General features: G+C 73.5%; 51 protein-coding genes and 2 pseudogenes (1 of these 53 cut by a window edge). 39 read left to right on the top strand and 14 right to left on the bottom strand.

Going from position 1 to position 56,886, the window contains the following annotated elements; all coding sequences use genetic code 11:
- From dop to prcA, 4 genes are all read left to right on the top strand, one after another.
- Window positions 1-1,285, top strand: partial view of a depupylase/deamidase Dop gene (dop, locus tag QBL21_RS21515; RefSeq protein WP_407563856.1) — the 3' portion only. It extends 227 nt beyond the left edge of the window; the window shows 1,285 of its 1,512 coding nt (coding positions 228-1,512); its start codon lies beyond the left edge, outside the window; its stop codon occupies window positions 1,283-1,285.
- A 161-nt stretch (window positions 1,286-1,446) separates the two neighbouring features.
- The gene (locus tag QBL21_RS21510; RefSeq protein ID WP_018836875.1) at window positions 1,447-1,665 is read left to right on the top strand and encodes a ubiquitin-like protein Pup; all 219 of its coding nucleotides are present in this window, start codon (window positions 1,447-1,449) and stop codon (window positions 1,663-1,665) included.
- Window positions 1,666-1,793: 128 nt separating this feature from the next.
- Window positions 1,794-2,639: a proteasome subunit beta gene (gene prcB, locus QBL21_RS21505; protein WP_407563855.1), complete on the top strand. Its 846-nt coding sequence runs from the start codon at window positions 1,794-1,796 to the stop codon at window positions 2,637-2,639.
- A 53-nt stretch (window positions 2,640-2,692) separates the two neighbouring features.
- The gene (gene prcA / locus QBL21_RS21500; RefSeq protein WP_407563854.1) at window positions 2,693-3,547 is read left to right on the top strand and encodes a proteasome subunit alpha; all 855 of its coding nucleotides are present in this window, start codon (window positions 2,693-2,695) and stop codon (window positions 3,545-3,547) included.
- A 213-nt stretch (window positions 3,548-3,760) separates the two neighbouring features.
- Here prcA and QBL21_RS21495 read toward each other — a convergent pair whose 3' ends face one another.
- Window positions 3,761-4,864, bottom strand: a complete 1,104-nt coding sequence (locus QBL21_RS21495) for a LacI family DNA-binding transcriptional regulator (protein ID WP_407563853.1) — start codon at window positions 4,862-4,864, stop codon at window positions 3,761-3,763.
- A gap of 101 nt (window positions 4,865-4,965) precedes the next feature.
- On the opposite strand from QBL21_RS21495, the gene QBL21_RS21490 reads away from it, so the two are divergent.
- The 13 genes from QBL21_RS21490 to QBL21_RS21430 all read left to right on the top strand — a co-directional run bounded on the left by QBL21_RS21490 (window position 4,966) and on the right by QBL21_RS21430 (window position 19,435).
- A complete protein-coding gene (locus tag QBL21_RS21490; RefSeq protein ID WP_407563852.1) occupies window positions 4,966-6,216 on the top strand; it encodes an MFS transporter in 1,251 nt (416 codons plus the stop codon).
- Between the two features lie 9 nt (window positions 6,217-6,225).
- Window positions 6,226-7,587: a Pup--protein ligase gene (gene pafA, locus QBL21_RS21485; RefSeq protein WP_407563851.1), complete on the top strand. Its 1,362-nt coding sequence runs from the start codon at window positions 6,226-6,228 to the stop codon at window positions 7,585-7,587.
- 129 nt (window positions 7,588-7,716) lie between these two features.
- Window positions 7,717-8,694 carry an FKBP-type peptidyl-prolyl cis-trans isomerase gene (locus tag QBL21_RS21480; RefSeq protein WP_407566503.1) on the top strand — a complete coding sequence of 326 codons (978 nt, stop codon included), beginning with the start codon at window positions 7,717-7,719 and terminating at the stop codon, window positions 8,692-8,694.
- A 183-nt stretch (window positions 8,695-8,877) separates the two neighbouring features.
- On the top strand, window positions 8,878-9,252 hold the full coding sequence (locus tag QBL21_RS21475; RefSeq protein WP_281619322.1) for an FKBP-type peptidyl-prolyl cis-trans isomerase: 375 nt from the start codon (window positions 8,878-8,880) through the stop codon (window positions 9,250-9,252).
- Between the two features lie 174 nt (window positions 9,253-9,426).
- Window positions 9,427-10,443: a helix-turn-helix transcriptional regulator gene (locus QBL21_RS21470; protein WP_407563850.1), complete on the top strand. Its 1,017-nt coding sequence runs from the start codon at window positions 9,427-9,429 to the stop codon at window positions 10,441-10,443.
- 47 nt (window positions 10,444-10,490) lie between these two features.
- Window positions 10,491-11,414, top strand: a complete 924-nt coding sequence (locus tag QBL21_RS21465; protein WP_407566502.1) for a helix-turn-helix transcriptional regulator — start codon at window positions 10,491-10,493, stop codon at window positions 11,412-11,414.
- 106 nt (window positions 11,415-11,520) lie between these two features.
- A complete protein-coding gene (locus QBL21_RS21460; protein ID WP_407563849.1) occupies window positions 11,521-11,745 on the top strand; it encodes a hypothetical protein in 225 nt (74 codons plus the stop codon).
- 132 nt (window positions 11,746-11,877) lie between these two features.
- Window positions 11,878-12,180, top strand: coding sequence for a Sec-independent protein translocase subunit TatA (tatA, locus tag QBL21_RS21455; RefSeq protein ID WP_407563848.1), 303 nt, complete (start codon window positions 11,878-11,880; stop codon window positions 12,178-12,180).
- 123 nt (window positions 12,181-12,303) lie between these two features.
- Entirely contained in the window at window positions 12,304-13,245 is a 942-nt protein-coding gene (tatC, locus tag QBL21_RS21450; RefSeq protein WP_407563847.1) for a twin-arginine translocase subunit TatC, read from the top strand.
- A gap of 17 nt (window positions 13,246-13,262) precedes the next feature.
- Window positions 13,263-14,153, top strand: coding sequence for a diacylglycerol kinase (locus tag QBL21_RS21445; RefSeq protein WP_407563846.1), 891 nt, complete (start codon window positions 13,263-13,265; stop codon window positions 14,151-14,153).
- Window positions 14,154-14,260: 107 nt separating this feature from the next.
- Window positions 14,261-17,104, top strand: coding sequence for a DEAD/DEAH box helicase (locus tag QBL21_RS21440; RefSeq protein WP_407563845.1), 2,844 nt, complete (start codon window positions 14,261-14,263; stop codon window positions 17,102-17,104).
- Window positions 17,105-17,156: 52 nt separating this feature from the next.
- Window positions 17,157-18,641, top strand: coding sequence for an oxidoreductase (locus QBL21_RS21435; protein ID WP_407563844.1), 1,485 nt, complete (start codon window positions 17,157-17,159; stop codon window positions 18,639-18,641).
- Between the two features lie 107 nt (window positions 18,642-18,748).
- Window positions 18,749-19,435, top strand: coding sequence for a L,D-transpeptidase (locus QBL21_RS21430; protein WP_407563843.1), 687 nt, complete (start codon window positions 18,749-18,751; stop codon window positions 19,433-19,435).
- A 39-nt stretch (window positions 19,436-19,474) separates the two neighbouring features.
- Here QBL21_RS21430 and QBL21_RS21425 read toward each other — a convergent pair whose 3' ends face one another.
- Window positions 19,475-21,280 (bottom strand): choice-of-anchor A family protein, encoded by a 1,806-nt coding sequence (locus QBL21_RS21425; protein WP_407563842.1) that lies wholly within the window; start codon window positions 21,278-21,280, stop codon window positions 19,475-19,477.
- 232 nt (window positions 21,281-21,512) lie between these two features.
- Between QBL21_RS21425 and QBL21_RS21420 the strand changes: the two genes are divergently transcribed.
- The 3 genes from QBL21_RS21420 to QBL21_RS21410 all read left to right on the top strand — a co-directional run bounded on the left by QBL21_RS21420 (window position 21,513) and on the right by QBL21_RS21410 (window position 24,200).
- Window positions 21,513-22,214, top strand: a complete 702-nt coding sequence (locus QBL21_RS21420) for a helix-turn-helix transcriptional regulator (protein ID WP_407563841.1) — start codon at window positions 21,513-21,515, stop codon at window positions 22,212-22,214.
- A gap of 184 nt (window positions 22,215-22,398) precedes the next feature.
- On the top strand, window positions 22,399-23,427 hold the full coding sequence (locus QBL21_RS21415) for an ATP-binding cassette domain-containing protein (RefSeq protein ID WP_407563840.1): 1,029 nt from the start codon (window positions 22,399-22,401) through the stop codon (window positions 23,425-23,427).
- Window positions 23,424-24,200 carry an ABC transporter permease gene (locus tag QBL21_RS21410; RefSeq protein WP_407563839.1) on the top strand — a complete coding sequence of 259 codons (777 nt, stop codon included), beginning with the start codon at window positions 23,424-23,426 and terminating at the stop codon, window positions 24,198-24,200. Before QBL21_RS21415 ends, QBL21_RS21410 begins: the two co-directional genes overlap by 4 nt.
- A gap of 15 nt (window positions 24,201-24,215) precedes the next feature.
- On the opposite strand, the gene QBL21_RS21405 is transcribed toward QBL21_RS21410, so the two are convergent.
- Together QBL21_RS21405 and QBL21_RS21400 are read right to left on the bottom strand one after the other, a co-directional pair.
- Window positions 24,216-25,079, bottom strand: a complete 864-nt coding sequence (locus tag QBL21_RS21405; protein WP_407563838.1) for a siderophore-interacting protein — start codon at window positions 25,077-25,079, stop codon at window positions 24,216-24,218.
- A gap of 103 nt (window positions 25,080-25,182) precedes the next feature.
- Window positions 25,183-26,094 (bottom strand): 5'-3' exonuclease H3TH domain-containing protein, encoded by a 912-nt coding sequence (locus QBL21_RS21400; RefSeq protein WP_407566501.1) that lies wholly within the window; start codon window positions 26,092-26,094, stop codon window positions 25,183-25,185.
- 235 nt (window positions 26,095-26,329) lie between these two features.
- Here QBL21_RS21400 and QBL21_RS21395 point away from each other — a divergent pair, with 235 nt between their 5' ends.
- Window positions 26,330-27,400: a glycine betaine/L-proline ABC transporter ATP-binding protein gene (locus tag QBL21_RS21395; RefSeq protein WP_407563837.1), complete on the top strand. Its 1,071-nt coding sequence runs from the start codon at window positions 26,330-26,332 to the stop codon at window positions 27,398-27,400.
- A complete protein-coding gene (locus QBL21_RS21390; RefSeq protein WP_407563836.1) occupies window positions 27,393-30,020 on the top strand; it encodes an ABC transporter permease/substrate binding protein in 2,628 nt (875 codons plus the stop codon). The genes QBL21_RS21395 and QBL21_RS21390 overlap by 8 nt, the downstream gene beginning before the upstream one ends.
- 72 nt (window positions 30,021-30,092) lie before the next feature.
- On the opposite strand, the gene QBL21_RS21385 is transcribed toward QBL21_RS21390, so the two are convergent.
- Window positions 30,093-30,818 carry a helical backbone metal receptor gene (locus QBL21_RS21385; protein WP_407563835.1) on the bottom strand — a complete coding sequence of 242 codons (726 nt, stop codon included), beginning with the start codon at window positions 30,816-30,818 and terminating at the stop codon, window positions 30,093-30,095.
- Between the two features lie 10 nt (window positions 30,819-30,828).
- Window positions 30,829-31,962 carry a TDT family transporter gene (locus QBL21_RS21380; RefSeq protein ID WP_407563834.1) on the bottom strand — a complete coding sequence of 378 codons (1,134 nt, stop codon included), beginning with the start codon at window positions 31,960-31,962 and terminating at the stop codon, window positions 30,829-30,831.
- 71 nt (window positions 31,963-32,033) lie between these two features.
- Here QBL21_RS21380 and QBL21_RS21375 point away from each other — a divergent pair, with 71 nt between their 5' ends.
- On the top strand, window positions 32,034-32,981 hold the full coding sequence (locus tag QBL21_RS21375) for a LysR family transcriptional regulator (protein WP_407563833.1): 948 nt from the start codon (window positions 32,034-32,036) through the stop codon (window positions 32,979-32,981).
- Window positions 32,982-33,223: 242 nt separating this feature from the next.
- Window positions 33,224-34,081, top strand: coding sequence for an SAM-dependent methyltransferase (locus QBL21_RS21370; RefSeq protein WP_407563832.1), 858 nt, complete (start codon window positions 33,224-33,226; stop codon window positions 34,079-34,081).
- Between the two features lie 5 nt (window positions 34,082-34,086).
- On the opposite strand, the gene QBL21_RS21365 is transcribed toward QBL21_RS21370, so the two are convergent.
- From QBL21_RS21365 to QBL21_RS21355, 3 genes are all read right to left on the bottom strand, one after another.
- Window positions 34,087-34,779 (bottom strand): gamma-glutamyl-gamma-aminobutyrate hydrolase family protein, encoded by a 693-nt coding sequence (locus tag QBL21_RS21365; protein ID WP_407563831.1) that lies wholly within the window; start codon window positions 34,777-34,779, stop codon window positions 34,087-34,089.
- Between the two features lie 19 nt (window positions 34,780-34,798).
- Window positions 34,799-36,313: an ethanolamine permease gene (gene eat / locus QBL21_RS21360; RefSeq protein WP_407563830.1), complete on the bottom strand. Its 1,515-nt coding sequence runs from the start codon at window positions 36,311-36,313 to the stop codon at window positions 34,799-34,801.
- A 132-nt stretch (window positions 36,314-36,445) separates the two neighbouring features.
- Window positions 36,446-37,186 carry a FadR/GntR family transcriptional regulator gene (locus QBL21_RS21355; protein ID WP_407563829.1) on the bottom strand — a complete coding sequence of 247 codons (741 nt, stop codon included), beginning with the start codon at window positions 37,184-37,186 and terminating at the stop codon, window positions 36,446-36,448.
- Between the two features lie 96 nt (window positions 37,187-37,282).
- Between QBL21_RS21355 and QBL21_RS21350 the strand changes: the two genes are divergently transcribed.
- Genes QBL21_RS21350 through QBL21_RS21340 form a run of 3 tightly spaced genes read left to right on the top strand, consistent with a single transcriptional unit; the run spans window position 37,283 to window position 40,892 of the window.
- Window positions 37,283-38,674 (top strand): glutamine synthetase family protein, encoded by a 1,392-nt coding sequence (locus QBL21_RS21350; RefSeq protein WP_407563828.1) that lies wholly within the window; start codon window positions 37,283-37,285, stop codon window positions 38,672-38,674.
- A 59-nt stretch (window positions 38,675-38,733) separates the two neighbouring features.
- Window positions 38,734-40,101, top strand: coding sequence for an aldehyde dehydrogenase family protein (locus QBL21_RS21345; protein WP_407563827.1), 1,368 nt, complete (start codon window positions 38,734-38,736; stop codon window positions 40,099-40,101).
- Between the two features lie 5 nt (window positions 40,102-40,106).
- Window positions 40,107-40,892 (top strand): 3-oxoacyl-ACP reductase, encoded by a 786-nt coding sequence (locus QBL21_RS21340; protein ID WP_407563826.1) that lies wholly within the window; start codon window positions 40,107-40,109, stop codon window positions 40,890-40,892.
- A gap of 45 nt (window positions 40,893-40,937) precedes the next feature.
- On the opposite strand, the gene QBL21_RS21335 is transcribed toward QBL21_RS21340, so the two are convergent.
- Complete coding sequence (locus QBL21_RS21335; RefSeq protein ID WP_407563825.1) at window positions 40,938-42,158, bottom strand: alanine racemase; 1,221 nt, start codon at window positions 42,156-42,158, stop codon at window positions 40,938-40,940.
- A gap of 135 nt (window positions 42,159-42,293) precedes the next feature.
- The gene (locus tag QBL21_RS21330; RefSeq protein WP_407563824.1) at window positions 42,294-42,617 is read right to left on the bottom strand and encodes a hypothetical protein; all 324 of its coding nucleotides are present in this window, start codon (window positions 42,615-42,617) and stop codon (window positions 42,294-42,296) included.
- A 79-nt stretch (window positions 42,618-42,696) separates the two neighbouring features.
- Here QBL21_RS21330 and QBL21_RS21325 point away from each other — a divergent pair, with 79 nt between their 5' ends.
- From QBL21_RS21325 to pheT, 11 genes are all read left to right on the top strand, one after another.
- Window positions 42,697-43,509, top strand: coding sequence for a hypothetical protein (locus QBL21_RS21325; RefSeq protein ID WP_407563823.1), 813 nt, complete (start codon window positions 42,697-42,699; stop codon window positions 43,507-43,509).
- Window positions 43,506-44,849, top strand: coding sequence for a type VII secretion-associated serine protease mycosin (gene mycP, locus QBL21_RS21320; protein WP_407563822.1), 1,344 nt, complete (start codon window positions 43,506-43,508; stop codon window positions 44,847-44,849). Before QBL21_RS21325 ends, mycP begins: the two co-directional genes overlap by 4 nt.
- Window positions 44,827-45,570, top strand: a complete 744-nt coding sequence (locus QBL21_RS21315; protein WP_407563821.1) for an SseB family protein — start codon at window positions 44,827-44,829, stop codon at window positions 45,568-45,570. The genes mycP and QBL21_RS21315 overlap by 23 nt, the downstream gene beginning before the upstream one ends.
- Window positions 45,571-45,636: 66 nt before the next feature.
- The gene (locus tag QBL21_RS21310) at window positions 45,637-46,002 is read left to right on the top strand and encodes a DUF1844 domain-containing protein (protein ID WP_407563820.1); all 366 of its coding nucleotides are present in this window, start codon (window positions 45,637-45,639) and stop codon (window positions 46,000-46,002) included.
- A 331-nt stretch (window positions 46,003-46,333) separates the two neighbouring features.
- The gene (gene infC, locus QBL21_RS21305) at window positions 46,334-46,945 is read left to right on the top strand and encodes a translation initiation factor IF-3 (RefSeq protein ID WP_407566500.1); all 612 of its coding nucleotides are present in this window, start codon (window positions 46,334-46,336) and stop codon (window positions 46,943-46,945) included.
- A 109-nt stretch (window positions 46,946-47,054) separates the two neighbouring features.
- On the top strand, window positions 47,055-47,249 hold the full coding sequence (rpmI, locus tag QBL21_RS21300) for a 50S ribosomal protein L35 (protein WP_018852864.1): 195 nt from the start codon (window positions 47,055-47,057) through the stop codon (window positions 47,247-47,249).
- Between the two features lie 102 nt (window positions 47,250-47,351).
- Window positions 47,352-47,738: a 50S ribosomal protein L20 gene (gene rplT, locus QBL21_RS21295; protein ID WP_281619351.1), complete on the top strand. Its 387-nt coding sequence runs from the start codon at window positions 47,352-47,354 to the stop codon at window positions 47,736-47,738.
- Between the two features lie 119 nt (window positions 47,739-47,857).
- A complete protein-coding gene (locus QBL21_RS21290) occupies window positions 47,858-48,727 on the top strand; it encodes a TrmH family RNA methyltransferase (protein ID WP_407563819.1) in 870 nt (289 codons plus the stop codon).
- Window positions 48,728-48,800: 73 nt separating this feature from the next.
- Complete coding sequence (locus tag QBL21_RS21285; protein WP_407563818.1) at window positions 48,801-49,886, top strand: ATP-binding protein; 1,086 nt, start codon at window positions 48,801-48,803, stop codon at window positions 49,884-49,886.
- A gap of 142 nt (window positions 49,887-50,028) precedes the next feature.
- Complete coding sequence (pheS, locus tag QBL21_RS21280) at window positions 50,029-51,183, top strand: phenylalanine--tRNA ligase subunit alpha (RefSeq protein WP_407563817.1); 1,155 nt, start codon at window positions 50,029-50,031, stop codon at window positions 51,181-51,183.
- Window positions 51,183-53,711 (top strand): phenylalanine--tRNA ligase subunit beta, encoded by a 2,529-nt coding sequence (gene pheT, locus QBL21_RS21275; RefSeq protein WP_407563816.1) that lies wholly within the window; start codon window positions 51,183-51,185, stop codon window positions 53,709-53,711. Before pheS ends, pheT begins: the two co-directional genes overlap by 1 nt.
- A gap of 500 nt (window positions 53,712-54,211) precedes the next feature.
- On the opposite strand, the pseudogene QBL21_RS21270 reads toward pheT, so the two are convergent.
- From QBL21_RS21270 to QBL21_RS21260, 3 genes and pseudogenes are all read right to left on the bottom strand, one after another.
- A pseudogene (locus QBL21_RS21270) lies at window positions 54,212-54,385 on the bottom strand (DUF397 domain-containing protein); the annotation flags it as partial.
- A 32-nt stretch (window positions 54,386-54,417) separates the two neighbouring features.
- Window positions 54,418-54,567: a Scr1 family TA system antitoxin-like transcriptional regulator gene (locus tag QBL21_RS21265; RefSeq protein WP_407566499.1), complete on the bottom strand. Its 150-nt coding sequence runs from the start codon at window positions 54,565-54,567 to the stop codon at window positions 54,418-54,420.
- 115 nt (window positions 54,568-54,682) lie between these two features.
- Window positions 54,683-55,252 (bottom strand): annotated as a pseudogene (locus QBL21_RS21260) (Scr1 family TA system antitoxin-like transcriptional regulator); the annotation flags it as partial.
- Window positions 55,253-55,671: 419 nt separating this feature from the next.
- Here QBL21_RS21260 and QBL21_RS21255 point away from each other — a divergent pair.
- Window positions 55,672-56,082, top strand: coding sequence for an ATP-binding protein (locus QBL21_RS21255; protein WP_407563815.1), 411 nt, complete (start codon window positions 55,672-55,674; stop codon window positions 56,080-56,082).
- Window positions 56,083-56,886: the final 804 nt, after the last annotated feature.

Genomic DNA, 56,886 nt, shown 5'->3' with positions numbered 1-56,886 from the left:
CGAGGACATCGGCCTGGCCAACGTCATCCTCACCAACGGCGCGCGGCTCTACGTGGACCACGCCCACCCCGAGTACAGCTCCCCGGAGATCACCAACCCCCGCGACGCCGTGCTCTGGGACAAGGCGGGCGAGCGCATCATGGCCGAGGCCGCCGAACGCGCGGCCCAGCTCCCCGGCGCGCAGCCGATCCACCTCTACAAGAACAACACCGACAACAAGGGCGCGTCCTACGGCTGCCACGAGAACTACCTGATGAAGCGGGAGACCCCGTTCTCGGACATCGTGCGCCACCTGACGCCCTTCTTCGTCTCCCGCCAGGTCTTCGCCGGCGCCGGCCGCGTCGGCATCGGCCAGGACGGCAACGAGCACGGCTTCCAGCTCAGCCAGCGCGCCGACTACTTCGAGGTCGAGGTCGGGCTGGAGACCACGCTCAAGCGCCCCATCATCAACACCCGCGACGAGCCGCACGCCGACGCCGAGAAGTACCGCAGGCTGCACGTCATCATCGGCGACGCGAACCTGTCGGAGATCTCCACGTACCTCAAGCTCGGCACCACCGCCCTGGTGCTGTCGATGATCGAGGACAACTTCATCGCCGTCGACCTGGCCGTCGAGCAGCCGGTGCGCACGCTGCACCAGGTCTCCCACGACCCCTCGCTGCGCCACCAGGTCGTGCTGCGCAGCGGCCGTACGCTGACCGCCGTGCAGCTCCAGATGGAGTACTGCGAGCTGGCCCGCAAGTACGTCGAGGAGCGCTTCGGCGCGGACGCGGACGACCAGACCAAGGACGTGCTCACCCGCTGGGAGGACACCCTCAACCGGCTGGAGGCCGACCCCATGAGCCTGTCCGGGGAGCTGGACTGGCTGGCGAAGCTGGAGCTGCTGGAGGGCTACCGCCGCCGCGACGGCCTGGAGTGGGACGCGGCCCGCCTGGGTCTGGTCGACCTCCAGTACGCCGACGTACGCCCGGAGAAGGGCCTGTACAACCGGCTGGCGGCCCGCGGGCGACTCAAGCGCCTCCTGACCGAGGAGGACGTCCTGCGGGCCGTGAAGAACCCGCCGGAGGACACCAGGGCGTACTTCCGCGGCCGCTGCCTGGAGCAGTACGCGGACGACGTCGCCGCGGCCTCCTGGGACTCGGTCATCTTCGACCTCCCCGGCCGCGACTCGCTCCAGCGCGTACCGACGCTGGAACCCCTGCGGGGTACCCGCAACCACGTCAAGGAGCTGCTGGACCGCTGCCGCACGGCGGAGGAGCTGGTACGGGTCCTCTCGGGCGGCTGATCCGGGACGGACCGGGCTAAAGGTGGCGCGGAGGGGAATCATCCGGGTGGCCTTGGAGCGTTGAGAGAGCACCGGGCCGATGTCGGCCCCAGCTTGTAGGGTCGGATCTTGCAGGGCGACGCAGTCAGGACCATCGGGCGACACCGAGCGGGGTGAGGGATATGGCGACCAAGGACACCGGCGGTGGTCAGCAGAAGGCCACACGCTCCCAGGAAGAGGTCGAGGAGCAGGCGCAGGACGCCGAGGTCTCCGAGGACCTGAAGGAACGACAGGAGAAGCTGTCGGAGGACGTGGACTCCGTTCTCGACGAGATCGACGACGTCCTGGAGGAGAACGCCGAGGACTTCGTACGTTCGTTCGTGCAAAAGGGCGGCGAGTAGCCGTCCCGGTCGTCCGTCCGGGCAGCACCCGGGCGGACGCCCGGCAGCGGCACGGGTAAGGTCCGTGCCCAGCGCAAGTCAACGGCTCGGCCCGTGGGGGGCGGGCCGCCGTACCCGGAAGGATTCGTGTGGAAGCCAACCCTCGGAGCACCGGGCGTCTGCCAGCCGCCTTCCTGACACCCGGCTCGTCCTCGTTCATGGACTTCCTGGGTGAGCACGCTCCGGCGGCGCTGCCGGGCAACCGGGAGCTGCCGCCCGTGAAGGGTGCCGTCGAGGCGCCGCACGGCACCACCATCGTGGCCCTGACCTTCCCCGGCGGCGTCGTGCTCGCCGGCGACCGGCGCGCCACGATGGGGAACATGATCGCTCAGCGCGACATCGAGAAGGTCTTTCCCGCGGACGAGTACTCGGCCATCGGCATCGCGGGCACCGCGGGCGTCGCGGTCGAGATGGTGCGCCTCTTCCAACTGGAGCTGGAGCACTTCGAGAAGGTCGAGGGCGCGCAGCTCTCCCTGGAGGGCAAGGCCAACCGGCTGTCCACGATGATCCGGTCCAACCTGGGCATGGCGATGCAGGGCCTGGCCGTGCTGCCGCTCTTCGCCGGCTGGGACCCCGCGCGCGAGAAGGGCCGCATCTTCTCGTACGACGTGACGGGCGGCCGGACCGAGGAGCGCGGCTTCGCCTCGGTGGGCTCCGGGTCGGTCTTCGCCCGCGGTGCGCTGAAGAAGCTGTTCACCGAAGAGCTGACGGAGCGGGATGCCGCCACCGTCGTCGTCCAGGCGCTGTACGACGCCGCGGACGACGACTCCGCCACCGGCGGTCCGGACCTGACCCGGCGGATCTTCCCCATCGTCACGTCCATCACCGACGAGGGCTTCCGCAGGCTCACCGAGGCCGAGGTCTCCGAGATCGCCCGCTCGGTGGTCGACGGCAGGCTGGAGCGGCCCGACGGCCCGCGCGCGGCCGTGCTGTAACGGCGTGCGGCCCCACGAGATTTCTCAACGAGCAGAGAGGGACGGATAAGCCGGTGTCGACACCGTTCTATGTCTCACCCCAGCAGGCCATGGCGGACCGCGCGGAGTACGCCCGCAAGGGCATCGCGCGCGGGCGCAGCGTGGTCGTGCTTCAGTACAGCGACGGCATCCTCTTCGTCGCCGAGAACCCGTCCCGGGCCCTGCACAAGGTCAGTGAGATCTACGACAGGATCGCCTTCGCCGCCGTCGGCAAGTACAACGAGTTCGAGAACCTGCGCATCGGCGGTGTCCGCTACGCCGACCTGCGCGGGTACACGTACGACCGCGAGGACGTCACCGCCCGCGGTCTCGCCAACGTCTACGCCCAGACGCTCGGCACGATCTTCTCCAGCGGCGCCGAGAAGCCGTACGAGGTGGAGCTGATCGTCGCGGAGGTGGGGGAGACCCCCGCCGACGACCAGATCTTCCGGCTGCCGCACGACGGCTCGATCGTCGACGAGCACGGGTCGGTCGCGGTCGGTGGCAACTCCGACCAGATCAGCACCTATCTCGACCAGCGGCACCGCGAGGGCCTGACGCTGGCGGAGGGGGTGAAGCTGGCGGCGGAGTCGCTGGCGCGGGACAACAACGGCGGCGAGCGGGAGCTGACGTCGAAGCAGTTGGAGGTCGCGGTCCTCGACCGCGGCAGGCCGCAGCAGCGGAAGTTCCGGCGGATCCTCGGCGGGCAGCTCTCCCGGCTGCTGGAGGAGGACGGCGACGGCCCGGCGGGCTCGTCCGGCGCGGAGACCGCGGAGACCGCGGACCCTGCCGAGGACACCGGGTCGGCCGCGGACGGCGCTGACGGTACGGGCGGTGCGGGCGGCGCCGCGAAGAAGCCCGGAGGCGCGTCGGGCAGGAAGAAGAAGTAGCAGAAGCAGCGGTACGGCATCGACCGGGCGGGCCCAGCGACGGGCCCGCCCGTCGTCGCTCCGGGCCCGTGCCCGGCGGCCTCATGCGGCGGCCTCATCCGGTGGCCTCATGCGGTGGCCCGATCGAGTGGACCTGTCGAGTGGCCCTGTCAGGTGGACCCGTCCGGTGGCCCGGTCCAGTGGCCTTGTCCGGTGGCCCCGTCCGGCGGTCCGTCATCCACCCGGCGCCGGGGCCGTGGAGGCCCGTACCGTCAGCCGGGCCGGGACCGTCGTGCTGCCCGCCCTGCGGCCCGCGAGGGCGTCGAGCAGCGCCGTCATCCCCGCCGCGCCCACGGTGCCGGCCGGGAGCCGCACCGTGGTCAGCTCCGGCTCCACGGCGGTGGCCAGCGCCAGGTCGTCGAAGCCGGTGACCGACACGTCGTACGGCACCCGCAGCCCGAGGCGCCGTACCGCCTTGAGGGCGCCGGCGGCGAGCAGGTCGTCGTCGCAGACCAGCGCCGTGGGCCGGTCCGCCGGCGGACCCGAGAGCGCCCGCCGCGCCGCCGCCAGCCCGCCGGCGACGGACAGCTCCGCGGGCTCGGTCCGCAGCCGGGCGCCGGGCATGGCGACGAGCGCGTCGGCCAGCGCCCGGCCGCGGGCGGCGAAGGTCCAGGAGCCGATGGCGGCGGCGAGGTGGGTGATCCTCCGGTGGCCCAGCTCCAGCAGGTGCCGGGCGACCTGCCGCATGCCGTCGGCGACGTCGGCGTTGACGGTGGCGACGGCGCCGGCGTCCGCCGGGTCGCTGTCGAGCATCACCAGCGGCAGCCCGCCGGCGCGCAGCGCCCGTACGGCGTCGGTGGCCATGGAGGAGGCGATGACGCCGTCGACGGCGGTGTGCGCCGCGGCGAACGGGTCGCGGGCGGGGCCGACGCCCTCGGGGGAGGGGTAGAGCACGACGCCGAAGTCGTGGGCGGCGGCGGCGCGGGCGGCGCCGGCGTGCACCCCGGCGAAGAACTCGTTGGTGAGCGCGGGGACGACGAGCAGCGCGGTGCGGGTGCCGCCGGTGCGCAGGGTGCGGGCGGCGGCGTTGGGGCGGTAGCCCAGGTCGCGGGCGGCGGCGCGGACGGCGTCGGCCTTGGCGGCGGAGACCCGGCCGCGCCACTTGTCGCCGAGCACGAGGGAGACGGCGGCCTGCGAGACGCCCGCGGCGCGGGCGACGTCGCGGCTGGTGACGGCGCCGCCCCGGCCGGCGGCCGGCGGCCGGGCCGCCGCGTCGTCCGGTGCCGGCCGCCCGGGACGCGCCGCGGCGCGTCCCCCGTCCTCGTGCGCGCCCCGCATGGTGCCTCCTCGTCCCGTTCCGGCATACGGGGTCGACCCTCGCCCGTGTTACGTATAACCTACGGCGTTATACGTAACACTTCCGCGTCTCTGGAGGGGCCGTGCTGCGGGGATACGCCGAGTTGCTGCGCGTCAGACACGTCGGCAGGCTGCTCACCGGAACGCTCGTCGGCCGGCTGCCCAACGCCACCGCCGCCTTCGCCATCGTGCTGTTCGTTCGCGCGGAAGGCGGCTCGTACACGCTCGGCGGCATCCTCTCCGGCGGCTACGGGCTGGCCACCGCGATCGGGCAGCCGCTGCTCGGCCGCGCCGTCGACCTGCGCGGCCAGCCGCGGGTGCTGCTGCCCAGCGCCCTGCTCTCCGCCGCCGGGATGGCCCTCTTCGCGGTCGTGGGCGTCGATCCGCTGCCGCTGGCCTGCGCCGCCGTCCTGGTCGCCGGGCTCTTCACACCGCCGCTGGAGGGCGCCCTGCGGGCGCTGTGGCCCAGCGTGCTCAAGCGCGCCGACCGGGTGCACGGGGCGTACGCGCTGGACGCCGTCGCGCAGGAGGTGATGTTCGCCGTCGCACCGCTGATCGTCACCCTGCTGGTCGCCACCGGCTCCGAGGCCGCCGCGCTGCTGGTGCTGAACGCCCTGGGCGTGCTGGGCGCCCTGTGGGTCGTCCTCTCGCCGCCCGCCCGCCGGTGGCGCTCCGAGCCGCGCGAGGCGCACTGGCTGGGCGCCCTGCGCGCGCCCGGGCTGCTGGTGATCCTCGGCGCCTTCTTCTTCGTCGGCGTCGCCCTCGGCGGTACGGCCGTCGCCTCCGTGGCGTACGCCGACGCCCGCGGCGACGACGCCATCGGCGGCTACCTGCTCTCCGCGCTCGGCGCCGGCGCCCTGGTCGGCGGCGTCCTCTACGGCGCGCGGCAGTGGCCGGGCCGGGCCGAGCGGCGGCTCCAGTTGCTGCTGGCCGGCCTGGCGGTCGGCTACCTGCCGCTGATGCTCACCCCCGGCACCGCCGCGATGGTCGTGCTCTCCGGCGTCGCGGGCCTGTTCCTCGCCCCGGCGCTCGCCTGCTCCTTCGTCGTCGTCGACCGGCACGCGCCGCGCGGCACGGCCACGGAGGCGTTCTCCTGGCTGGTGACGACCTTCGGCTTCGGCGCCGCGGCCGGCACCGCGATCAGCGGTCCCGCCGTCGAGCGCGGCGGCGAGAACGGCGGCTTCGCGGTCGTCGGCCTCGGCGGCGCGGCGGCGCTGCTGGTGCTCACCGGCTTCGTACGGGTTCTGGCGCGAACCGGCCTGGCGGGACGGCCCGTCGAAAAAGATCGAATCGGCGGAGCTGCACCCGGTTTCGAAACAGAGCGACAGGCGTAATGTTCAGTCATGGACCGCCGCATTTTCGGGCTTGAGAACGAGTACGGCGTCACGTGCACGTTCCGGGGACAGCGCCGTCTGTCCCCGGACGAGGTGGCGCGCTACCTCTTCCGCCGAGTCGTCTCCTGGGGCCGCAGCAGCAACGTCTTCCTGCGTAACGGCGCACGCCTGTACCTGGACGTCGGCTCGCACCCCGAATACGCAACTCCCGAGTGTGACAACGTCATCGAGCTGGTCACCCACGACAAGGCGGGCGAGCGCATCCTCGAGGGCCTCCTCGTCGACGCCGAGCGCCGGCTCCACGAGGAGGGCATCGCCGGCGACGTCTACCTCTTCAAGAACAACACCGACTCCGCCGGCAACTCCTACGGCTGCCACGAGAACTACCTGGTGGCCCGGCACGGCGAGTTCTCCCGGCTCGCCGACATCCTCATCCCGTTCCTCGTCACCCGACAGCTCATCTGCGGCGCCGGCAAGGTGCTCCAGACGCCGCGCGGTGCGGTCTACTGCGTGAGCCAGCGAGCCGAGCACATCTGGGAGGGCGTCAGCTCCGCCACGACGCGCTCCCGGCCCATCATCAACACCCGTGACGAGCCGCACGCCGACGCCGAGCGCTACCGCAGGCTGCACGTCATCGTCGGCGACTCCAACATGTCCGAGACGACCATGCTGCTCAAGGTCGGCGCCACCGACCTCGTGCTGCGCATGATCGAGGCCGGCACGGTGATGCGCGACCTGACCCTGGAGAACCCGATCCGGGCCATCCGCGAGGTCAGCCACGACATGACCGGGCAGCGCAAGGTGCGCCTCGCCAGCGGGCGCGAGGCGTCCGCGCTGGAGGTGCAGCAGGAGTACTACGAGAAGGCCGTGGACTTCTGCGAGCGCCGCGGCATCCGCACCGGCATCGTCGAGCGCGTCCTGGAGCTGTGGGGACGCACCCTGGAGGCGATCCGCTCCGAGGACCTCGCCAAGGTCGGTACCGAGATCGACTGGGTCATGAAGCACCAGCTCATCGAGCGCTACCGGGCGAAGAACAACATCACCCTCTCCCACCCCCGGATCGCGCAGATAGACCTCGCGTACCACGACATCCACCGCCGCCGCGGGCTGTACTACCTGCTGGAGAAGCGGGGCCAGGCCGCCCGGGTCTGCAACGACCTGAAGATCTTCGAGGCCAAGTCGGTCCCGCCGCAGACCACCCGGGCCAGGCTGCGCGGCGACTTCATCCGCCGGGCCCAGGAGCAGCGCCGCGACTTCACGGTGGACTGGGTGCATCTGAAGCTGAACGACCAGGCGCAGCGGACCGTGCTGTGCAAGGACCCGTTCCGCTCCGTGGACGACCGGGTGGAAAAGCTGATCGCCGGAATGTAGGCGGGGCACGCGGTGTCCACGGGACCGCCGGTGCTGACGGGGATCCGGGCGCGAAGGCCGTAGAGTGGCCGGAGCTGCCCGGACCCCCCTACACGAGTTGGACCCATGACACATCGCAAACTGACCCGCATGGGGGCGGCGCTCGTCGTGCCCGCCCTGCTGTTCGCCGCGGCCTGTGGCTCCGAGGACTCCTCCGACTCGGACAACGGGGGCAAGGCCGCCGCCGTGACCAAGGTCACCGGCCCCTTCGGCAAGGAGCCGAAGTTCGACGTCCCGGACGACGCCAAGGCGTCAGACGAGGCCGTCGTCAAGGTTCTGAGCAAGGGCGACGGCACCAAGGTCGGCAAGGGCGACCAGGTCCGGCTGGACTTCGCCGGCAAGACCATGAAGGACTCCAAGGACCTGGGCAGCACCTGGGCGCAGCCCGCCGCCGGCGGGCAGCAGAGCGCCGACGGCGCGCGCCAGCAGCTCATGGGCAAGGTCGGCGAGCCGAACCAGTCGCTGCCCCCGGACGTCCTGGACTCCGTCGAGGGCCACACCGTGGGCAGCCGCCTGCTGGTCGAGGGCACCGCGGGCGCGCTCGTCGGCGAGAGCCTCAACCCCGAGTCGGGCATCAAGAAGAGCGACGGCCTGGTCTGGGTCATCGACGTCGCCGGCGCCGGCAAGGTCGACCCCAAGGCCGAGCTGAAGGGCGAGTCCGCCGAGCCGCGCGACGGCATGCCGGAGATCGAGGTCCCCGCGGGCAAGGCCGCGAAGATCACCGTCCCGGACGGCGAGGACGCCCCGAAGGAGCTCCAGGAGCAGGTCCTCATCAAGGGCAAGGGCGCCGAGGTCAAGGCCGGCCAGGGGCTCGTCGCCCAGTACACCGGCTACGCCTGGGAGGACGGCAAGAAGTTCGACGCCTCCTGGGACAACGCCGGCGCTGCCACCTTCCAGATCGGCACCGGCTCGGTCGTCGCGGGCTGGGACAAGGCGCTGGTCGGCAAGAAGGTCGGCGACCGGGTGCTGCTGGTCATCCCGCCGGACCTGGGCTACGGCAAGTCCAAGGGCCACGAGCTGGAGAAGAAGACGCTGGTCTTCGTCGTCGACATCCTCGGCACGGTCTGACCTGCGGTCCGCCCGGCCCGACCGGCGCCGGGACGTCCCCGGAACCGCGACGCGGGTGGGGGGTGCCGATTCGGCGCCGTCCACCGCGCGGCGCCCCGGGGAGGCGGCGGGACCGCCGCCCGGGGGTGTCTGCGAGACTTGGCAGCCCAGTCACCGTCACTCATGCGCGAGGAGTGTTCTTCCGTGAGCATCGACAAGCCCGAGGTCGACTTCCCCGAGGGTCCGCCGCCTGCCGACCTGGAGGTCCAGGACCTGTGGGAGGGCGAAGGACCCGTGGCGAAGGCCGGTGACACCGTCTCCGTCCACTACGTCGGGGTCGCCTTCTCCAGCGGCGAGGAGTTCGACGCAAGCTGGAACCGCGGCAAGCCGCTTCAGTTCCAGCTCGGTGTCGGCCAGGTCATCCCCGGCTGGGACCAGGGCGTGCAGGGCATGAAGGTCGGCGGCCGGCGCCGCCTGACCATCCCGCCGCACCTGGCCTACGGAGAGGCCGGCGCCGGCGGCGGCCGCATCAAGCCGGGCGAGACGCTGATCTTCGTCTGCGACCTGGTCGCGGTCTGACGGCACCCGTCCGCACGTAGCACGGCGCAAGGCCCTCGTCGTAAGGCGAGGGCCTTCGCTTTGGCCGCCGGGCCCAGGCGGAGTACGGTCGTCATCTGCGAACACCGGCGACAGGTGCGGACGACGGTCGCCGGCGGCGCGCTGCCCCGGACGCGCGGTAAGGAGAACCCCTCGATGGCGATCGCCAAGGCGGAGCGGCTGATGTGCCTGGCGCTGTGCCTGCTCGGCACCGGCCGCCCGCTGAGCAAGCGGGAGCTGCGCACGTCCATCGAGGCGTACGTGGAGGCTTTCGGGCCCGGCCGCGGGGCCCCGTTCGGCTCCGACACCTCCGGCGAGGACGCCTTCAACCGGATGTTCGAGCGCGACAAGGACGACCTGCGCGAGCTGGGCATGGTCATCGACACCGTCGAGAGCCTGGACGGCGAGCCGGGCTACCTGGCGCGCCGGGACAACAACACGCTGCCGCCCGTCACCCTCGACGCCGAGGAGGCCGCCGCCCTCGGAGTGGCCGCGAAAGTCTGGCAGCAGGCCCGGCTCGCGGGTGCGGCCAGCGGCGCGCTCCAGAAGCTGCGAGCCGCCGGGATGCCGCTCGCCGGAGCCGCCGACGGCCCCGACGCCGATGCCGCGGAGCAGGTCAGCGCGCTGGAGCCGCGGATCCCGGTGCGCGAGGCGGCGTTCGAGCCACTGATGCTCGCCTGCCGCGACCGCCGGCCCGTCGTCTTCCCGTATCGCAAGGCCAATGCGGCCCGCCCCGAGGACCGGCACGTCGAGCCGTGGCAATTGGAGTGCTGGCGCGGCCACTGGTATCTCGTCGGCCACGACCGCGGGCGCGACGCCGAGCGCGTCTTCCGGCTCTCGCGCATCACCGGCCGGGTCCGCAACCGCGGCCGCGGCTTCACCGCCGAGGTGCCCGACCGCGTGACCGTGCGCGAGACCGTCGAGCGCTGGGCCGGCGAGAGCGCCGACCGCTCGGCCCTGATCCGGCTGCGCGCCGGCGCCGGCTACCCGCTGCGCGCCCGGGCGTACGGCATCCGCGAGTCCGTGCTGCCCGGCTGGGACGAGCTGGATATTCCGTACGGGCACGGGCTGGACGCCTGGCTCGTGGAGTTCGGGCCGGACGTGGTCGTCCTGGGGCCCGCCGAGCTGCGGGCCGACGTCATCGACCGGCTGCGTGCCGTGGCCAAGGGCTGAGGGGGAGCGGGGGAGCAGTGGCCAGTGCCATCGACCAGACCAGGCGGATGCTGTCGCTGGTGACGTATCTGCGGGAGCGCAACGGCGCGTACATCTCGGACGTCGCCCGCGCCTTCGGTGTCACCGAGGACGAGCTGATCTCCGACCTGGACGTGCTGCCCATGTGCGGTACGAGCTTCCGCGGCGGCGACCTGCTCGACATCGACACCGACGGCGAGCGCATCTGGTTCCGCAACCCCGAGTCCACGGGCACCGGGGAGCCGCTGCGGCTGGCCGCCGACGAGGCCACCGCCCTGCTCGTCGCCGCCCGCGCCGTGGCCACGCTGCCGGGGCTGCGCGCCGGCGACCGGCAGGCCCTGCTGCGGGCCACCGCGAAGCTGGAGGCCGCGGCCGGCGAGTCGGCGGCGGCCAGCTCCAGCCTGTCGGTGACCTTCGAGTCCGAGGGCGGCGTCTTCGCCGAGGTGGACCGGGCCATCTCCGAGCGGCGCCGGCTGTGGCTGCGGTACTACTCTCCGTCGCGCGACGAGCTGACCGAGCGGGAGATCGACCCGATCCGGCTGGTCTCCGTCGGGCACACCTACGTCGAGGCGTGGTGCCGGCTGTCGGAGGCGCGGCGTACGTTCCGGCTCGACCGGGTCGCCGAGATCCGGATCCTCGACGCCCCGGCCGACCCGCCGCCGGTCGAGCTGCGCGACCTGTCCGAGGGCATCGTCCAGCCGTCCGCGGAGGACCCCGAGGTCGTCATCGAGGTGGCCCCCGGCGGGCGTTGGGTCGCCGAGTACTACCCGCACGACAGCGCGGAGGAGCTGCCCGACGGGGGGCTGCGGATCTCGCTGCGGGCCCCGGACCCGGCCTCGCTGCGCCGGCTGGCGCTGCGGCTGGGGCGCGACGGGCGGATCGTCGCGCCGGCAGATCTGGCGGAGAGCGCGCGCGACGCGGCGGTCAAGGCGCTTGCCGCGTACGACGTTTAGGGGCAGACGCCGCATTTCCGGCATACGGGACATGGTGTACGTACCGTCGATTGTCTCCCCGTACGCCGGTGTCTCCCACAGCCGCCGGGGCGGCTAGGCTTCGCCCATGTTGTGGCCCATGACCGCCGTCGTGCTCGGCTTCCTCGGGCTCGTCGCCATCGCCGTTCCCGCCCTCCGTGTCGGCCTCGAAGTGCGCCGGCTCGCCCGCCGACTCGACGACGCGGCGCAGCAGATCAGCCGTGCTACGCGCGATCTGGAACGCTCGGCGGCGGACGTCGCCCGGCGGGCGGGGGCGACACGTGACCTCCCCGGATCCGAATTCGGGAGGTAGGCTTCAGGTCGCGGCTCCGATGCGAGGCGGGGGCCGCGATTGGTGTACGACGGGGGATTGCCCCGAGTTCACCCCCGCGGGTTACGATCGATCGCCCAAACCCACGCAGCCTCGGTGAGAAGGTAGACGCATATGTTCGGACGGCTCGGCCCTACCGAGATCATCCTGATCCTCCTCGTCGTCATCCTGCTGTTCGGCGCGAAGAAGCTTCCGGACATGGCCCGTTCGCTGGGCAAGTCGGCCCGCATCCTCAAGAGCGAGGCCAAGGCGATGAAGAGCGACGGCAAGTCGGACGAGGCCGCCCCGGCGGACCCGCCGCAGCCCGCGCCGAAGACCATCCAGGCCGCCCCCGGCGACGTGACCAGTTCCCGGCCGGTCAACGAGTCGCAGGTGAACGACCAGCAGACGCAGCAGCAGTCGCAGTCGCAGCGCTGAGAATCCGCAGGGGCACACCGCGGTCGGGAACGGCCACGCGGCACGAGATGAGGACGTGGGTTGCTAAGCGTTGCCCGCCGTAAGGAGCGCAAGGAGCGCCAGGAGAGGGACCCCGAGGGGCGCATGCCTCTTGCGGAGCACCTGAGGGAGCTTCGCGACCGGCTGGTGAAGGCCGTCGGGGCCATTCTCGTGGTCTGTGTCGTCGCGCTCTTCTTCTATCAGGACATCGTCGACTTCCTGATGGACCCGGTGCTCGAATCCGTCGGCTGCCCGGACGGTCTGAAGGTGTCCGAGATCGACGGCAAGGAGGACTGCGCCTCCTTCACGGTCAACGGTCTCATCTCGCCGTTCACCATCATGCTGAAGGTCTCCTTCATGACCGGCATGGTGATCTCGACGCCGATCTGGCTGTACCAGTTGTGGGCGTTCCTCGCCCCCGGGCTGCACAAGAACGAGAAGAAGTACTCGCTCGGGTTCGTCGCCGCGGGCGTGCCGCTCTTCCTCGCCGGCGCCTACTTCGCATACAGGATCCTGCCGACCACGGCGGAGGTGCTGCTGGAGTTCACCCCGGAGAACGCCACCAACCTGCTGCCGCTGCCGGAGTTCATCGACCTGCTGGTCCGCATGGTCGTGGTCTTCGGGCTCTCCTTCGAGCTGCCGCTGGTGCTGGTGATGCTCAACATGGGCGGCGCCGTCACCGGGCGCCGCATGCTCGGCTGGTGGCGGGCCATGATCTTCGGGATCGTCGCCTTCGGCGCCATCGCCACCCCCAGCACCGACCCGATCGGGATGTTCGCGCTGGCCGGCCCGGTGATCCTGCTGTACTTCATGGCGACCGGGTTCTCCCTGCTCAACGACCGCCGCCGGGCCCGTATCGCGGCCCGTGGGCCGGCGGACGACGAGGCGTCCGACCTCGACCTCAGCCCCGACGATGTGGGTGACGTGGAGCCCGTGGCCGCCTCGGCGTCGCTGCCCGAGCAGTCCACCGGCGAGGCCGACGACGCCGGCGGTGCCGGCAGCGGGGACAGCACGCCCCGCAGAAATGGTTACGACGACGCCACCTGACCGCTAGGGTCACGCTGGTGACCAGCGATATCACCGTTTTCGTCAACCCCACCGCGGGCCGTGGCCGGGGTGCCAAGGCCGCCCCCCTCGTCGCCGAGGCGCTGCGCGACGCCGGCTACGAGGTGACCACCGTCCAGGGCTCCGACGCCCCCACCGCGCTCGCCGGCGCCCGCGAGGCCGTCGCCGCGGGCACCGGGGCCCTCATATCGGTCGGCGGTGACGGTTTGGCCGCCCTCGCCCTCCAGGCCGTGGCCGGCACCGAGGTGCCCGTGGGCCTGGTGGCCGTGGGCACCGGCAACGACTTCGCCCGCGCCACCGGGCTGCCCGTGCGCGACCCGGCCGCCGCGGCGGAGGCCGTCGTCGGCGCCCTGGAGTCCGGCAGCACCCGGGCGATCGACCTGGGCAGGGTGGGGGACACGTACTTCGGCACCGTGCTGGCCTCCGGCTTCGACTCCCGCGTCAACGACCGCGGCAACCGGATGAGCTGGCCCCCCGGCCGGTTCAGGTACGACGTGGCGATGGTCGCCGAGCTGGCGTCCTTCCGCCCGATCCCGTACAAGATGCGGCTCGACGACGGGCCGGAGACCGAGATCGAGGCGACGCTCGTCGCGGTCGGCAACGGCCCGTCGTACGGCGGCGGCATGCGGATCTGCCACGAGGCGCGGATGGACGACGGGCTCTTCGACATCACCGTCGTCGGCCGGTGCAGCCGGCGCACGCTGCTGCGGGTCTTCCCGCGGGTCTACAAGGGCACGCACCTGACCCATCCGGCCGTCACCGTGCACCGGGCCGCCCGGGTGTCGCTGACCGCCGCGGACGTCACCGGGTACGCGGACGGTGAGCCGCTGGGGCCGCTGCCGCTGACGGCGGAGTGCGTGCCGGGCGCGGCCCGGGTCCTGGTGCGCTGAGCCGTCCGGGCGCGCTCCCGGGCCCTGCCACCGCCGTCTGCCTGGCCCGGGGCGGTCCGTAAAGATCGGGTGCGCTGTCGGCGGCGGCCGGTAGGCTCGTACTCACGATGACCGACGAGCACATCCCTCCCGCCGAGGCGTACGCGGCGCACCGCCGCCGGGCCGCCGAGGAAGCCACCGCACTCGGTACGTTCCGCGGGCTGTACGACTTCGCGCTCGACCCCTTCCAGCTCGACGCCTGCCGTGCCCTTGAGGACGGCCGCGGCGTGCTGGTCGCGGCGCCCACCGGTTCCGGCAAGACGGTCGTCGGCGAGTTCGCCGTGCACCTCGCGCTGGAGCAGGGCCGCAAGTGCTTCTACACGACGCCGATCAAGGCGCTGTCCAACCAGAAGTACGGCGACCTCGTCCGGCGGCACGGCGCGGCGAACGTCGGCCTGCTGACCGGCGACAACACCATCAACTCCGAGGCCCCGGTGATCGTCATGACCACCGAGGTGCTGCGGAACATGCTCTACGCGGGCTCCCGGACCCTCCTCGGCCTCGGCTACGTGGTCATGGACGAGGTGCACTACCTCTCCGACCGCTTCCGCGGCGCCGTCTGGGAAGAGGTGATCATCCACCTCCCGGAGTCCGTCACCCTGGTCTCCCTGTCGGCCACCGTCTCCAACGCCGAGGAGTTCGGCGCCTGGCTCGACACCGTCCGCGGCGACACCGCCGTGATCGTCTCCGAGCACCGCCCCGTGCCCCTGTGGCAGCACGTGATGGCCGGCCGCCGGATGTACGACCTCTTCGAGGAGCGCACCGGCGCCTCCGGCCGGCCGGAGCCCGCCAAGGCGGTCAACCCCGACCTGCTCCGGCTGGCCCGGCAGGAGTACACCCGCCCCTCCGGCCCCCGCGACCGCGACCGCCGCCGCGGCCGGGGCCGCGAGGCCGACCGCGAGCGCGAGCGCCGCTCCCGCTCCCGGGTCTGGACGCCCAGCCGCGTCGAGGTCATCGAGCGGCTGGACGCCGAGGCGCTGCTGCCCGCGATCACGTTCATCTTCAGCCGCGCCGGCTGCGAGGGCGCCGTACAGCAGTGCCTCTACGCGGGCCTCCGGCTGAACGACGAGGAGGAGCGCGCCGCCGTCCGAGAGATCGCCGAGCTGCGCACGGTCGCGATCCCGCGCGAAGACCTGCACGTGCTGGGCTACTTCGACTGGCTGGAGGCCCTGGAGCGGGGCGTCGCCGCCCACCACGCCGGCATGCTGCCGACGTTCAAGGAGGTCGTCGAGGAGCTGTTCGCCAAGGGCCTGGTCAAGGCGGTCTTCGCGACCGAGACGCTGGCCCTCGGCATCAACATGCCGGCGCGCTCCGTGGTGCTGGAAAAGCTGGTGAAGTGGAACGGCGAGACCCACGCCGACGTCACGCCGGGCGAGTTCACCCAGCTCACCGGCCGCGCGGGCCGCCGCGGCATCGACGTCGAGGGCCACGCCGTGGTGCTGTGGCAGCGCGGCATCAGCCCGGAGTACGTCGCGGGCCTGGCCGGCACCCGCACGTACCCGCTGCGCTCCTCCTTCCGCCCCTCGTACAACATGGCGGTCAACCTCGTCGCCCAGTTCGGCCGGCACCGCACGCGCGAGCTGCTGGAGATGTCCTTCGCGCAGTTCCAGGCGGACAAGTCGGTCGTCGGCATCTCCCGCCAGGTGCAGAAGAACGAGGAGGGCCTGTCCGGCTACCGCGAGGCGATGACCTGCCACCTCGGCGACTTCGAGGAGTACGCGCGGCTGCGCCGCGACCTGAAGGACCGCGAGACGGAGCTGGCCCGCCAGGGTGCCGCGCAGCGCCGCGCCGCCGCCGCGGGCTCGCTGGAGAAGCTGCGCCCGGGCGACGTGATCCACGTGCCCACCGGCAAGTTCGCCGGCCTCGCCCTCGTCCTCGACCCCGGCACGCCCGCCGGCCGCACCAACGGCCACCGCGGCCTGGAGCACGCCGACGGCCCCCGCCCGCTGGTGCTCACCGCCGCCCGGCAGGTCAAGCGGCTGGCCGCGATGGACTTCCCGGTGCCGGTGGAGGCGCTGGAGCGGATGCGCATCCCCAAGTCGTTCAACCCCAAGAGCCCGCAGTCCCGCCGCGACCTGGCCTCCGCGCTGCGCACCAAGGCCGGCCACCTGGAGCCGCGGCGGCACCGCAAGGAGCGCGCGCCGGCCGCCGACGACGCCGAGATCGCCCGGCTGCGCAAGGCGATCCGCGCCCACCCCTGCCACGGCTGCGACGAGCGCGAGGACCACGCCCGCTGGGCGGAGCGTTACCACCGGCTGCTGCGCGACACCCGCCAGTTGGAGCGCCGCATAGAAGGCCGGACGAACACCATCGCCCGCACCTTCGACCGCGTCTACGCCCTGCTCACCGGGCTGGGCTACATCGCGGAGGACCGCGGCGGCGAGCAGGTCACCGAGGACGGCCGCCGCCTCGCCCGGCTCTACGGCGAGCTGGACCTGCTGGCCTCGGAGTGCCTGCGCGAGGGCGTCTGGGAGGGCCTGGGCCCGGCCGAGCTGGCCGCCTGCGCCTCCGCGCTGGTCTACGAGGCCCGGCAGTCCGACGACGCGCTGCCCCCGAAGCTCCCCGGCGGCGGCGCCAAGCGGGCCCTGGGCGACATGGTGCGCATCTGGGGCCGCCTCGACGCCCTGGAGGAGGACCACCGCATCAGCCAGACCGAGGGCGTCGGCCAGCGCGAGCCGGACCTCGGCTTCGCCTGGGCCGCGTACCAGTGGGCCTCCGGCAGGGGCCTGGACGAGGTGCTGCGCGAGGCGGAGATGCCGCCGGGCGACTTCGTGCGCTGGTGCAAGCAGTTGATCGACGTGCTCGGGCAGTTGTCCGGCGCCGCCGACCCCGAGAGCACGGTCGCGGGCAGCGCCCGCAAGGCGGTCGACAAGCTGCTGCGCGGCGTCGTGGCGTACAGCTCGGTGGGCTGAACCCGGCGGGCTGAGCAGGGCCGGCCCCCGGCAGGGGCACTACCCTTCCCGGGTGATCTCCTACGACGATCTGACGCCCCCGGAGCGGGAGTTGTGGGCCGCGTTCCCCGAAGGCCGCCCGGTGGACCTGCGCACCGGCGACGCCGCCCGGGACGACCCCGCCGGCGGCGCGGAGTGGGGCCCGGAGCGTACGGTACGGGCCGCGGTCCTCGCCGCGCTGCTGCTGGGCGCCCACCCGCCGCAGCCCGGCGCCATAGCCGCGCTGCGGCTGGCCGGGGCGCGGATCACCGGGGGACTGGACCTGGCGGGCGCGGAGACGGCCCACCGGATGCGGCTGGAGCACTGCTTCTTCGAGGGCGAGGTGACGTTCAACGCGGCCACCACGGCGGGCGTGCGCCTCGACGACAGCGTGCTGCCCCGCATCGACGCCCGGCTGGCCCGGATCGAGGGCGCGCTGTCCGTGCGCCGCTCCGCCGTCGCCGGGGAGCTGCTGCTCACCCACGCCCGCATCAGCGGCGAACTCCTCCTGCACGGCTCCCGGTTCGCCGGCGGCCACGCCTGGTCGGTGGTGGCCGGCGGGCTGGAGATGGGCGGCGCGGTCTTCTGCACGCACGGCTTCGACGCCGCGGGCGGGCTGCGGTTCGTCGGCGCCCGGCTGATGGGCGGCCTCTTCCTCGACGGCGCGCGGTTCGGCGCGGCGCCCGACGGTGCGGCACTCGCCCTCGGCCACGCGCAGGTCACCCTCCTCGACATGTCCCGCGGCTTCGCCCCCGCCGGGCGGGTCGAACTGCGCGCCACGCAGGTCTCCGACATGGTCACCTTCGACGGCGCCGACCTCGGCGCCTGCACCGGCATCGACTGCGCCCGGCTGCACGCCACCGACTTCCGCTTCGCGCCCGCCGTGCCGCCCGCCGGGCCGGTGTCCCTCCACGGCACGCAGGTGACCACCCTCCACGACGACCTGCGGAGCTGGCCCGTGAACGTCCTCCTCGACGGCTTCGTGTACGGCTCCATCCAGCCCGCGTACGCCGCCGGGCAGGGCTCCGTGCACCGCAGGCTCGACTGGATACGCCGCGGCGCGGGCTACGCCCCGCAGCCGTACGAGCAGCTCGCGGCCTGGTACCGGCAGATCGGGCACGTCGACGACGCCCGCCGCGTGCTGCTCGCCAAGCAGCGCGCCCGCCGCCGCACCCTGCGTCCCGCGGGCCGCGCCTGGAGCCTGCTGCTCGACGGGACCGTCGGCTTCGGCTACCGGCCCTGGCTGGCCGGGCTGTGGCTGGCGGCGCTCACGCTGCTCGGCAGCCTGGTCTTCGCCGCGGGCGACAACAGGCCCGTACGCGAGGGCGAGGGACCGGACTTCCACCCCTTCGTCTACGCCCTCGACCTGCTGATCCCCGTCGGCGGCCTCGGCCAGCGGGACTCCTGGTACATGTCCGGCGGGCCGGCGCAGATCCTGTCGTACGTCCTCGTCGCCACGGGCTGGCTGCTGACCACGGCGCTGGTGGCCGGGGTGACGCGGACCCTGGAGCGGACGTAGCCGGCCGGCCGCGCCGGTACGTGACCGGGTGACGCCGCTGCACCGAACGTGGGAGAGGCACGGGGTGGTGCCCCGCCGGAGTGCCGCGGGCCGTGACCCTGTGAGCCATGCGTTGGACCAGACTCTGTTCCGCGGCCGTCTCCGCCGCCGCCCTGTCCGTACTCGTGGCCGCGCCGAACGCCGCCACCGCCCCCCGCGACGAGCCGCCGTGTACGGCGGGCACCGCGCCGTACCAGCGGGAGCTGGAGAAGGAGGTTCAGCGCGACGTCGACGGCCGGCAGAGCCCGGGGGACTGCGCCGCCATCCGCGACCTTCAGCGCCGCCTCGGCATCCGCCCGGCCGACGGCCGCGCCGACCTGCGGACGTACCGCTACATGCTCGCCGACCGGGTCCGCCGCGACCCCGCGGAGCGCCGCGGCTGCCCGGCGCGCACGTACCGCGTGACGTGCGTGGACCTCAGCCGGCAACTGCTGTGGGTGCAGCAGGGCGAGCGGCTGGTGTTCGCGCCGGTGCCGGTGCGCACGGGGCGCGACGGGCTGGAGACCAGGGGCGGATGGCACCGCATCTACTGGCGCAACATCGACCACTTCTCCACCATCTACCACGTCCCGATGCCGTACGCGCAGTTCTTCGACGGCGGCCAGGCCCTGCACGGCACGGACGCGGACCTGTTCAGTTCGGGCTCCGGCGGCTGCGTGAACCTCACGCAGGCGGACGCGAAGCGGCTGTGGAAGCTGCTGCGCAAGGGCGACCACGTCTACGTCTGGGGCACGAAGCCGGGCACGGGCGGCTGATCGCCGCACCGTGCCCGGCTCGCGTCGCCGCGTCGGCGGCTACTTCTTGCCGCTGTCGTCGCGCCGGTTGTCCAGCTCGACGGTGACGCCCTCCTCCGCGTTCTGCTCGGTCAGCTCGTACGGGCCGCTCACGCGGTTCTCCGGGAGTTCGTAGCCGTCGGGGACCGCGGTCTCCTCCAGGTAGTACTCGCCGAATTCGAGATCACCGAAGTCGCACCGGCCACGGGGGTCGGTGGCGCAGGCGGCGCCTACCCGGGCGTCCGGGTCGGCGCCACCGGTCTGGAGCCCGGCGACGCCGTTGGTCTCGCGCCAGAGCTGGAACACCGCGCCGGCGAGAGGGCTCCCGTCGCGCTCGTCGGTCTTGACGAGGGTGATCTCGCCGGTGCCGGGCTCGACGGGGGTGCGGGTGTCGCGGGCGGTGGCGGTGACGCCCTCGCCGAGGTTCGCCTCGGTCAGCACCAGGGGCCCGAAGACGTCGGGGTCGGGAAGGTCGTAGCCGTCGGGGGCCGCGGTCTCGCGCCAGTAGTAGGTGCCCGGGGGTACGGTGCGGGTGCACTGGCCGGGTGTGCCGGTGGTGCAGGTGTCGATCCGGGTGTCGGGGTCGGTGCCGCCGGTCTGGAGGCCGGGGACGCCGTTGGTCTCCTCCCAGAGTTCGAACTGCGCGCCCGCCAGCGGCTCGCCGGTCACGTCGTCGGTCTTGACCACCGCGACCTCGCCGGTCACCGGCTCCTCGCCGCACTCCGGCAGGTCGCCCTCGAAGGGGTAGGCGTGGATCTCCTGGCCCCCGCCGCCCGACGCCGCGCTGGTGTGGGTGAGGGAGCCGGTGGTGAAGAAGCGGCCGTTCATGCCGGGGATGCTCACCGTGGTCGAGGACGCCTGGTTGCCCACCAGCACGCTGCCCTGGAACTGGCCGGTGCCCTGGAACGACACGTCCGCCGCGTCGGGGAAGTTCCACAGCAGGCGCTCGCGCACCTGGTTGAAGTCGCTGCTGTCGTCGATGGTGCCGCTGTACGTGCTGATCGTGCGGGCGTCGCCGTAGACGTTGATCAGCACGGTGGCGTCGTCCGGGATGTTCTGGAAGCGGATGCCCTCCTGGCCGCCGCTCGCGCTCATCATGTCGAAGTCGACCTCGAACACCTGGAGGCCGGAGCTGCCGTCGCCGGTGAAGACCGTCTCGCCGAGGCTGTGCAGCACGGTGCCGTTCGCCGGGCGCCGCTCGGCGCCGGTGTAGGCGTAGCAGCGGCTCGCGTCCGTCAGCTCGTCGCGCAGCGCCAGGTACGGGTCGGCGGCGGCGTCGTCCTGCTCCAGCGTGGCGTTGACCTGCCCGGTGACCGTGCCGGCGTGGCGGACCACGCCGTCCTCGGCGAGCAGCCGCTCGCCGTCGGCGATGGTGATGTCGCCGCCGGTGGTCAGCCAGTCCGCACCGGGGGAGGGGGCGACCCGGGAGCCGGCGCCGACCTCGCCGATGTTGTAGATCTGGCTGGCCTCCGGGTTCTTGTCCATGTCGAAGTCGTTGAGCACGACGATGCGGCCCTCCGCCTCGGCGGCGTGCTCGCGGACGAGGTAGTCCCGGCCGACGTAGATGTTGATCGCGTCGTCGCGGTAGGTGATCGGGCCGCTGTTGACGGGCGGGTGGCCGCCGGGCGGGCAGGTGCCCGGCACGCACGGCCCGAGCCCGCCCGGCAGCGGGGCGGCCAGCGCCGCGGTCGCTGGGGTGACGGCGGGGCCGCGGACGGGGTCGGGGGCTTCGGCCGCGCCGGCGGCGGTGACGGCGGGGGTGGCGGCCATCGCCAGGGCGCAGGCCACCGGCGCCAGCCGGCGTCTGAGGAGACGGGTGAGCTGCATGCGTACGGACTCCATGGGGGTGGGCGATCGTCCGCGTCAGGCTCACACGCGCCGTCGCGCGGCCCGCGCCGATGGCCCGCGCGCGGGGGCGAAGTCCACCGCAAAGGACCAGGGGCCGCCACTCGGCTGGACCCAGCCGCAAATTCGCGATACATCTCGTCTTGACGGGCTCGCGAAACTCGCGATATATTCGTCCACGAGTATACGGTGACGAGCGTACGAGGGAGGGTCCGTGCCCCCGAAGCGGCGGAAGCTGAGCAACCCGCTGGCCCTGGCCGTGCTGGCCTTCCTCACCGAGCGGTCGATGCACCCGTACGAGATCGCCCAGTTGCTGCGCCAGCGCGGCAAGGAGGAGAGCATCAAGATCAAATACGGCTCCCTCTACACCGTGGTGCAGAACCTGGAGAAGCACGGCTTCGTCACCGCCGCCGGCGTGCAGAAGCAGGGGAACCGGCCGGAGCGCACGGTCTACGCCATCACCGACGCCGGCCGCGAGGAGATGCACGACTGGCTCACCGAGATCGTCGCCGCCCCCCGCCGGGAGTACGGCCACTTCGAGGCCGCCCTCTCCCTGCTCGGCGTGCTGCCGCCGGTCGAGGCGGTCGAGGCCCTCCAGACGCGGCTGGCGCGGCAGGAGATCAGGGCGGCGGGGCTGCGCGGCGCGCTGGCGAAGCTGTACGAGACGCTGCCGCGCGTCTTCGTCGTCGAGACCGAGTACCAGGCGCACATGCTGGAGGCCGAGGCCGCGTGGCTGCGCGGCCTGCTGAAGGAGCTGGCGGACGGCTCCCTCAGCGGCGTCGAGGAGTGGCGCGCCTGGCACGAGACCGGCGAGCTGCCGGCCGAGTGGCAGGACCTGGAGGAGGAGTTGCCCGGCGGCGAGGGCGGGACGCCCGGCGCCGCGCAGGAGACGTACGACACGAGGAAGGGCCCGTAGCGGCCCGGAGGAAATGCGTCCCGGCGGGCTGCGCCAACAGCCCGCCGGGACGGACCCCGAACAACCGGACCTGCGCGAGAGCAGGCGCCGGGCGCCGAGGTGCGGCACACCCCAGGATAGCCAGGCTCCGCTTTCGCCGATCGTCCGGCAGACCCACGCACATCATGCGAGAGCGGAGTTCGCCATGCCCGGAAACGGGACGCTCGCCGTCGAGGCGCGCGAGCTGACCAAGACCTATCCCCACGGCGTCACGGCCCTGGACGGCATGTCCCTGGCCGTCGGGCCCGGCACGGTCTTCGGGCTGCTCGGCCCGAACGGCGCCGGCAAGTCCACCACCGTCAAGATCCTCACCACCCTGGCCCGGCCCGACGGCGGCACCGCGACCGTCGCCGGCCACGACGTGCTGCGCCGCCCCGCCCGGGTCCGGCGCGCGATCGGCGTCGTGGCGCAGAAGTCGGGCGCCGACCCGATGGCCACCGGACGCGAGAACCTGCTCTTGCAGGGCCGGCTGTACGGGCTGCGCGGCGCCCCGCTCGGCCGCCGCGCCGACGAGCTGCTGGAGCGCTTCGACCTGGCCGGCGCCGCGCGCCGCCTGGTGCGCGGCTACTCCGGCGGCATGCAGCGGCGCCTCGACGTGGCGCTGGGCCTGGTGCACCGGCCCGAGGTGCTGTTCCTGGACGAGCCGACGACGGGCCTTGACCCCGAGGCCCGTACCGCGATGTGGGGGGAGATCGCCCGGCTCGCCGGCGGCGAGGGGCTGACCATCGTGCTGACCACGCACTACCTGGACGAGGCCGACAGGCTCGCCGAGCGCATCGCCATCGTCGACCGCGGGCGCGTGGTCGCCGAGGGCACGCCCGACGAGCTGAAGGGCGAGCTGCGCGGCGACGCCGTGCACGTCGAACTCGCCCGCGCGCCGGGGGAGGTGGACGCCGGGCTGCTGCGGGCCGCGCTGGCCGACTTCGCGGGCGTACGCGAGGCGGTGCTCGACGGGCGCAGGCTGAGCGCCCGGGCCGCGGACGGCGCCGCCGCGGTGCCGCGGGTGCTGGCCGCGCTGGAGCGCGAGGGCGCCGAGGTGGCCGCGGTGACCGTCGCCCGGCCCTCGCTGGACGACGTCTACCTGCGCTACGCCGGCCGCCGGTTCGCCGACGCGGACAGCGCGGGCGCCGCCGGCGCCCCGCCGGCCGCCGTGGCCGCGGGGGGTGCGCGATGAGCGCCGTCGCCGCCCAGACCTGGTACATGACGCAGCGCCAGCTGACCGCGTTCGTGCGGCAGCCGGCGTACCTGCTGATCACCCTGCTCCAGCCGGTGATCTGGCTCTTCCTCTTCGGCAACCTGTTCAAGAAGATCACCGACCTGCCGGGCTTCGGCACCGGCTCGTACCTGGACTACCTCATCCCCGGCGTGGTCGTGATGACCGCGCTCAGCTCCAGCATGTGGGCCGGCATGGGCACGCTGGAGGAGATCGAGCGCGGCACCCTCAACCGCTTCCTGACCACCCCGGTCAGCCGCGGGGCGCTGATGAACGCCAACGTGATCAACAACGGCCTCAGCGTGCTCGTGCAGGCGGTCGTGATCGTCCTGCTCGGGCTGCTCGCCGGCGCCGACTACGCGGGCGGGGCCGTCGGGCTGCTCGTGCTGGTGGTGGCGGCGATCCTGCTGGGCACCGTCTTCGGGGCGATGTCCAACGCGATCGGCATGGTGGTGCGGCAGCGCGAGTCGATCATCGGCGTCAACACGTTCCTGCTGCTGCCGCTGACGTTCCTGTCCTCGTCGTTCATGGCGCCGGCGCTGATGCCCTCCTGGATGCGGCACGTCGCCGACTTCAACCCCGTCGACTGGGCGGTGGTGGCCGGCCGGGGCGCGCTGTCGGCGGACCCGGACTGGGGCGAGGTGCTGGGGCGGTGCGGCGCGCTGCTGGCGGTGGCGGTGGCGGCGGTGTGGCTGTCCACCCGGACGTTCCGTACGTACCAGCGATCCGTCTGAGCCGCCCCGCGGGGCTCAGGGTACGGAGCCGGCGGCCGGCTCCGTACCCTCCTGCTCGCGCTCGACGGCCTCGTTCCACTGCTTCTTGGAGGACTGCCAGCCGTCCTCGTCGTGGCCGAGCCGCCAGTAGCCGGAGATCGACAACTGCTCGCGCGGCATCTCCCGCTCCAGCCGCAGGTGCCGGCGCAGCTCCTTGACCATTGCGGCCTCGCCGTGCACGAAGGCGTGCGCGCGGCCGGGCGGGAAGTCCAGCGCCTTCACCGCCTCCACGAGGGCCCGGCCCACCGGCCGTCCGTCGCGGTACAGCCAGGTGACCCCGGCGCCTTCGGGGGCGGCCAGCGGCTGGCGCTCGGCCGCGTCGGCGACCTCGATCAGCACGTGCGCCACGGCGCCGTCGGGGACGCGCTCCAGCGAGGCGGCGATGGCCGGCAGCGCGCTCTCGTCGCCCGCCAGCAGGTGCCAGTCGGCGGCCGGGCTCGGCGCGTACGCGCCCCCGGGGCCGAGGAAGCGCACCACCTCGCCCGGCCGGGCGCGCAGCGCCCACGGGCCGGCCACGCCGGCGTCGCCGTGCACGACGAAGTCCAGGGCCAGCTCGCGCGCCTTGGGGTCCCAGTCGCGCACGGTGTACGTGCGCATCAGCGGCCACCGGTCGCGGGGCAGGTCGCGGCGGATGGCCTCCAGGTCGTACGGCTCGGGGTACTCCGCGCCCGGCGCGGGGAAGAGGAGCTTGACGTAGTGGTCGGTCCACTCGCCCGCCGTGAAGCCGGGCAACTCCTCGTCGCCGAGGACCACGCGCACCATGTGCGGGGTGAGTTGCTCGGTGCGCACCACGCGGGCGGTGTGGACCTGGCGCTTCCGGCCGGTGGGGCGGTCTGCCACGTGAACCTCCGGGACGAAGGGAAGTTAGGGTTACCTAACCTAACACCCCGGCGATCGTTCCGTGGCCGGAAACCGACCGGCGTGCCCCGTCCGGGGCCCCGCCTCAGCCGCGCAGCGTCGTCAGCAGCCGCTCCAGCGAGCCCCCGAGCCCCCAGCGCTTCGCGAGCGCCGCCAGCCGCTCCGGATCCCGGGGCGTGCGCGGCAGCGCCGGGTCGTACGCCGGCAGCGGCACGTCGGCCGCGACCCGCACCACCTTCGGCGCCACCTCGACGTACGGCCGCGCCTCGTCGAGCCGGCGCCGCTGCGCCGGGGTGAGCCGCGAGGACGGGTCGCCGACGGCGGCCATGATGCCGGCGAGGTCGCCGTACGCGTCGAGGAGCTTGGCGGCGGTCTTCTCGCCGATGCCGGGCACGCCCGGCAGGCCGTCGCTGGGGTCGCCGCGCAGCAGGGCCAGGTCGGCGTAGCCGGAGCCGTCGACGCCGTACTTCTCGCGCAGCGCCGCCCCGTCCAGGACGGTGGCGTTGCCGACGCCCTTGACCGGGTACACCACCCGTACCCCGCGGGCGTCGTCGATGAGCTGGAAGAGGTCGCGGTCGCCGGTGATGATGTCCACCGGCCCGGTCGCGTGCGCCGTGAGCGTGCCGATCACGTCGTCCGCCTCGTACGGGGCCACGCCCACCCGCGCGATGCCGAGGGCGTCCAGCACCTCCTCGATGACCGGCACCTGCGGCGACAGCGTGTCCGGCACGACCTCCTCGTCCGCCTCCGCCTCGCCGGGGTGCTCCTCGGCGACCCGGTGCGCCTTGTACGACGGGATGAGGTCCACCCGCCACTGCGGGCGCCAGTCCGCGTCCATGCACGCGACGAGGTCGTCCGGGCGGTGGTCGGCGACGAGGCGGGAGATGAAGTCGAGCAGCCCCCGCACGGCGTTCACGGGAGTGCCGTCCGGGGCCGTGACCGATTCCGGTACGCCGAAGTACGCGCGGAAGTAGAGGCTGGCCGTGTCGAGCAGCATCAGGCGTCGGGTCATCCCCTGATGATGCCGTATGCGCCGCGACCAAACGCGATCGAGATGTGAACTGGGTCACGCAATGGTTTGGACATCGCCATCCTGGGCAGCGGCGGAGGTGGAGTGAACCGATGGTTTATACACGGACAATTCGGTGAGCACACGGGCAGAACCCGCGTCACTCCACGACCTGCCGACGGGGGAGGCAGGTCGATTTTTCCGTTCGAGGCGTGAGGTGTATGTGAGCAGGCTCCAGGCGGAGCACCTCTACAAGGTGTTCGGTAAACGGCCAGAGGACGCGGTCGCCAGGCTAGAGGCGGGCGAAGACCGCGAGAAACTTCGCAAGAAGGGCACAACCGCCGCGGTGGTGGACGCCTCGTTCACCGTCGAGTCCGGCGAGATATTCGTGGTCATGGGCCTCTCCGGGTCCGGCAAGTCCACCTTGCTGCGCATGCTCAACGGGCTGCTCGACACCACGTCGGGCCGGGTGCTCTTCGACGGCCAGGACCTGACGTCGCTGACCGACCGCCAACTCCGCGAGGTGCGCTCCACGAAGATCAGCATGGTCTTCCAGCACTTCGCGCTCTTCCCGCACCGCAGCGTCCTGGAGAACGCCGCGTACGGGCTGGAGGTCCAGGGCATACCCCGGGCGGAGCGCGAGCAGCGCGCCACCGAGGCCCTGGAGCTGACCGGCCTGAAGGGCTGGGAGCACCAGTGGCCCGACGAGCTGTCCGGCGGCATGAAGCAGCGCGTCGGCCTGGCCCGCGCGCTGGCCACCAACGCCGACCTGCTGCTCATGGACGAGTCCTTCAGCGCCCTCGACCCGCTGATCCGGCGCGACATGCAGGACCAGCTCATCGAGCTCCAGTCCAAGCTGAAGAAGACCATCGTCTTCATCACCCACGACCTGAACGAGGCCATGCGCCTGGGCGACCGCATCGCCGTCATGCGCGACGGCCGCATCGTCCAGATCGGCACCCCCGAGGACATCCTCGTCCGGCCCGCCGACGACTACGTCCGCCGCTTCGTCGAGGACGTCGACCGCACCCGGGTGCTCACCGCCGGCTCCATCATGGAGGAGCCGCAGGACGGCCTCTCCCCGAAGGAGCTGCGCCTCGCCGCGCCCGTCAGCGTCACCGAGGACACCCCCGTCGCCGAGCTGTTCGGTCCGTTCGCGACCGGCGACGACGCCGTCGGCGTCACCGACGCGGACGGCGACCTCGTCGGCCTCGTCGAGCGCGGCCGGCTGCTGTCCATCCTCGGCGACCAGGCCGGCGACGACGAGGGCGAAAAGGTGATCGCCGGTGCCTGAGATCGACTTCGGGTCCCGGGTCGAGTCGGTCGTCGACTGGCTCAAGGACCACCTCGGCTGGCTCTTCGACTTCATCGACACGGTCCTCACCGGCATGTACGACGGCGTCAACGCCGTCCTCGACGCGCCGGAACCGCTCGTCATGGCCGGCATCTTCGCCGTGATCGCCTTCTGGCTGCGCGGCCCGCTGCCCGCGGTGCTCGCGTTCGCCGGCTTCGCCATCGTCGACTCGGTGCAACTGTGGCCGGAGGCCATGGAAACCCTGTCGATGGTGCTGGTAGCCACCGCCATCACCGTGGTGGTCGCCGTGCCGCTGGGCATCTGGGCGGCCCGTAACAAGGTCGTCAGCACCGCCGTCAGGCCGTTGCTCGACTTCATGCAGACGATGCCCGCCTTCGTCTACCTGATCCCGGGCGTCATCTTCTTCTCCATCGGCATCACCCCGGGCATCATCGCGACCATCGTGTTCGCCATGCCGCCCGGCGTGCGCATGACCGAGCTGGGCATCCGGCAGGTCGACGCCGAACTGGTCGAGGCCGCCGAGGCGTTCGGCACCAAGCCCGCCGACACGCTGCGCCGCGTGCAGCTCCCGCTGGCGCTGCCGACGATCATGGCCGGCGTCAACCAGGTGATCATGCTCGCGCTGTCCATGGTCGTCATCGCCGGCATGGTCGGCGGCGGCGGCCTCGGCGAGGTCGTCTACAACGCCGTCACCCGGGTCGCCATCGGCACCGGCTTCGAGAGCGGCCTGGTCGTCGTCATCCTCGCCATGTACCTGGACCGGATGACCGGCGCGCTCAACCAGCGCGTCTCGCCGCTGGGCCGGCGTGCGCTGGCCAAGACCGCCGCCGCGGTCGACCGGTGGAAGTTCCTGCACTACAAGCCCACCACCGCGATCGCCACCGTCGGCATCGTCGTGCTGGCGCTGCTCGCCGGCGGGCTGAACCTGGCCGAATCCGACGACGACGAGGGCACCCAGCAGGCAGCCGCCTCCACGGACGTCGGCCAGGGCCGCCAGATCGACATCGGCTACATCCCCTGGGACGAGGGCATCGCCTCCACCTACCTGTGGCAGGAGGTGCTGGAGCAGCGCGGCTTCGAGGCCGAGACCAAGCAGCTCGACCCCGGCCCCCTCTTCACCGCCGTCTCCGAGGGTCAGGTCGACTTCCAGACCGACGCCTGGCTGCCCGTCACGCACGAGCAGTACTGGGAGAAGTTCGGCGACAAGATGGAGGACATGGGCTCCTGGTACGGGCCCACCACGCTGGAGCTGTCCGTCCCGTCGTACATGAAGGACATCAAGTCGCTTGAGGATCTGAAGGATCACAAGGGCGAGTTCGAGGGCAAGATCATCGGCATCGAGGCGAGTGCCGGGATGATGGGGATCCTCAAGGACAAGGTCGTCAATGAATACGGCCTGGAGGACTGGGAGGTCGTCTCCTCGTCCACCTCCTCGATGCTCGCCGAGCTGGAGCGCGCCTACCAGGCCGAGGAGCCGGTGGTCGTCACGCTCTGGTCGCCGCACTGGGCGTACAGCAAGTACGACATGACCAAGCTGGAGGACCCCAAGAGCGCCTGGGGCTCCGGTGACGACGTGCACACCACCGCCCGCAAGGGCTTCGCGAAGGACGAGCCCGTCGTCGCCGAGTGGCTGCGCGACTTCACCATGAAGGAGAAGGAGCTCACCAGCCTGGAGGAGATGATCGTCGACGCCGGGGAGGGCAACGAGCAGCAGGCCGTCCGCGACTGGCTGGAGAAGAACGAGGGCTACGTCGACAAGATGGCCCCGCTGCCCAAGGGCGGCAGCGGCGGCACGCAGGGCAAGGACGCGGGCAAGACCGTGAACCTCGGCTACTTCCCGTGGGACGAGGCCATCGCGTCCACGTACCTGTGGCAGAACGTGCTGGAGGACCGCGGCTACAAGACCAACGTCAAGCAGCTCGACCCCGGCCCGCTCTACACGGCGCTCGCCGAGGGCCAGATGGACGTGCAGTTCGACGCCTGGCTACCGGTCACGCACGAGCAGTACTGGGAGAGATTCGGCGACGACCTCACCGACATAGGCTCCTGGTACGGGCCCACGACGCTGGAGTTGTCCGTTCCGTCGTACATGAAGGACATCAAGTCGCTTGAGGATCTGAAGGATCACAAGGGCGAGTTCGAGGGGAAGATCATCGGCATCGAGGCGAGTGCCGGGATGATGGGGATCCTCAAGGACAAGGTCGTGGGCGAGTACGGCCTGGAGGACTGGGAGGTCGTCTCCTCGTCCACCTCCTCGATGCTCGCCGAGCTGGAGCGCGCGTACGACAAGAAGGAGCCCATCGTCGTCACGCTGTGGTCGCCGCACTGGGCCTACGGCAAGTGGGACCTGACCAAGCTGGAGGACCCGAAGGGGGCCTGGGGCGAGGGCGACGACATCCACACCGTGGCCAAGAAGGACTTCGCCGAGGACTTCCCGGAGTTCCACGAGTGGCTGAAGGACTTCAAGCTCTCCGAGGAGGAGCTGTCCTCGCTGGAGGTCGAGATCCAGAACGGCGGGGAGGGCAAGGAGAAGGAGTCCGCCCGCAAGTGGATGGACGACAACCCGAAGGTCATCGACAGGATCGCACCGCTGTCCTGACCGACGGTCCGACGCCGGGCGCCCCGCCGTCCCCCTCCCGGGGGGTGGCGGGGCGCTCGGCTGCCGACTTCCCTACGCCCCGCGCAGCGCCGCGCCCAGCACCTGCGGCGCCGCCGCCAGCGACGGTCCGTACCACGTCAGATGGCGCCCGCTGACCAGCGCCGAAGCCGTCTCCGGGAACGCCTCCGGGCCGTCGTCCGCCGCGAACGCGTACGGCTCGTCCGGCAGCACCACCAGCTCCGCCCCGCTTCCGCGCAGCTCCGCGAGCGGCACCCGCGGATACCGCTCCGCGTGCCCCGCGTACACGTTCTCCACCCCCAGCCGCGCCAGCAGGTCCCCGGCGAACGTCTCCCGGCCCAGCACCATCCACGGCCGCCGCCACACCGGCACCACCGCCCGCCGCTCACGCCCCGCCGGCGGCCGCAGGTCCCGCCACGCCGCCCGGGCGGCGTCCAGCCACTCCGGCCGCGCCGGGGCCCCGCACGCCGCCAGCACCCGCGCCAGCTCGGTGAACGCCTGCGCCAGCGTGCGGACTTCGGTGACCAGCACGTCGAGACCGGCCGCCCGCAGCGCGGCGAGGTCGGGCTCGCGGTTCTCCTCCTCGTTGGCGAGGACCAGGTCGGGCGCCAGCGCGACGATCCGCCCGACGTCCGGGTTCTTGGTCCCGCGCACCCTCACGACATCGAGCCCTGCCGGGTGGCCGCACCAGTCGGTGGCGCCGACGAGCGCGCCGGGCGCCGATACGGCGATCGCCTCGGTCAGCGACGGAACCAGGGAAACCACCCGCCTGCGTGCCATGCCCTTCAGGCTACGGCGACGGGCCGCCGCCCACCGGGCCCGCCGGCAGGTCGCCGCGGGCCACGGCCGCCCCCGTACGTACCGCGGCCGTCAGCCAGGCCGCCACCAGCAGCCCGTACAGCAGCACCGCCAGCCCGCGGAACGCCGCGAGCCCGGTGTGCTCCGCCAGGCTCGCCGCGCCCGTCACGCACGTGCCCACGGGGAACGTGAACGCCCACCACGTCAGTGCGAACGGCATGCCGCGCCGCACCGCGCGTGCGACCAGCGCCCCCGCCACCGCCAGCCACAGCAGTGCGAAGCCCAGCACCGGCACCCCGTACAGCGTCGCGAACGCGCCCGGCACCGCCGCCGAGCCGTCCGCCAGCGCCCCCGCCGCCGTCGTCGACTGCCCGAGCGGGCCCAGCACCAGGAACAGCGCCGGTGTCAGCGCGAGCGGCAGCGGCCCCCGCTCCACCAGCCGGGCGAACACCAGCGGCAGCATCATCAGCGTCGCCAGCAGGCTCATCCCGAACATCCCGAAGCACCCCAGCACCAGCGACTCCCGCCACTGCCCGGCCGGCAGCCGCGGCGCCAGCGCCGGGCCCGTCGCGGCCGACACCATCGGCGCCACCACCGGCAGCAGCCACACGGGGGAGGCGCCGCCGGGCCGCACACGGTGGCGTACGACCATCAGATACGGCACGGCGACGGCCGCCACGAGACCCACCGCGGTACCGGCCATCCACAGCGCGGCGTTGACGGCGAACGCGGCGTCCGCGCCGGTCACCCGCGCGCCCGCCGCCGTCGTCGCGGCGCCCACCGCGAGCAGGGCCATCGACAGGCATCCGTAGAACGGCGCGACCGCCGGATCGGCGAGGTGCGCGCGGGCGCGGTCGGCGTGCCGGGCCCAGTGCACGGCGCGCGCGGCCAGCAGCGTGGCGAGCAGGACGGCGGAGAGTGCCCAGACGGGCAGGAGCGCGGCGTCCGGCAGGCCGACCGCGGCGCCGGCGGTGGCGACGATGGCGGTGCCCATGACGCAGGCGTACCACTGGGGGCCGAGGTCGCGGGTGAACGGCCGGCGCTCGCGGGCGGCGTCGCGGCGGGAGCCGGGGCCGGGACGGGGGCCGGGGCGAGGGCGCGGGCGGACGAGCGTGGTGGCGGCCATGGTGTCAGCCTCGCCGGGGGCGCGGGTTGGCTGGTAGGGACCGCTTCTCTATCGGCCCATAAGGTGGGGTTATGAGCGAGTACGAGGCCGGGGACGCCCCGGAGGCGTCGCTGGCCCGCCGGGTGCCGGACCTGGCGGCGCTGGAGCTGCTGCTCGCCGTCGCCCGGCTGGGCAGCCTCGGGCGGGCGGCGAAGGCCGTCGGCGTGAGCCAGCCCGCGGCCAGCGCCCGTATCCGGTCGATGGAGCGCCGGCTCGGCGTCGCGCTCGTGCACCGCTCGCCGGCCGGCTCGCGGCTCACCGAGGCGGGCGGCGTCGTGACGGAGTGGGCCCGGCGGGTGGTGGAGGCCGCGGAGGCGTTCGACGCGGGCGCGCAGGCGCTGCGCGCCCGGCGGGACTCGCGGCTGCGGGTGGCGGCGAGCCTCACCGTCGCGGAGTACCTGCTGCCGGGGTGGCTGGTCGCGCTGCGCGCGGCGCGGCCGGAGACGGCGGTGTCGCTCCTGGCGGGCAACTCGGTGGCGGTGGCGTCGCAGGTCCGGGACGGGGCGGCGGACCTGGGGTTCGTCGAGGGCGCGGCGGCGCCGGAGGGGCTGGACGGCGCGGTCATCGGGCACGACCGGCTGCTGGTCGTGGTCGCGCCGTCGCACGCCTGGGCGCGGCGGCGCCGGCTGCCGCCGGCGGAGCTGGCGGGGGCGGCGCTGGTGCTGCGGGAGCAGGGCTCGGGTACGCGGCAGGTGCTGGACGGGGCGCTGGCCCCGTACGGCGGGCTGGGGGTGCCGCTGCTGGAGCTGGCGTCGACGACGGCGGTGAAGTCGGCGGCGGTGACGGGGGCGGGGCCGGCGGTGCTGTCGGAGCTGGCGGTGGCGGACGAGGTGGCGGCGCGGCGGCTGGTGGCGGTGGAGGTGGCGGGCCTGGACCTGACCCGGGCACTCCGGGCGGTCTGGCCCCGCGGCCAGCGCCCCACGGGCCCGGCCCGCGACCTGTTGTCCCTGACGAGAACGACAGCGGGGCCGGGCTCGTAGCCGGGCGTCGCACGGGCCCGAGTGCCGCCGGATGCCGTACGGGCGCGGGCGCCGGCCGGGCCCGGGGCGGCCGGGGCGCCCCGGATGTGCCTCTTGCCGCCTCCTCGCGGCCCCGTCCCCGAGCCCCCCGACAGGGCTGCGCCTTGCACTCCCGTACCCTCTGCATCCACCGGCCCGCTGCGTTACCCTCGTTCCCACCTGAGCTTGATCGTCGAGGCGTCGAGTGACGCGGGGAGCGCGTGGTGTCAGCAGACGACCAGTCCTTCATACCCGGCGTGTCCGTCGACCGGCCGACGTCCGCCCGTGTCTACGGCTGGCTGCTGGGCGGCAAGGACAACTACGCCGTGGACCGGGAGTTCGCCCTCAGGCAGCTCCAGGAGTTCCCCGCCGGGCTCGACATCACCCGCGAGAACCGCCTGTTCCTCTTCCGGGCCGTGCGCTGGCTCGTGCAGGAGGCCGGCATCCGCCAGTTCCTCGACATGGGCTGCGGGCTGCCCACGGACAACAACGTCCACCAGGTCGCCCAGCGCTTCACCCCCGACGCCCGCGTCGTGTACGTCGACAACGACCCCATCGTCCTCGCCCACGGCCGCGCGCTGCTCGCCGAGGACGACTCCACCATCGTCGTCGACGGCGACCTGCGCGAGCCCGCCGCCATCCTCGACGACCCGACCGTCGGCCGGCTCATCGACTTCGACGAGCCGCTCGCCGTGCTCTACCTGTCGGTCATGCACCACGTACCCGACGAGGACGACCCCGTCGGCGTGCTCGGCGCCGTGCTCGACCGCGCCCGGCCCGGCAGTTGCGTGTGCCTGTCGCAGGTGGCGACCGACGACGCCGCCACCAGCGCCGCGATGACCGCGAGCGTCCGCGCCAAGGGCATCCCGTGGCAGACCCGCACGCCGGCCGAGGTCGATGCCCTGGTCGCGGGGCTCGAACCCGTGGAGCCTGGGCTGGTGGATCTGGTCGACTGGCGGCCCGACCGGTTCCAGCCGCCGCTGGCCCCCGTCGACCCGGTGCTCGCGCCTTATCTGGGTACGACGAAGCACGCCAAGCCGGTCTACGAGTACGGCGGCATCGTCCGCAAGCCCGGGGACTGAGGGGCTCAGCCCGCCGCCTCCACCAGGCCCCGCATCACCCGCACGTCCTCGCCCATCTCCGGGTGCCACTGGACGCCCAGCGCGAAGGCCCCCGCGTCCGGCAGCTCCACCGCCTCCACCACCCCGTCCGCCGCGTACGCGGAGGCGATCACGCCGTCGCCCAGTTCCGCGATCGCCTGGTGGTGGTACGCCGGGACCGTCACCGCCTCCGGCAGCAGCGCGGCGAGCCGGGTGCCCGGGACCGGTTTGATCTCGTGTGCGCCGAAGACGCCCGGGCTCTCGCGGTGGCCCTCCATGTGCTGGCACAGCGTGCCGCCGCGGGCGACGTTCAGCACCTGGGCCCCGCGGCAGACCCCCAGCAGCGGCAGCTCCGCGGCCAGCGCCGCGTCGACCAGGGCCAGTTCCCAGGCGTCCCGCTCGCGGGAGGTGGGGGTGACGGCGTCCGTCCGGGCGTCCGCGGGGGCGCCGTAGCGGGCGGGGTCCAGGTCCGGGCCGCCCGCGACGACCAGGCCGTCAAGGCGGCGCAGCGTCTCCGCCGCGCGGGCGGGGTCGTCCGGCGGGAGGAGGGCCGCAAGGCCGCCGGCGCGCTGGGCCAGGCGGTGGTACCCGGCGGGCAGCAGGGCGGCGGGCAGGCGCCACCGACCCCACCGGGCCTCGTCGACGAGGTAGGTGGAGATGCCGATCAGGGGCCGGGTCATCAGGTCTCCTCCGCTTCGCCTAGGAGCGCTCCAGTTCCGCCTCCGCCTCGGCCAGCGCCGCGAACTCCTCCTCGGGCGCCGCCGCGACCAGACGGTGCCGACTGTAGAGGGCGAAATATCCCACGGCCACCGCGTATACGCAGCCCGCGATCATGGCCGCCCACCTGTCCACCAGGAACGTCGCCACCAGCGCCGACAGCGCGAGCACGAACGCCACCGAGGACGTCACCGCCCCGCCGGGAGTGCGGTAAGGGCGGTGCAGCCCGGGCTCGCGGCGGCGCAGCACGATGTGCGAGAGCGCCATCAGCGCGTACGAGATGGTGGCCCCGAACACCGCGACGTTCAGCATCCGCGCCCCGTCCCCGGTGCCGGCCGCCAGCGCGAAGCCGATCGCGCCGGGCACGAGCAGGCCCAGGTACGGGGCCTTGCGGCGGGAGGTGAGGGAGAGGACGCGGGGCAGGTAGCCGGCCCGGGAGAGCGCGAAGAGCTGCCGCGAGCCGGCGTAGATGAGGGAGAAGAACGACGCGACGAGCCCGGCGAGGCCCGCGTAGTTGACGAACCGGCTGAGCGCGGTCGCCTCGCCGTCCGGTTGCAGCGCCTCGACCAGCGGGTTGCCCGCGCCCTGCACGGCCGCCGAGCCGCGGGCGCCGGCCGCGGTGATGAAGGTGACGACGGCGAGCAGCAGCAGGATGCCCATCGCCCAGGCCATCGCGCGCGGCAGCGTACGGGACGGGTTCCTGGTCTCCTCCGCGGCCAGCGGCACCCCCTCGACGCCGAGGAAGAACCACATCCCGAACGGGAACGCCGCCCAGATGCCCATGATCCCGAACGGCAGCCAGGAGTTGGCGCCGAAGGCGCCGGAGTCGACGGGGATGTCGTTCAGCGAGCCGGCGCTGAACTCGGTGATCGCGCCGATGGCGAAGATGAGCAGCGCCGCGACCGCGACGGCGGTCACGACGAGGCTGAAGCGCAGCGCCTCGCCGACGCCCCACAGGTGGATGCCGAGGAAGATCGCGAAGCAGGCGAGGTAGACGGGCCAGCCGGAGGTGAGCCCGAACAGCTCCAGGGACTCGACGTAGTCGCCGATGAAGATGACGATCGCGGCCGGCGCGAGGACGTACTCGATGAGGATCGCCGTCCCGGTCATGAACCCGCCCCAGGGGCCCAGCGCCTTGCGCGCGAAGCCGTAGCCGCCGCCCGCGGTGGGCAGGACGGCGGCCAGCTCGGCGAGGGCGAAGACCAGGCAGGTGTACATCACGCCCATCAGCAGCGCGGCGATGGCCAGGCCGCCGAACCCGCCCTCCGCCAGGCCGAAGTTCCAGCCGGAGAAGTCGCCGGAGACGACGTACGCCACGCCGAGGCCGGTGAGCAGCAGCGGCCCGGCGCTGCCGGCGCGCAGCGCGCGGCGCTTGAGGTAGGCGTCGTCCGCGGCGGCGTGCGGGGCGGGGCCGGAGCCGGGGGCGGCGCCGGGGCCGGCGTCGGGAGCGGCCCGGGGGCCGGGCGGTGCGGTGCGGGACTCGGTGCCTTCGCTCATGGTGCCGCTCCTGCCTCAACGGACGTGAGAACCGGTATTGGTGTGGCCCCATACCTTTGCGGCGCCGACGTGACGAGCGCAAGCCCCGTGCATGAACGTCCTGTTACGCGGCCCGGCGCCGGCCGGCGGCGCTCAGCCCAGGAAGCCGCGCAGCAGCGCCGCCGTGCCGGCGCAGTGCTCCCGCATCGCCTCGCGGGCGGCGCCGGGGTCGCCGCCGAGCACCGCCCCGACGAGCGCGGCGTGCTGCGCCTGGCTGTGCTCCAGGTTCCTGACCAGCAGCGGGATGCAGTCCAACAGGTCGTTGACGGTGGCGCGTACGGCCGCGTACTGCGCGGCGAGCAGCGGCGAGCCCGCCAGCTCGGCCAGCGTCAGGTGCAGCAGGGTGTCCAGCCGCCGGTAGTCGCCCAGCGGCGCGTCCTGGGTGGCCTGGAGCGCGGCGCGCAGCCGCGCCCGCTGCTCCGCCGCGAGCCCGGTGCCGGCGCACAGCTCCGCGGCGCCGGTCTCCAGCACCTCGCGGAAGCGGAGCACGTCCTCCAGGTCCGTACGCTCCGTGCGCCGGCGCAACTCCTCCTGCGCGTCCCGGCGCGCGGGCGTGCGCTCCCGTACGAACGTGCCCCCGTAGCGCCCCCGGCGGCTCTCCACCAGGCCCTCGTCCTGGAGCACCTTCAGCACGTCCCGCAGCGTCACCCGGCTGATCCGCAGCCGCTCGGCCAGCTCGCGCTCCGCGGGCAGCCGCCCGCCCGGCGGCACCAGGCCCAGCCGCAGCACCTGGAGTATCTGCTCCAGCGCCTCCTCGAAGCCGTTGCCCGCGCGCACCGGACGCAGTACGGTCCGCAGCCCGTCACCGGCCGCCGCGCTGGTGAACGCTCTCATCCCGACCCCGCCCTCCCGACCCGCTGCCCCGGCCTACTTCACAACCAAAGGTATCCACGCCTACCTTAAGACGTCCGCAGAAGAGGAGACCGAGCCGTGACCGACTCCGACCGCACCCCCGCGCTGCCCGTGTCCGAGCTGCACCGGCTCGTCGACGCCGGTGAGCTGGACACCGTAGTCCTGGCCTTCACCGACATGCAGGGCCGGCTCCAGGGCAAGCGCTTCGCCGCCCCCTTCTTCCTCGACGAGGTCCTGGCGCACGGCACCGAGGGCTGCAACTACCTGCTGGCCGTGGACGCCGACATGAACACCGTCGACGGCTACGACATGTCCTCCTGGGAGCGCGGCTACGGCGACTTCGCCATGCACCCCGACCTCGCCACCCTGCGCCGGATCCCCTGGCACCCCGGCACCGCCATGGTCACCGCCGACCTCGCCTGGCACGACGGCGCGCCCGTCACCGCCTCCCCGCGGCAGGTGCTGCGGCGCCAGCTCGACCGGCTCGCCGCCCGCGGCTGGACCGCGTACGTGGGCACGGAGCTGGAGTTCATGGTCTTCAAGGACACCTACGAGCAGGCGTGGAACAGCGCGTACCGGGGCCTGACCCCCGCCAACCAGTACAACGTCGACTACTCCGTCCTCGGCACCGGCCGCATCGAGCCCCTGCTGCGCCGCATACGCAACGAGATGGCCGCCGCCGGCCTGACCGTGGAGTCCGCCAAGGGCGAGTGCAATCTCGGCCAGCACGAGATCGCCTTCCGCTACGACGACGCCCTGACCACCTGCGACCAGCACAGCATCTACAAGACCGGCGCCAAGGAGATCGCCGCCCAGGAGGGCACGGCGCTGACCTTCATGGCCAAGTACGACGAGCGCGAGGGCAACTCCTGCCACATCCACCTGTCCGTACGCGACGCCGACGGCGCCCCCGTCTTCGCCGCCCCCGGTGGGTCCGACGAGGAGCCCGACCCGTACGGCATGTCCGAGACCATGCGGCACTTCGTCGCCGGCCAGCTCGCCTGCCTGCCCGAACTGACGCTCCTCTACGCCCCGAACATCAACTCCTACAAGCGGTTCAGCCCTGGCTCCTTCGCCCCCACCGCCGTCGCCTGGGGCCCCGACAACCGCACCTGCGCCGTCCGCGTCGTCGGCCACGGCGCCTCGCTGCGGCTGGAGAACCGGCTGCCGGGCGGCGACGTCAACCCGTACCTCGCCGTCGCCGGGATGATCGCCGCCGGGCTGCACGGCGTCGAGCAGAAGCTCGAACTCCCCGCCGCCTGCACCGGCAACGCCTACGCCGGCGACGCCGCGCACGTCCCGGCCACCCTGCGGGACGCCGCCGAGCTGTGGAGCGGCAGCACCCTGGCCCGGGAGGCGTTCGGCGAGGACGTCGTACGGCACTACCGCAACATGGCGCGGGTCGAGCAGGAGGCGTACGACACCGCCGTCACCGACTGGGAACGCTTCCGGTCCTTCGAGCGCATGTGAGGTCGAACCCCTTGGCAGCACCGGCATCAGAAACACCCGCAACACCGGCGGCACCCGCCGTGCCGCACGAGCACACCGTCGTCAACCCCGCCACCGAGGAGACCGTCGCCACCGTCCCGGCCGCCGGCCCCGCCGAGGTCGGCGCCGCCGTCGCCCGCGCCGCCGCGGCCCAGCGGCACTGGGCCGCCCTCGCCCCCGGTGACCGCGCCCGGCTGCTGCGCCGCTTCGCCGCCGAGGTCGACGCCCGGACCGAGGAGCTGGCCCGGCTGGAGGTCGCCGAGGCCGGTCACCCGGTCGCCGCCGCCCGCTGGGAGGCGGGCAACGTACGCGACCTCCTCGACTACGCCGCCGGGGGAGTGGAGCGGCTGACCGGCAGCCAGATCCCGGTGGCCGGCGGGCTGAACGTCACCTTCGCGGAACCGCTCGGCGTCGTCGGCGTCATCGCCCCGTGGAACTTCCCCATGCCCGTCGCCGCCTGGGGCACCGCCCCGGCGCTCGCCGCCGGCAACGCCGTCGTGCTCAAGCCCGCCGAGACCACCCCGCTGACCGCGCTGCGGCTCGCGGAGCTGGCGCTCGAAGCGGGCCTGCCCGAGGGGCTGTTCCAGGTCGTGCCGGGCGCCGGACCGGTCGCGGGGGCGGCGCTGGTGGAGCACCCGGACGTGGCGAAGATCGTCTTCACCGGCTCCACCGCCGTCGGCAAGCGCATCGCCGCCCGCTGCGCGGAGCATGTGAAGCGCGTCACCCTCGAACTCGGCGGCAAGAGCCCGAACATCGTCTTCGCCGACGCCGACCTGGAGCGCGCCGCTGCCGCCGCCCCCGGCTCGTTCCTCGACAACACCGGCCAGGACTGCTGCGCCCGCAGCCGCATCCTCGTCCAGCGCAGCGTGTACGACCGCTTCCTCGCCCTGCTGGAGCCCGCCGTCCTCGCCTTCACCGCCGGCGACCCCGCCGACCCCGCCACGCGGATGGGCCCGCTGATCTCCGCCGCCCACCGCGAACGGGTCCGCGGCCACGTTCCCGAGTCGCGGCCCGCCGCCATCCGCGGCACCGTCCCCGGCGGACCCGGGTACTGGTACCCCGCCACCGTCCTCACCGACGCGCCGCCCGACGCCCCGGTCAGCCGCGAGGAGGTCTTCGGCCCCGTCGCCGTCGTCCACGCCTTCGACGACGAGGCCGACGCCGTACGCCTCGCCAACGCCGGCCCGTACGGCCTGTCCGGCTCGCTGTGGACCCGCGACACCGGCCGTGCCATCCGCGTCTCGCGCGCCGTGGCCGCCGGGAACCTCTCGGTCAACTCGCACAGCAGCGTGCGCTACTGGACGCCCTTCGGCGGCTTCAAGCAGTCCGGCCTCGGCCGCGAGCTGGGCCCGGACGCACTCGCGTCGTTCACCGAGACCAAGAACGTCTTCATCGGCACCGAGGAGTGAGCACGTTGACCGACCAGACCCCCGTCTGCCGCCGGCTGCCCGGCCGCACCGCCGTCGTCACCGGAGCCGGCAGCGGCATCGGCCTGGCCACCTCCCGCCGGCTTGCGGCCGAGGGCGCGCACGTCGTGTGCGCCGACATCGACGAGGCCGCGGGCAAGGCGGCGGCCGAGGCGGCCGGCGGGCTGTTCGTACGCGCCGACGTCACCGTCCAGGACGACGTCGAGGCGCTGTTCCGGACCGCGTACGACACGTACGGCTCGGTCGACGTCGCGTTCAACAACGCCGGCATCTCGCCGCCCGAGGACGACTCGATCCTGCTCACCGGCATCGACGCCTGGCGCCGCGTGCAGGAGGTCAACCTCACCTCCGTCTACCTGTGCTGCAAGGCCGCCATCCCGTACATGCAGCGGCAGCGCCGCGGCTCCATCGTCAACACCGCCTCGTTCGTGGCCGTCATGGGCGCCGCGACCTCCCAGATCAGCTACACCGCGTCCAAGGGCGGCGTGCTGGCCATGTCCCGCGAGCTGGGCGTGCAGTTCGCCCGCGAGGGCATCCGCGTCAACGCCCTGTGCCCGGGGCCGGTCAACACCCCGCTGCTGCGAGAGCTGTTCGCCAAGGACCCGGAGCGCGCGGCCCGGCGGCTGGTGCACATCCCCGCGGGCCGCTTCGCGGAGGCGGAGGAGATCGCCGCGGCGGTGGCGTTCCTGGCCAGCGACGACGCGTCGTTCGTCAACGCCGCGGAGTTCCTGGTCGACGGGGGCATCGCGGGCGCCTACGTCACGCCCCTGTAGGCGCGGGGCGCTCGCCGGGCGGGTGCGGCCACCGGGCGGGGGCGCTCACAGGAACGTACGGCCCTCGCCGCGGTACGTCGCGACGGCCTCCGTGACGCGCTCGCCCTCGATCAGGTGCAGCGCGTCGAAGCGCTCGCACAGCTCGCCCGCCTTGGCGTGCCGGAACCACACCCGGTCGCCGACCAGCAGGTCGTCGGCCGGGGAGCCGAGCAGCGGGGTCTGCACCTCGCCGGCGCCCTCCTGCCGGTCGTAGCGCAGGCCCTCCGGCAGGTACGGCACGGGCAGCCGGTCGGCGCCCGGGGCACCGGAGGCGGGGTAGCCGCCGCCGAGGACGGTGACGACGCCGACGCCCGGGCGGCGTACGACGGGCAGGGCGAAGACGGCGGCGGGGCGGCCGTCGAACGCCGTGTAGTTGTCGAAGAGCCGCGGCTGGTAGAGCCCCGAGCCGGCGGCGACCTCGGTGACCGCGTCCTCCGCGGCGGTGTGCTGCACGCTGCCCGTACCGCCGCCGTTGACGAACTCCAGGTCCGCCAGCCGGCGCACCGCCGCCACCGCCTCCGCCCGCCGCTCGGCGAGCTGCCGGCGGGCCGCGGCCTGCATCAGCCGTATCCCGCGCGAACGCACCGGCGACCCGCGCACGTCGTCCCCGACGCCGGCCACGTGCCCCTCGTACGCCATCAGGCCCACCAGCCGGAAGCCCGGCCGGCGCACCACCTCGCGGGCCACCGCCGCCAGCGCCGCCGCGTCCGACAGCGGCGAGCGGCGGGCGCCCACGCGCAGCCGGCCGCCGAGCAGCCGCAGCGAGGTGTCCAGCTCCAGGCAGACGCGCACCTCCTCGCGCCCCCGCCCGCGGGCGGCGTCCACGAGGTCCAACTGCGCGGGGTCGTCGGCCATCACCGTCACCGCGGCGGCGAGCTTCGGGTCCCCGGCCAGCTCGGCGAAGCCGGCCCGGTCGGCGGACGGGTAGGCCAGCAGCACGTCCTCGAAGCCGGAGCGCGCCAGCCACAGCGACTCGGCGAGCGTGAAGGACATGATCCCGGCGAAGCCGGGCCGGGCGAGCACCCGCTCCAGCAGCGCCCGGCAGCGCACCGACTTGCTCGCCACCCGGACCGGCTTGCCCGCGGCGCGGCGCACCAGAGCGGCGGCGTTGGCGTCGAACGCCTCGGTGTCGACGGCGGCGAACGGGGCGTCGAGCGCGGCGGTCGCCCGGTCGTAGCGGGCGCGCAGGGCCGCGTGATCAGGGATGAAGGCGGTGTGGTCCGGCATGGGGGAAGCCTGCCACCGCGTGGCCGGGAGGCGGTAGGGGGTGCGGACGGGATGAGGCATTCGGGCGGCGCACCGTCCGTCGCGGGAGCCCAGTAGAGTGTCGCGAGCGCCTGTCCGCAGGTCATCCGGGGCTACTCACAGGAGGGGAGTGAGGGGGCTGTTGAGCACGGACGCAGAGCAGACGCCCGCGGCCCCGCCGTCGCCGGACTCCCCGTCCGCGGCGAAGCCGCGGGCCGGCGCTGAGCCCGCCCTGCCCGCCCTGCCGGCGCAGTCCGCGGGCACCGCGGCCACCGCCGGCGCCCCGGCGCCGGCCGCCGAACCCGCTTCGGCCACCGCGCCCGTACGGCCCCCGCGCCCCGCGCCGCCGGCCGAACCCCCGCCGCCGTCCGCCCCGTCCGCCTGCGCGGCATCCCCCGCGACCCCGGCGTCCCCGGCATCCCCGGCGTCCGCCTCGCCCACGCCGCCGCACCACCCGCCGCGGCCGTACGCACCGCCCGTGCCCGCCGTCCCTCCCAAGCCCGTAGGTGCCCCGCTGCACATGGCGTCCGTGCTCCCCTCCGACATCCCCCGCCCCGAGCCGGAGCCGACCGTGCAGCGGCGGAGCGTCGCACGTACCGTGGCCGCCGCCGTCGCGCTCGTCACCGGCGTCGGGCTGGTCGCCGGCGCCGCCACCGGCAGCCTGCTCAGCGACGGCCCCCGCGCGCAGGCCCGCCCCGGTGCGTACGAGGTGGCCCGCGACCTGTGGCACACCACCCCCGTCGACACGCTCTTCCCGCCCCGGCTCGAAGGCGACGGCGCGGGCCCCGGCGGCGCCGACCGGGTCTGGGTGCGCGTCGCCGTCGCCCCGCCCACGGGCTGCAAGAAGGGCCTCGACGCGGCGCTGGCGCGGGAGTTGCGCCGCTTGGGCTGCGAGAAGCTGCTGCGCGCCACGTACGCCGACGCCACCCGCAGCAGCGTCACCACCGTCGGGCTGGTCTTCACCGCGGCCGGCGCCGCGAAGACGAGCCGCTTCGAGGAGCGCTTCGAGGACGAGGACCTGGGCGCGCGGACGGACATGCTGCCGCGCGCGTACGGCACGGAGACCGGCCCCGCCGCCGGCTTCGGCGACGAGCAGCGCGCGACCTGGACCGTACGCGTCCTGTCCGACGCCCCCGTCGTCCTCTACGCCGTCACCGGCTTCGCCGACGGCCGCGCCGTCCCCGAGCCCGAGCCCGCCAACGGGGCCGTCCACCCCGGCGCCACCACCGCGCCCGCGCAGGCCGGCCTCGGCCACGACACCGAGGGCATCGCCGACCGCGTCGAGCGCGGCCTGCGCAAGACCTCCGCCAGGGCGACGGAGTCCCCGCGGTGACCCGCCCGCCGCGCGTACGCCGCCGCCCCGCCGCGCTCCTCGCCGCGCTGACCGCCGCCGCGGCCCTGCTCGGCACCGCCACCGTCCCCGCGCACGCGGACGGCCTCCAGGAACTCCAGTGGGGCCTGGACGGCGTCCGCGCCCCCGAGGCGTGGAACACCACCCGCGGCGACGGCATCACCGTCGCCGTACTCGACACCGGCGTGGACGCCACCCACCCCGACCTCACCGGACAGGTGCTGGCATCCAAGGACTTCGTCGGCTTCGGCGCCCGCCGCGGCGACGACTCCTGGGCCCGGCACGGCACCGCCATGGCCGGCATCATCGCCGCCCACGGGCACGGCCCCGGCGCCGACGAGGGCGTCACGGGCGTCGCGCCGGAGGCGAAGATCCTGCCGGTACGGGTCATCCTGGAGGACGGCGACGCCCAGCGCGGCAAGGCCCGCGACACCCGCGGCAACGCGCTCGCCGACGGCATCCGCTGGGCCGTCGACAACGGCGCCGACGTCATCAACCTCTCCCTCGGCGACGACAGCAAGTCCGCCCACCCCGAGCCCGGCGAGGACGCCGCCGTGCAGTACGCGCTGCGCAAGGGCGTGACCGTGGTGTCGTCCGCCGGCAACAGCGGCGAGAAGGGCGACCGCATCTCGTACCCCGCGGCCTACCCCGGCGTCATCGCCGTCACCGCCGTCGACCGGTCCGGCGAGCGCGCGGACTTCTCCACCAGGCACTGGTACGCCACCGTCGCCGCCCCCGGCGTCGACGTGGCCATCGCCGACCCCGACCGCACCTACTACGAGGGCTGGGGCACCAGCGCCGCCGCCGCGTTCGTCTCCGGCGTCACCGCGCTGGTCCGCTCCGCCAACCCCGACCTCACCCCCTGGCAGATCCGCGACCTGCTGCGGGACACCGCGCAGGACCCGCCCGAGGGCGGGCGCAGCGACGAGCTGGGCGCCGGCCGGGTGGACGCCGCGGCGGCGGTCGCGGCGGCGCGGGAGCTGAAGGCCGCGCCGCAGGAGCCGGCGGCGGCCTCGTACGACGAGAAGCGCTTCGGCGCGGCGCCCGTGCTCGTCACCCCCGACGACGACGGGCCAGGCGGGCTGGCGCTCGCCGCGGGCGTCATAGGCGTGGGGCTGATCGCGGGCGCGTGGTTCCTCTGGCGCGGCCCGCGACCCGGTGCGCCCGGCGTCTGGCGCGGCCCGGAGCCCCCGCCCTTCGCGCCGCCGCCGGCCGGACCGCCGCGGTCGGCGCCCCCGCCCGGCGCCGCCGCCCCACCGCGCCCGCAGGCCGGCGACGGGCCACCGCTACGCTCGTCGGGTGCCGCTGAAGAACATCCCTGACCCCGGCTTCGCCGCCGACGACGGCTCCGCCGACCCCCGCCTCGCCGCCGCCCTGGCCGCGTACGCCCGGGACCCCGGCGACCCCGGGGCCGAGCCCCGGGTGCTCACCGCCCTCGCCGGAACGCGGGTGCTGGTCCCCGTCGTCGCGCTGCTCGGCGAGTCCGAGGAGGGGCCCGACGGCCTGCGGCGCGACAAGACCAGCGACATGGCCGTGCCCACCCTCGAAGTCCCCGGCGGCCGGCGGGCGTTGCCCGCCTTCACCTGCACCGCCGCGCTCGCCCGCTGGAACCCCGAGGCCCGTCCCGTGGCCGTACCGCTGCCGCAGGCCGTACGCGCCGCCGTCGCCGAGCGCGCCGACACCGTCGTCCTGGACGTCGCGGGCCCCGTGCCGTACGAGCTGACCGGCCCGGCGCTGCTCGCCGCCGCCGAGGGCCGCGGCAGCACCGACCCGCTGGCCGACCCCGCCGTCGTCGCGGCCGTGACCGCCGTGGTCGGCGCCGTCGCGGGCGTGACCGCCGCGTCGCTGGCCCGCGCCGGCGAGGGCGACGGCACCCTGGCCCTGGTCCCCGCCCCCGGCGCCGCCCCCGCCGACGTCGCCCGCCGCCTCGCCGCGGCCCTGGCCGCCGACACCGTCCTGCGGGCCCGGCTGGTCCGCGGCCTGGACCTGGCCCTGCTGCCGCCACAGACCCCGCTGCCGGGGGACCCGCTCCCGCTGCGCTGAGCGGGCGGCGCGCTGGTTAGGGTGGCCTCCGGTCCCGTACGGTCCCGTAGCAGGAAGCGAGCCCTCATGAGCGACACCGGCCCCGGCGCCGACGCAGGACCCGACTTCGACGCGATGACGCGCGACATCGCCGAGGTCCCCGCCGTGGAGGTGATCACGACGGTGGCGGTGCACCTGATGAGTGCCGCCGCGGTCAAGCTCGGGCTCGCCGAGGACGGCGCCGCGCACAAGGACCTGGACGAGGCCCGCAAGCTGATCACCGCGCTGGCCGGGCTGGTCACCGCCGGTGCCGGGGAGGTCGGCTCGTACCACGCGGCGCCGCTGCGCGACGGGCTGAAGTCGCTCCAGCTCGCCTTCCGCGAGGCGTCCGAGCACCCGGACGAGCCGGGCCGCGGGCCGGGCGAGGCGTACACCGGCCCGGTCCTCGGCTGACCCCGCCCGCGGCGCGCCGCGGGCGGGCGCACGGATGTGCAGGGTCTGCGCGCGCACTGGTATGCTGGACACTGACCGGCCGGACGCGCCATGCAGGAAAGAGGAGCGACCGGCCCGCAAGTGGAGGCTCCGATCTCCCACCTACCGGCCCTCGGTCGGCGGGTCACCGGTCCGAAGCACCCCGCGGCACGCTCTGCGGCGGTGCTCCCCGGCAGGAGCCCGCATTTGCGTCCTGTCCGGGGCTTTTTTGTGCCCGCGGCAGGTGGTCGGCAGACAAGAACGTTACGTGGTTGCCCGCCAGGCAGTCGCGTGGTGGAAATGAGGAGGCCACATCAGCGCCGAGCCCCGCATCAACGACCGGATTCGCGTCCCCGAGGTGCGACTTGTCGGCCCCAGCGGCGAGCAGGTGGGTATCGTCCCGCTCGCCAAGGCTCTGGAGCTTGCCCAGGAGTACGACCTCGACCTGGTCGAGGTGGCGGCGAACGCCCGTCCTCCGGTCTGCAAGCTGATGGACTACGGGAAGTTCAAGTACGAGTCGGCCATGAAGGCCCGTGAGGCGCGCAAGAACCAGGCGCACACGGTCATCAAGGAGATGAAGCTCCGGCCGAAGATCGACCCGCACGACTACGACACCAAGAAGGGTCACGTCGAGCGGTTCCTCAAGCAGGGTGACAAGGTCAAGATCACGATCATGTTCCGCGGTCGTGAGCAGTCCCGTCCCGAGCTGGGCCGGCGGCTGCTTCAGCGGCTCGCGGAGGACGTGCAGGAGCTGGGCTTCGTGGAGTCCACCCCCAAGCAGGACGGCCGCAACATGATCATGGTCCTCGGTCCGCACAAGAAGAAGACCGAGGCGATGGCCGAAGCCCGTGAGGCCCAGGCCGCCCGCAAGGCGGAGCGCAGGGGCGACGACGCCGCCGCTCCCGCGGAGCCCGCCGAGGCCTGATCGCGGACCCGAGCCCGGGTCCGGAGTCGTAGTACGAAGACAGTCTGACGCTTCCGCATGCCCGTTTCCCGGGCGGCGGGGGCGCCGACGACGAGGAGTGGACGGCGAGATGCCGAAGAACAAGACCCACAGTGGTTCCAAGAAGCGCTTCCGCGTGACCGGCTCCGGCAAGGTGCTGCGTCAGCGTGCCAACCGGCGCCACTACCTGGAGCACAAGCCGTCGACTCTGACCCGGCGCCTCGCCGGCACGGTCGAGCTGTCCAAGGCCGACGCCAAGAAGGTCAAGAAGCTTCTCGGCAGGTGAGCCGACGCCCTGCACCGGCAGGGCGCAGGACGACCGAACAGACCGGGACCCAGCCGTTTTGGGTCGCGCAGCCGACGCGACCCAGCCCCAAGGAGTGAACACGTGGCACGCGTCAAGCGGGCAGTCAACGCCCAGAAGAAGCGCCGGGCGATCCTCGAGCAGGCCAGCGGTTACCGCGGCCAGCGCTCCCGCCTCTACCGCAAGGCGAAGGAGCAGGTCACCCACTCCCTCGTCTACAACTACAACGACCGCAAGAAGCGCAAGGGCGACTTCCGCCAGCTCTGGATCCAGCGGATCAACGCCGCTGCCCGCGCCAACGGCATCACCTACAACCGCTTCATCCAGGGCCTGAAGGCCGCGGGCGTCGAGGTGGACCGCAAGATGCTGGCCGAGCTGGCCGTGAACGACGCCGGTGCGTTCACCGCCCTCGTCGAGGTGGCCCAGAAGGCGCTGCCCAGCGACGTCAACGCGCCGAAGTCCGCCGCCTGAGCCCCGCTCGCGCGGTACGTACCCGAGAACCCGCAGGCCCCGTCGGCCTGCGGGTTCTGTCGTCCGCGCGGGTCCCTCCCGCCGTCCGAGCCTGCCGTACGAAAGGTCTCCCGCCGCCCATGGGCACCCCCGAGCCGATCTCGCCGCGCTCCGCCCGCGTCACCGCCGCCCGCAAGCTCCTCCGGCGCGCCGGGCGGGCCAAGGAGCGCAGGTTCCTCGCCGAGGGCCCGCAGGCCGTCCGGGAGGCCGTGGCCCACGGGAGCGGTGCGGCCGGGGGCGGGGGCCCGGCGCTGGTCGAGCTGTTCGTCACCGCCGAGGCCGCCGAACGGCACGCGGAGATCGTCGAGTCGGCCCGCGGCACGGGGGCGCGTGTGCACACCGCCGCGGAGGAGGTCGTCGCCGGGCTCTCGCAGACCGTGACGCCGCAGGGCCTGGTCGGCGTCTGCCGGTTCCTCGACGTGCCGCTGGCGGACGTCGTCGCCGCCCGCCCCCGGCTCGTCGCCGTCCTCGCGCACGTCCGCGACCCCGGCAACGCCGGCACCGTGCTGCGGTGCGCCGACGCCGCCGGGGCGGACGCCGTGGTGCTGACCGACGCCTCCGTGGACCCGTACAACCCCAAGGCCGTCCGCGCCTCCGCCGGCAGCCTCTTCCACCTGCCCGTCGTCACCGGCGTGCCCGCCGAACAGGCCGCCGCCGAGCTGCGCGCCGCCGGCGTCCGGCTGCTGGCCGCGGACGGGGCGGGGGAGCGGGACCTCGACGACGAGCTGGACGACGGCGGCCTCGCCGCCCCCACCGCCTGGGTCTTCGGCAACGAGGCGTGGGGGCTGCCGGCCGGGACCAGGGCGCTCGCCGACGCCGTCGTACGGGTGCCGATCCACGGCCGCGCCGAGAGTCTGAACCTCGCCACCGCCGCCGCCGTGTGCCTCTACGCCTCGGCCCGGGCGCACCGCCCGATCGGCGGGTGCCGTCCCGTCAGCTCCGCCCGGTAAGGTGACCGCTCTAGGTCCGCGAGTCGACCGTACGGGCAGGCCAACGCCCGGTCTGCGGGAGGGGGTTCATGGGGTGGAGAGTGCAGATGACGGGCCCGAGGCCAAGGACCTCGGCTGTGCGCCCGACGATCTGCCGGACGGCCTCGTCGTGGCCGACGAGCACGGCCTCGTGGTGCGCTTCAACGCCGCCGCCGCGCGGATCACCGCCCTGGAGCCGGCCGCCGTCCTCGGCCGCCCGCTGGCCGAGGCGCTGCCCCTGGAGGATCTGAAGGGCCGCCGCTGGTGGCGGCTGACCGACCCGTACGGCGGCCTGGCCATCCGCACCGGCCACCCGGAGCGCAACCTGCTGCTGCCCGGCAACCGCGAGGTGCTGGTCGCCGCCCGGTACGTACGCGACGGCCGTACCGGACCGGTGCGCAAGCTCGTCCTCACCCTGCGCGGCACGGAGGCCCGCCGCCGCAGCGAGCGCAGCCACGCGGAGCTGATCGCCACCGTCGCGCACGAACTGCGCTCGCCGCTGACGTCCGTGAAGGGCTTCACCGCCACCCTGCTGGCGAAGTGGGAGCGGTTCACCGACGACCAGAAGCGGCTGATGCTGGAGACCGTGCACGCCGACGCCAACCGCGTCACCCGTCTCATCGCCGAGCTGCTGGACATCTCCCGCATCGACTCCGGCCGCCTGGAGGTGCGCAAGCAGCGCGTCGACGTGGTCGCCGCGGTGCACCGGCACGTGGAGGCCCAGACCACCGCGGGCCAGGACCCGGCCCGGTTCCGCACCCTGGTGCCCCATGAGCTGCCCGATCTGTGGGCCGACCCCGACAAGGTCGACCAGGTGCTGGGCAACCTGCTGGAAAACGCCGTGCGCCACGGCGAGGGACTTGTCACCATCGAGGTGGCACCCGCCACCCTCAACCACGGCAGGGAAGGCACCCAGGTCACCGTGAGCGACGAAGGCCCCGGCATCCCGGAGGAGTCGATGAGCCGCGTCTTCACCCGCTTCTGGCGGGGCAGCAAGCGCGGCGGCACCGGCCTGGGGCTGTACATCGTCAAGGGCATCGTGGAGGCCCACGGCGGGATCATCACGGTCGGCCGCGCCCCCGGCGGCGGCGCCCGCTTCCGATTTACGTTGCCCGTCGGCGCCCCGGCCCACCTCGCCTGAGCAGCGGCCGGCCCGCCCGCGGGCCACACCCACGTCCACGCGCCCGTAGACTCGACCCCCGGCCCTTCGGCGACCCCGCTCGCCGACCCCGCCGCGGCCGCCGGGTCGGGGCGCAGCCAGCCAATCGGAAGCACGGGAAGAGATGTCGGCACCGAACAAGTCGTACGACCCTGTCGAGGTCGAGGCACTGAAACCGGAAGAGATCGACCGCGTGCGCGACGAGGCGCTCGCCGCCATCGCGGCGGCCGGCGACCTCGCAGAGCTCCGCGAGGTGAAGATCGCCCACGCCGGCGACCGCTCCCCGCTGGCGCTGGCCAACCGCGAGATCGGCGCCCTGCCGCCGCACGCCAAGGCGGACGCGGGCAAGCGCGTGGGCCGGGCCCGCGGCGAGGTGGGCCAGGCACTCAAGCGGCGGCAGGAGGAGCTGGAGGCGGAGCGCGACGCCCGGGTGCTGGTCGAGGAGGCGGTGGACGTCACGCTGCCGTACGACCGCTCGCCCGCAGGCGCCCGGCACCCGCTGACCACGCTCTCCGAGCGCATCGAGGACATCTTCACGGCGATGAGCTGGGAGGTGGCCGAGGGCCCGGAGGTCGAGGCGGAGTGGTTCAACTTCGACGCGCTCAACATCGCGCCGGACCACCCGGCGCGCAGCGAGCAGGACACCTTCTTCGTACGCTCCCCGCGGGCCGGGGAGGCCGGGGACGCGGGGGAGCGGCAGGACGACGACGAGTCCGGCGTCGTGCTGCGCACCCACACCTCGCCCGTGCAGGTCCGCTCCATGCTCGACCGCGAGCCCCCGGTGTACGTGATCTGCCCCGGCCGCGTCTACCGCACCGACGAGCTGGACGCCACCCACACCCCCGTCTTCATGCAGGTCGAGGGCCTGGCGGTGGACGAGGGCCTGACCATGGCCGACCTCAAGGGCACCCTCGACCACATGGTCTCCTCGCTCTTCGGCGAAGGCATGCGGACCCGGCTGCGCCCGGACCACTTCCCGTTCACCGAGCCGTCCGCCGAGATGGACATGGTCTGCTTCGTCTGCCGCGGCGAGTCCGTCGGCAACCCGGACCGGCCCTGCCGCACCTGCGGCTCGGAGGGCTGGATCGAGCTCGGCGGCTGCGGCATGGTCAACCCGAAGGTGCTGGTCGCCTGCGGCATCGACCCGGAGCGCTACAGCGGGTTCGCGTTCGGGTTCGGGATCGAGCGGATGCTGATGTTCCGCCACAACGTCGAGGACATGCGAGACATGGTCGAGGGTGACGTGCGCTTCACGCGGCCGTTCGGGATGGAGATCTGATGCGAGTCCCGCTTTCGTGGCTGCGGGAGTACGTCGACCTGCCGGCCGGCGAGACCGGCCGCGCCGTCCAGGCCCGGCTGATCAGCGCCGGGCTGGAGGTCGAGACCGTCGAGCGGCTCGGCGCGGACCTGACGGGCCCGCTGGTCGTCGGCCGGGTGCTGGCGATCGAGGAGCTGACGGAGTTCAAGAAGCCGATCCGCTACTGCCAGGTCGACGTCGGGGACGCCAACGGTACGGGGGAGCCGCAGAACATCATCTGCGGGGCGAGCAACTTCGCCGTCGGCGACAAGGTCGTCGTCATCCTGCCCGGCGGCGAGCTGCCCGGCGGTTTCAAGATCGGCGCCCGTAAGACGTACGGCAAGGTGTCCGAGGGCATGATCTGCTCGGTGCGCGAGCTGGGCATCGGCGACGACCACGACGGCATCCTCGTGCTGCCGCCGGAGTACGAGCCGGGCACCGACGCGATCGAGCTGCTGGAGCTGAACGACGAGGTCCTCGACATCGCCGTCAACCCCGACCGCGGCTACGCCCTGTCCCTGCGCGGCGTCGCCCGCGAGACCGCCACCGCCTACGGCCTGCCGCTGCGCGACCCGGCGCTGCTCGACGTGCCCGCGCCCAACGACTACGGCTACGAGGTGAAGGTCGACGACCTGCGCGGCTGCGACCGGTTCACCGCCCGCGTCGTCACCGGCGTCGACCCCGAGGCCCGCTCGCCGATCTGGCTCCAGCGCCGCCTCCAGAAGGCCGGCATGCGCCCGATCTCGCTCGCCGTGGACGTCACCAACTACGTGATGCTGGAGATCGGCCAGCCGCTGCACGCCTACGACCGCGCCCGGCTCGACGGGCCCATCGGCGTCCGCCGCGCCACCGCCGGCGAGAAGCTGACCACCCTCGACGGCGTCGAGCGCACCCTCCACCCGGAGGACCTGCTGATCACCGACGACCGCGGCCCCATCGGGCTGGCCGGGGTGATGGGCGGCGCCGACACCGAGATCGCCGAGGCGGAGGTACGCGACCACCTGCTCGGCACCGTCGCGGGCACCACCGAGATCGTCATCGAGGCCGCGCACTTCGACCCCGTCTCCATCGCCCGCACCTCCCGCCGCCACCGCCTCACCTCCGAGGCGTCGCGCCGCTTCGAGCGCGGCGTCGACCCGCAGGCCGGCCCCGCCGCGGCGCAGCGCACCGTGGACCTGCTGGTGCTGCTGGCCGGCGGCTCCGCGGAGGCGGGCGTCACCGTGGTCGCGGCGCCCGGCGGGCCGCGTACCGTACGGATGCGCGCCGACCACCCGGACCGGGTGGCGGGCATGACGTACGGGCGCGAGGCCGTGGTGCGCCGGCTCCAGGAGGTCGGCTGCGACGTCTACGGCGCCGACGAGCTGACCGTCACCGTGCCGTCCTGGCGCCCCGACCTGGGTGCGCCGAACGACCTCGCCGAGGAGGTCATCCGGCTCGAAGGCTACGAGAACCTGCCGTCCACGCTGCCCCGGCCGCCGGCCGGCCGCGGCCTGACCGGCCGGCAGCGGCTGCACCGCCGGGTCGGCCGGGCGCTCGCGGGCGCCGGCTACGTCGAGGTACTGAACTACCCGTTCCTCGGCGAGGCCGCCCTCGACGCCCTCGGCCTGGAGCCGGACGACGCCCGCCGCCGTACGGTCACCCTCGTCAACCCGCTCAGCGACGAGGAGCCGGCGCTGCGCACCACGCTGCTGCCCGGCCTGCTCGCCGCGCTACGCCGCAACCACGGCCGCGGCACCGCGGACCTGGCGCTCTTCGAGACCGGCCTGGTCTTCCGGCCCTCCGGCCACGAGGCCGCGCCGGCCCGGCTGCCCGTCGACCGGCGGCCCACCGACGAGGAGATCGCCCGGCTGAACGTCGCCCTGCCCAAGCAGCCGCGGCGCGCCGCCGTCGTGCTCACCGGCGCCCGCGAGCAGGCCGGCTGGTGGGGACCCGGCCGCCCGGCCGACTGGGCGGACGCGGTGGAGGCGGCCCGTACCGTGGCCCGGGAGGCGGGCGTGGAGCTGACGGCCGAGGCCGACCGGCACGCGCCGTGGCACCCCGGCCGGTGCGCCGCGCTCTTCGCCGTCGTGGACGGCGAGCGGCGCGTCGTCGGCCACGCCGGCGAGCTGCACCCGCGGGTGGTCAAGGCGCTCCACCTGCCGGAGCGCACCTGCGCCGCGGAGGTCTCGCTCGACCTGCTGGAGATCGCCGGCGGCGCTCCGGTGCCGGCGCCGCGCATCTCCACGTACCCGGTGGCGACGCAGGACGTGGCCCTCGTCGTGGCCGCGGACGTGCCGGCGTCGAAGGTCGCCGACGCGCTGCGGGCGGGCGCGGGGGAGCTACTGGAGTCGGTGCGGCTCTTCGACGTCTTCACCGGCGAGCAGGTGGGCGAGGGCCGCAAGTCGCTCGCCTACGCCCTACGCTTCCGCGCCGCGGACCGCACGCTGACGGCCGAGGAGGCGGGCGCCGCCCGCGACGCGGCGGTGGCCAGGGCCACGGAGGAGGCGGGAGCGGTACTGCGCGGGGCGTGACACCGAGCCGTGCGACGGTACGGGGCTCCGTACCGTCGTACGGCGCAGGCGCCCGGCCGGGTGGCCACCGCCCTGGCCGCTTGTCCCGCCCGCCTGGTTGAAGCTGAACTCGTGGCATGGCGTGAAGAGTTGAACCTCGCACACCAGGATGCACAGACCCCTCGCTCGGCAGATGGCGGAGATGTCCGAATCTTCATTTGTTGCTCAGAACGGCTTCCCCACTCGATAAACACCCAGGTCAGCGACTGCTCCCCGCGCACGCGGGGATGGACCCAGGGTGGGTACGGTGTAGATGTTGCGAAGCCTCTCGTGCAACCCCTAGGTGCTGGCAAGCGCAACTTGTAGGTCAACCGTGCTGCGAGGGTGCCAACCCAGCTTGGCTGTTCCTCGGTACCGGGACGATCCGCGGCCGGCGGGCGCCGGAATGGTGCCCCGTGCTGACACGACAACGGCCCCCGCTGCGTGGCGAGGGCCGTCGCTCGGGGTCTGCGTTGGTGGGCTCAGGCGGAGAACTCCCCGCCCTTGACTGCGGCGACGAATGAAGACCAGCCATCCGCCGAGAAGACGAGCGCCGGACCGTCCGGGTCCTTCGAGTCCCGCACCGGCGTGATGCCGGGGAAGTCGTCGGAGACCTCAACACAAGTCGCGTCGCCCCCGTTGCTGTAACTGCTCTTGCGCCACCGTGCGGCGCCCAGGTCGGTGCTACTCATGATCCCGCGTCCTCCATGATGGTCCTGATGAAGTCGAGTGAGGCTGGCGGCGGAAGAGCCGCGTCTCGAAGCTGATCGTATGACAGCCGGTACTGGGCCACCTCTTGCGCATCCTCCACCAGGTCCCCCGACTTGTTGCCCTCCAGGTAGGCAACGCCCGTGCCGTCCGTCTGCCACAGCAGCGACAGCGAACCCCCCCATGAGATCGTGCACGCCGGCCGTAAAGGGAAGGACCTGGATCACGGTGGAAGGCCGCTCGGCGGACTCCAGGAGGTTTCCGAGCTGTCCGGCCCACACCTTCGCGTCAGCGGTGGGCCGCCGGAGCGTGGCCTCGTCCAGGATCACGCGCAGGCTCGGGGACGGGTCCCGCCGCAGCAGCTCCTGACGGCTGAGACGTAAGGTCACCTGTTCCTCAAGCCAGTCCTGATCCCCGTGGTTCGGAGATGACGAAAGGATGGCGCGCGCGTAGTCCTCGGTCTGGAGGAGCCCGGGCATCGCGGTCATGAACTTGTGCATGATCACCGCCCCCTCCTCGTACCGGATGAACAGCTTGAATCTGTCTACGATGACGCTGTTCCGCGCGGACTTCCAGAGCCTCACCAGCAATTCGTCTGTCCCGTAGTAACTATCCAGATCTTCCATGACCGGGCGCTTTGAAATGCGGTCGCCATTTTCGAGACGGTTCAAGTAGCTTCGTTCATATCCCGTATCTTCTGCGAGCTGAGCTAGAGATTTGCCCGCTTTCTTCCTCAGCGTGACAAGCGCGTGAGCCAGCACCTCGCGTGCGTCTTGCTTCTCCTGGTCTGTGTCCTCGCCTACCTGTTCGGCCATGCCGGTCTCCCGCTGTTGCCTGCCGCTGCGACAACGCCCGACGGGCGTCAAGTCGCTCATTCACGGTGATGGTTGGGATACGCAGAGTAGTACCCGGCAGGGAGCCGGGGACACACGAGAGACCCCCGCGGAGATTCGGTATGACGACGGCAGACAGTCAGGCAGTGGATGTGCCGTCCCCCGAACTGTCTCCTTGTTCCCCAGCGGCAGGCAGGGAGTCGCCTGAGCCCTCAACGACGCCCCGGGGGCAACTGGCGAGGGAGCCGCGGGTTTACCGCGGCGGACCAAAGGAGCCACAGTCGGCCGCACCCACCGAACCGCATGGTTCCGGGTCCGAGGAGGTCGAGGGGAAGACGAACACGGGCCACGGCACGGCTCCCGCCCGGAACGAGGCAGACCACACGACCACGTATGCGCGCATGTTCGCCCGGAGTGCCGCCTCGGTCGGCAAGGCGCGCGACTTCGCCACCACCGTGGTTGGCAGGGGCGACCGCACCGACGACATCCGCGTGTGCGTATCCGAACTCGCGACCAACGCGGTCCAGCACACGCCCGCCGGCCGCCGCTTCCTCGTACGGATCATCTGCAACGAGGGTGTCGTGCGTATCGAGGTGCACGACGCCAGCGGCGGCACTCCGCGCCAGTGTGCGCCCGCGGATACCGACGACCGCGGGCGTGGCCTGCTGCTCGTCTCCGCGTTCGCGGACGATTGGGGGGTGTCTGACCGCTCCGGCCCCGGCAAGCTCGTGTGGGCGGAGTTCAAGATTCAGGCCGCCGCGGAGGCATCGTGCTGGCGGCCCGTGCCGGGGTGCCGGGCCCCGGGTTCATAGCGAGGCCGTGTGCCGCAACCTGGCCCGGCGGCCTGGGATGCGTCGCCGTCGGCCTCGCCCCCTGCCCTCGCCGGGGCCGGGCTGCGTACGGGGGCGAACCCGCGTCTGGCAACCGGCGCTCGCACGGTGAGCCGGGACGCCGGGAACCGCACCGTGCAGACCGACGCCGCCAACGGACCGGCACCCCGGCAGCCGCCCGAAGCGGCAGCGGGGAGACGGGAGTTCGCGGGCTGCGGCGTGTCCGGGGCACGGCGGCGCCGGGAGACGGGAGTTCGCCGGGCGGGCCCGTGTCGGTGGGTTCGGTGTCGGGGTGGGCGAGGCCGCCAGGGCACCCCCCGGGCCACCCCATCTCTTGAGTGTGCGGGCCTCCGTCCGGCGTCAAGGGCGTCCCCTCCGCTTCGCTGCGGGGACGTCGCTGCGCGATGGGGCTTCGCCCCACCCTTGACCCCGGACTCCGGCCCGTGGACAGACCGGCAGCTATGAGGTGGCCCGGGGGGAGCGGGCACCCGAGGACCGAAACTACGGATGCAGAGCCCGGACGACGGGGGGGCGAGCGCCGGGGCCGGGCCCGCCCTGATCGCAGATGCGCCCCGCGGACGGGGGCCGGCCCCCGACGGCAGGCCCCCCTCTCGCGGATGCGCCCGGTCGCCGGGGCCGCACCCCGGCGCCGGGCCCCGGCCCGACCGCGGATGGGCCCCGCGGCGGGGGCCGGGCACCGGGACGCCGGTGGCCGCGGGCCGAACGAAGTGCGGGGGTATTCGCCGGAGCCGGGCCCGCCCCCGAACGCGGGCGGACACGGCGCCG

The sequence above is a fragment of the Streptomyces sp. 184 genome (genome assembly GCF_045781775.1).
Taxonomy (GTDB): Bacteria; Actinomycetota; Actinomycetes; order Streptomycetales; family Streptomycetaceae; genus Streptomyces.
Note: the sequence above shows the minus strand (reverse complement) of the source record. Positions and strands in the feature narration are given on the sequence as shown.

Excerpts from the sequence above, each read along its gene's own strand:
- QBL21_RS21385 (WP_407563835.1), bottom strand. The coding sequence starts at position 30,818 with ATGGCACGCAGGCGGGTGGTTTCCCTGGTTCCGTCGCTGACCGAGGCG.
- QBL21_RS21465 (WP_407566502.1), top strand. The coding sequence starts at position 10,491 with ATGCTGTCGCTGGTGACGTATCTGCGGGAGCGCAACGGCGCGTACATC.
- QBL21_RS21460 (WP_407563849.1), top strand. The coding sequence starts at position 11,521 with ATGTTGTGGCCCATGACCGCCGTCGTGCTCGGCTTCCTCGGGCTCGTC.
- QBL21_RS21425 (WP_407563842.1), bottom strand. The coding sequence starts at position 21,280 with ATGCAGCTCACCCGTCTCCTCAGACGCCGGCTGGCGCCGGTGGCCTGC.
- QBL21_RS21380 (WP_407563834.1), bottom strand. The coding sequence starts at position 31,962 with ATGGCCGCCACCACGCTCGTCCGCCCGCGCCCTCGCCCCGGCCCCCGT.
- pafA (WP_407563851.1), top strand. The coding sequence starts at position 6,226 with ATGGACCGCCGCATTTTCGGGCTTGAGAACGAGTACGGCGTCACGTGC.
- QBL21_RS21430 (WP_407563843.1), top strand. The coding sequence starts at position 18,749 with ATGCGTTGGACCAGACTCTGTTCCGCGGCCGTCTCCGCCGCCGCCCTG.
- QBL21_RS21400 (WP_407566501.1), bottom strand. The coding sequence starts at position 26,094 with ATGCTGCTCGACACGGCCAGCCTCTACTTCCGCGCGTACTTCGGCGTA.
- QBL21_RS21470 (WP_407563850.1), top strand. The coding sequence starts at position 9,427 with ATGGCGATCGCCAAGGCGGAGCGGCTGATGTGCCTGGCGCTGTGCCTG.
- QBL21_RS21480 (WP_407566503.1), top strand. The coding sequence starts at position 7,717 with ATGGGGGCGGCGCTCGTCGTGCCCGCCCTGCTGTTCGCCGCGGCCTGT.
- QBL21_RS21325 (WP_407563823.1), top strand. The coding sequence starts at position 42,697 with ATGGCGTCCGTGCTCCCCTCCGACATCCCCCGCCCCGAGCCGGAGCCG.
- QBL21_RS21290 (WP_407563819.1), top strand. The coding sequence starts at position 47,858 with ATGGGCACCCCCGAGCCGATCTCGCCGCGCTCCGCCCGCGTCACCGCC.
- pheS (WP_407563817.1), top strand. The coding sequence starts at position 50,029 with ATGTCGGCACCGAACAAGTCGTACGACCCTGTCGAGGTCGAGGCACTG.
- QBL21_RS21255 (WP_407563815.1), top strand. The coding sequence starts at position 55,672 with ATGTTCGCCCGGAGTGCCGCCTCGGTCGGCAAGGCGCGCGACTTCGCC.
- QBL21_RS21510 (WP_018836875.1), top strand. The coding sequence starts at position 1,447 with ATGGCGACCAAGGACACCGGCGGTGGTCAGCAGAAGGCCACACGCTCC.
- QBL21_RS21375 (WP_407563833.1), top strand. The coding sequence starts at position 32,034 with ATGAGCGAGTACGAGGCCGGGGACGCCCCGGAGGCGTCGCTGGCCCGC.
- QBL21_RS21355 (WP_407563829.1), bottom strand. The coding sequence starts at position 37,186 with ATGAGAGCGTTCACCAGCGCGGCGGCCGGTGACGGGCTGCGGACCGTA.
- QBL21_RS21440 (WP_407563845.1), top strand. The coding sequence starts at position 14,261 with ATGACCGACGAGCACATCCCTCCCGCCGAGGCGTACGCGGCGCACCGC.
- QBL21_RS21310 (WP_407563820.1), top strand. The coding sequence starts at position 45,637 with ATGAGCGACACCGGCCCCGGCGCCGACGCAGGACCCGACTTCGACGCG.
- pheT (WP_407563816.1), top strand. The coding sequence starts at position 51,183 with ATGCGAGTCCCGCTTTCGTGGCTGCGGGAGTACGTCGACCTGCCGGCC.
- QBL21_RS21365 (WP_407563831.1), bottom strand. The coding sequence starts at position 34,779 with ATGACCCGGCCCCTGATCGGCATCTCCACCTACCTCGTCGACGAGGCC.
- tatC (WP_407563847.1), top strand. The coding sequence starts at position 12,304 with ATGCCTCTTGCGGAGCACCTGAGGGAGCTTCGCGACCGGCTGGTGAAG.
- eat (WP_407563830.1), bottom strand. The coding sequence starts at position 36,313 with ATGAGCGAAGGCACCGAGTCCCGCACCGCACCGCCCGGCCCCCGGGCC.
- tatA (WP_407563848.1), top strand. The coding sequence starts at position 11,878 with ATGTTCGGACGGCTCGGCCCTACCGAGATCATCCTGATCCTCCTCGTC.
- QBL21_RS21335 (WP_407563825.1), bottom strand. The coding sequence starts at position 42,158 with ATGCCGGACCACACCGCCTTCATCCCTGATCACGCGGCCCTGCGCGCC.
- QBL21_RS21410 (WP_407563839.1), top strand. The coding sequence starts at position 23,424 with ATGAGCGCCGTCGCCGCCCAGACCTGGTACATGACGCAGCGCCAGCTG.
- rpmI (WP_018852864.1), top strand. The coding sequence starts at position 47,055 with ATGCCGAAGAACAAGACCCACAGTGGTTCCAAGAAGCGCTTCCGCGTG.
- QBL21_RS21495 (WP_407563853.1), bottom strand. The coding sequence starts at position 4,864 with ATGCGGGGCGCGCACGAGGACGGGGGACGCGCCGCGGCGCGTCCCGGG.
- QBL21_RS21415 (WP_407563840.1), top strand. The coding sequence starts at position 22,399 with ATGCCCGGAAACGGGACGCTCGCCGTCGAGGCGCGCGAGCTGACCAAG.